We start from the raw sequence: 55343 nt of genomic DNA on the forward strand, positions 1-55343 counted from the left end.
CCCCCTCCCCCCCCCACCCCCGCTCCCACATTCGAATATCTTCCTGACCTTAAGGCCTTTCTGTCAGTCCATTTGACCGGAATAGACGCTGCGGCGCTCTCTCATGCTGGTTAAGATCGCAGCATTCAATTTTCGCTTGCTGAGGTTGTCATGCGCTTTTCCGATCTGCTCGACGCGGTCCGTCGCGATCCAGAACTGACCATTCCCGCCGAGTGGGGCCAGGGTCGGGCCAGTTTTGGTGGCCTGGTCGCGGCGCTGCAATACGAAGCCATGCGCGCGAAAGTGCCAGCCGAGCGCCCGGTGCGTTCGCTGGCGATCACCTTTGTCGGCCCGGTCGAGCCGGAAGTACCGGTGAGTTTCGAAGTCGATGTGTTGCGCGAAGGCAAAGCAGTCAGCCAAGTGCTGGGGCGGGCCATGCAGAACGGTCAGGTGGTAACGATCGTGCAGGGCAGTTTCGGCGCTTCGCGGCCCTCGGAAGTGGCGGTTGAGGCCTATCCCGCTGCTGAAATGAAACACTGGGATGAATGCCAGGAGTTGCCCTATATCAAAGGCGTGACCCCGGAGTTCATGCGGCATCTGTCGATGCGCTGGAGTGTCGGCGGCATGCCGTTCACCGGCAATAAATCGCGGCAGATGGGCGGTTGGGTGCGTTTGCGTGGCGATGTGAAGGAAGAGCCGGTCAATGAGGCGCATCTGTTGGCACTGGTGGATGCATGGCCACCGGCATTGTTGCCGTATCTGAAGAAGCCGGCACCGGGCAGCACGCTGACCTGGACCATTGAATTCGTTCAGCCATTAGGCGATTTGAGCACCCTGGACTGGTGCAAATACCTGGCAGACATCGAGTACGCCGCCGACGGTTACGGCCATGTCGCCGCCAAGCTGTGGAGTGCGGACGGGGAGTTGATCGCCATGAGTCGTCAGACCGTAACGATTTTTGCCTGAATCAATGCCGACGGTGCCGCTCCCGCCAGGCGCGCCACCAGCCACCGCTGAGCAAGAACCGCGGAAAGGTCAGGAACTGTTCGACCAGCAAGCGTGACACTGCATCCTGGCGGTCGCTGAACGGCTCGGAGGCTTGCGCCTCCAGGCTGTGGCCGTGGCGCTGCAAAGCCAGCGCCGCAACAATACCGATCACGCCGATGGCGACACTGGCCAGACTCAGGCTGAACACGCCAGAGACGATCAACAGAAACGCGACGATGAACAACGGTACGGCAATCAGGTGCAACACCAGATTGGTCGGATGCTGGTGATTGTTCGGGTACGCGCGCCATTGCCACGCGGGAAGGTTGGGATGACGTTTGCCCATGTTTGCTACTCCTCGATCCATGTTGAACACATGGTTGGAGAATAGGCCGGGGCGGGTGGGGCGGCGAATCAAGGTTGGCTATGGCGATGATAGGCGTCATCGCCGGATTCGATGTTGACCCGGTTGACGCCTTCGCGAGCAAGCTCGCTCCCACAGGGGATTGGTGTACGCCACAGATTCCCTGTGGGAGCGAGCTTGCTCGCGAAGGCGTCGTCAGAGTTTCAACTGACCAATAGCCTTGTTGAGCTCCCCGGCCAACGTCGCCAACTCATTACTGGTGGTCGCCGAATCCACGGTCTGCTGCACGGTATTCTCGGTCACATCACGAATGCTCACCACCGCCCGATTCATCTCTTCCGCGACCTGACTCTGCTGCTCCGCCGCCACCGCAATCTGCGTGTTGCTCTCGCGCATCTGCGCCACGGCGCCAGTGATTTCCGCCAGCGCTTCACCGGCTTCCTGCGCCTGCTGCACGCAGTCGTCGGCCTTGTACGAACTCTCCTGCATGAAGTCCACCGCATCGCGCGTGCCGGCCTGCAGTGCCGAGACCATGGTGGTGATTTCATCGGTGGAGGTCTGCACGCGCTTGGCGAGGTTGCGCACCTCATCGGCGACCACCGCAAAACCGCGGCCCATCTCGCCGGCGCGGGCCGCTTCGATGGCGGCGTTCAGCGCCAGCAGATTGGTCTGCTCGGCGATGCTGTGAATCACGCTGACCACACCGTTGATTTTCTGGCTGTCCTCGGCCAGACGCTGAATCATCTCGGCGGTTTGCTGCACGCCGCTGGAGAGTCCGGCAATCGACTGCTGCACGCGGCTGACCACTTGCTGGCCGCTCCCGGCCAGACTGTCGGCGGTTTGCGACAGGTCGCGAGTGGCACCGGCGTGCTGCGCGATGTGATAAACCGTGGCGGTCATTTCGTTGATCGCGGTGGCGGCCTGATCGGTCTCGCTCTGTTGACCGAGCATGCCGTGGCGCACGTCGTTCATGCTCGCCGCCAGACGTGCGGCACCGACGTCCAGTTGCCGCGCGGTGTTGGCGACGGTGGTGACCACGCGCTGATAACCGGCCTGCATCGCGTTGAACGCATTGGCCATCTGCCCGACTTCGTCCTTGCAGGCCAGAGGTACGCGGGCCGAGAGGTCACCGCTTTTTTCGACGTGCAGCATCACGTCTTTCAGCGTGTTGAGCTGGCTGAGCAGGAAACGGATCAGCAGCTGTGAGGCGCAAAGCATGGCGAACATCAGGATGAACACCGCCACGGCGTAGTTGGCAAAACGCTCGCTGAACACTTGCGCCAGGCTTGGGCCATAGGCAATGACCGCGACTTGCTGGCCGTCGGCGCGACTGAACACTTCGGCACCCATCAGCGGGTTGTTGCCGAACAGCGGCAGATGATTGATCTCGTTCCAGCCGTTGCTTTCGCTGATCTCCAGCACAGGTTGGTCGTTGAGGCGCGGCGCTTCACCGCGTTTGAACGTCAGCACCTGGTCAGCCTTGGGCAACGCCTGCCCGGCCGGCCAGGCCTTGAGCAATTGCGCCTGAGCCTGAGCAGACGCTTGTGAGGCTTGGCTGCGGGCCTGCTGCTCGAGTTGCACGGCGTACAGCACCAGCAGCAGGGTGGTGACGAAAGCGACCGCATTGACCGCCCAGAATTTGTATTTCAGCGAGATATTGCTAAGCCAGGCACCCATGGAGGTCTTCTCTGATAGCGGAAACAGTTTTGGCAAGGTGCCAGTATTGTGCCGCTATGCAGATATCGGGATGTTGATATGGGTCAACAGGTTCTACGCTGATCCCCCTGTGGGAGCGGGCTTGCTCGCGAATGCGGTGGTTCAGTTAATTAACAATGACTGACACACCGCCTTCGCGAGCAAGCCCGCTCCCACAATGGGATTTGAGGTGTATCAGGGCAGGGTGGGCAGGTTGAAGAATGCGCGGGCACACGCTGTGGTATGTGCTGCCAGATCTTCCTCGGCTTCGCCACGATGCAGCGCCACTTCGCGCAGCACTTCGGTCAGATAAGCCGGTTCATTACGCCCGTTCTTCGGCTTTGGGCGCAAGGTGCGGGGCAGCAGGTACGGCGCGTCGCTTTCGAGCATCAGCCGTCCGCGCTTGATCTCCTTGACCAGCGGATGCAGGTGCGTGCCCCGTCGCTCGTCGCAGATCCAGCCGGTGATGCCGATGTGCAGGTCTAGATCCAGGTAACTGAACAAGGCTTTTTGCTCGCCGGTAAAGCAGTGCACCACGGCGGCGGGCAATTGATCGCGGAAGTCCCTGAGGATTTCCAGCAGACGCTGACTGGCGTCACGCTCGTGCAGGAACACCGGTAACTGCAGTTCTGCGGCCAGCGCCAGATGTTCTTCGAGGACTTTTTCCTGCTGCGGACGCGGCGAGAAATCCCGGTTGAAATCCAGCCCGCATTCGCCCACGGCGACCACGTTTGCTTCTTGCAGCAGACTGCGCAAACGGCGCGCGCTGTCAGCGTTCCAGTCACTGGCCGAATGCGGGTGAATGCCGGCGGTAGCGAACAGGCGCTGGCCGCTTTGATCCAGTTGCCGGCACAGCTCCAGCGCCTGTTCGCTGCCCTCGACGCTGGTGCCGGTCAGCACCAGTTGGCAGACCCCGGCAGCGTAGGCGCGGTCGAGCACGGCCTGATGTTTTTCGGCGAAACTTGGGTTGGTCAGGTTGACGCCGATATCGATGAGTTGCATGGTTGCTACCTCGGGCCGAAGGCCGGAAAGCATACCAGAGCTGTAGATTCATAAGAAAAGCCAAGAACTACAACGAGTTATAGCTGTCTTTTGATGCCGCGAGACTGCTCGGGTTGGCGCAAATGCCATCCTCGTGCCAGTCTCTTGCACTTTGTCAGCGCTCCAGGCGCTCTGTTTTCGTCGGCGATTTCAACCGTTCAGCGGTTAGAAAACGCCCCCGTATTCTTTCCGGAGAGTGGATGCATCGTCCCTCGGTTTTGCTCCTGTTGTGTGCGTCGCTGCTGCTGCCGATAACGGCGGTTGCGCGCTTGCCCGGGCCACTGCAAGCCGTGCCGGCCGCCAAGGTCCGCGACTTGTCGGAGATACGCAGCAGTCGCGTGTTGCGCGTGCTGGTCAACCAGAGCCGCAACAGCTCCGGTGAAGTCCAGGGCCAGGCCATCGGTGTCGAATACCATCGCCTGCGCGCCTTCGAGCAATACCTCAATGGCCACGCCCGCGATGGCCAGGAAGTCACCCTCAAGATCATTCCCAAAGCCAAGGATCAACTGCTCGGCGCGTTGCAGCGCGGCGAAGGTGATCTGGTCGCGCCCGGCGAACTGCTCGATCTGCAACCCGGCCACGCGGTGGCCAGCAGCGAGCCGATCGCCAGCAACGTGCCGCTGGTGCTGGTCGGCATCAAGGGCGAGCGTCGCTACACCAAGGTCGAGCAGCTTTCCGGCAAGACCCTGGCCTTGCCGACCGGCAGTGCGGCGGGGGAGGCGGTCAGCCAGCTCAATCAGAAACTGGCGCTGCGCAAACTGGCACCGATCAAGATCGAATGGGTCGATCCGACCCTGGCGGTCGAGGACGTGCTGGAGATGGTGCAGGGCGGGATTTTTCATCTGACCATCGTCGAGCAACCGATCGCCGAGCGCTGGGGCAAGATCCTGCCCAAGCTGCGTTTCGATCGGCAATTGATGATCAGCGAGCCGGGTGAGGAATACTGGTTTGTGCGCCGTGATGCCTCGATGCTGCGGGCAAGCATTGATCGCTTCCTGGTCGGCTACAAGAAACCGGCGAACGAGGATGCCGAGTTTCTGCGGATCTATCGGCGCCTTTACCAAGTGCACTATCCGTTGGCCAAGGCTGATCGTCAGCGTCTGGAAAAACTGCGCCCGACCCTGCAAAAACACGCCGACGCGCAGAGCATGGACTGGCTGAATCTGGCGGCGCTGGCCTTCAAGGAATCGGCCCTGCAACCCAGCGCCCGCAGCGGCAGTGGGCCGACCGGGCTGATGCAGATCACGCCGTCCGCCGCGCAGCGGGTCGGGGTGAACAACATCCAGAATCTCGATGCGAATGTGCAGGCCGGGGCCAAGTACCTGGCGATGATCCGTCGCAAGTTTTTCAACAGTCCGAAACTCAATGAGCGTGAGCGCATGGCGTTCACCCTGGCGGCCTACAACATCGGCCCGGAGCGTGTGCAAGGCATGCGCGCCGAGGCACGGCGGCGCGGGCTGAATCCGAACCAGTGGTTCTTTCAGGTCGAGCGCATCGCCATGGAGCAGGTGGGCATGGGGCCGGTCAGCTATGTTAATAGCGTGAACAAGTATTACCTGGCGTTCGACCGGGAGCGGGAGTCGTTGGAGTCCCGGGGACAGAAAGTAGCCTCACGCAAATAATCAAATAAATCGATTGATATGGTGGAATATTTCCGCTTTTAACATGAGATTAACTGATTAATATGGCGGCCAACCAACACACACTTCTCCAAAAGGAATGACCCACATGAGCTCTCTGATCAACAAGGTACTGTTCACCCGCGCCGGTTACGGCCTGACCATTCTGCGTATCGCTGTTGGCGTGATCTTCGCTGCCCACGGTTCGCAAAAGCTGTTTGGTCTGTTTGGTGGTTACGGTCTGGCGGGGACTGCGCAGTACATGGACAGCCTTGGTCTGCACCCGGGTTACCTGATGGCCACGCTGGCCGGCGGCACCGAGTTCTTTGCCGGTCTGGCGCTGATCATCGGCCTGCTGGTGCGTCCGGCGGCGCTGGGTCTGACCTTCCTGTCGCTGGTGGCGATCTTCACCGTTCACATCAGCAACGGTCTGTTCATGGCCAACAACGGTTACGAATTTGCTCTGGCGCTGCTGGGTGGCAGTCTTGCGGTGATGATCGAAGGCGCCGGCAAACTGTCGGTGGATCGCGCCATCGCCGGTTGAGCGCTCTGGCTCCAGCAAAAGGCCCGCATTGTGCGGGCCTTTTTTGTTGCGGCCGATTCTTGACACTCATCGGTCACGTTCTCTAGGATGTTGCTCATGCGCCGATTTAAACAGCTACTTGCGGGGCGCCAGGTGACTTCTACAGTTGCCGTCAGAAGCCGGAACAGGGCTTCGAAATACCGCTAAAGCGCTGGTTCGGTGTTGCCTCTCACCTGCCATGCAGACTTTTGAGGCAGAGACACGACACGATGAATGCACTACGCCCTCCAGCACGTCCCGCGCCGATCACGGCTCATATCACCCAGCGCAACCCAAAAATCCTGCTTGGCGGCAAACATCAGCCGACGCTGTTGCGTTATCTCGATGGCTGGCCACGTCGCAGCGGCGGTCCTGCCGCGTTCCTGATCCAGTTCGTTGAAGACGGCGAGTCGCTGGCGCGGTTTGCCAGTGACAGTTTTGATCTGGCAGTGATTCAGGCACCGACCCAGGAAGATGCCCCGGAAATGATCAAGCAACTGGTTCGCGTCGCGCGGCAGGGTTTGATCACCCGCCGCTGAAACGCTCAGGGATAGTCGATCGCCACGATATAGACAAACTGCTCACCGGTTGGCGTCTGTACCCGGACTTCGGCGTCCAGCGCCTTGCCGATCAAGGCGCGGGCCAGCGGCGAGTCGATGCTGATCAGACCGAGTTTCAGATCCAGCTCATCCGGGCCGACGATACGGTAGCGCGACTGCTTGCCGTCTTCGTCCTCGATGGTCACCCATGCACCGAAGTAGACCTTGTTCGGATCGCTGGGTTTTTCGCTGACGACCTTCAATGCTTCGAGCCGCTTGGTAAGAAAACGCACGCGGCTGTCGATCTCGCGCAGCATTTTCTTGCCATAGGTGTACTCGGCGTTTTCCGAGCGATCACCCTGCGCCGCTGCCTCGCTGACCGCTTGCGTCACCTGCGGGCGGCGCACATGCCACAGCTCATGGAATTCGGCGCGCATCCGCGCTTCACCTTCAGGGGTGATCAGCGCGGTGCCGGCGGTGCGGGGAGGGCGATAACGGCTCATGGCAGCTTCTTGTGGTGACGAAGACAGGAGTCTATCAACCCTCGCGCAGGACTGTCAGCGGACTCGCATTCAACGCCCGGCGTGTGCCGAATACACCCGCACCACCAATCAGTACGGCGCCGATCAATGGCAGCACCAGCAACCATGGATGTGGATGCCACGGCAGATCGAACGCATAGCGATACAGCACCAGGCTCACCACCTCCGACCCAATGGCTGCCAGCAAACCGCTGACCGCCCCGAGCAAGCCGAACTCGATGCGCCGGGCCTTGACCAGCAACTGCCGTTGCGCGCCCAGCGCGCGTAACAACGCGCCTTGGCGAATGCGTTCATCCAGGGTTGCCTGCAAGCCGGAGAACAGCACCGCCATCCCCGCCGCCAATACGAACAACAAAACATATTCCACCGCCAGGGTGACCTGGGCGAGGATGCTGCGCAGTTGTTCCAGCAAGGCTTCAACCTGAAGAATGGTCACTGCCGGAAATGCCCGCGACAGCTCGACGATCTGCTGATCGTGACCGGGTGCCAGATAAAAACTGGTCAGGTAGGTTGCCGGCAGATCCTTCAGGGTGCCGGGCTGGAAGATCATGAAGAAGTTCGGCTGGAAGTTGTCCCAGTTGATCTCGCGCAGGCTGGTGACTTTCGCTTCACGATTGACTCCGCCCACGCTGAACACCATGTGATCGCCGAGTTTGAGCTTGAGGCTTTCGGCGACTTTGCCTTCAACTGAAACGCCAGGCACGTCATCCGAGGGTTGCTCGGTCCACCAGGTACCGGCGGTGAGCTTGTTGCCGGCCGGAAGGTCAGCCGCCCAGGTCAGGCTCAAGTCACGCTGCACCGCGCGGTCGCCGGCCGAATCCTTGCTGACGATCTGCTGCACCGGTTCGCCATTGATGCTGATCAGCCGTCCCGGCACCACCGGGTACAGGGGCGCCGCTTGTGCGGACACCTTGATCAAATGATCGGTGAAGGCCTGTTTGTCCGCCGGCAGGATGTTCAGGGCGAAGTAGTTGGGGGCGTTTTTCGGCAACTGGTTTTGCCAGGTGTCGAGCAATTCACCGCGCAGCAGAGCGATCAGTGCCATCGACAGCAGGATCAACCCGAACGCCAGCGCTTGCCCGGCCGCCGCCAGCGGATGACGCAGCAACTGACCCAGACCGAGGCGCCACGGCAGAGGCGCACGGGCGAGCATCCGCCGCAGGCTGTTGAGCAACAACAGCAGCAAGCCTCCCAATAGCAGCGCAGCGACCACACCACCGCCCAGCAGGGCGAAAGTCAGCAACAGATCCAGACTCAGGCGCCACATGATCAGGCCCAGCGCACCCAGCGCTGCGCCATAAACCATCCAGGTACTCGACGGAATCGGCAGCATGTCGCGACGCAATACGCGCAGCGGTGGCACCCGGCCCAGCGCGGCAAGCGGTGGCAGGGCGAAACCGGCCAGTGCCACCAGCCCGGTGCCGATCCCGGCGAGTGCCGGAAACAGGCCGCCCGGTGGCACATCGGCGGGTAGCAGATCATGCAACAGAGCGAACAGTCCCAGTTGCGCCAGCCAGCCGAGCACGGCACCACTGAGGGCGGCGAACAGGCCGAGCACGGTCAGCTGAATACTGAACAGCGCCATCGTTTCCCGGCGCGATAGCCCGAGGCAGCGCAACAGCGCACTGGCATCGAAGCGGCGGCTGGCGAAGCGGTTGGCCGATAACGCGACTGCAACGCCGGCGAGCAACACCGCGACCAGACTGGCCATGTTCAGATAACGCTCGGCCTTGCCCAGTGCACCGCCAATCTGCCGATTGCCGTCGCGCGCATCTTCGATTCGCTGGTTGGCCGCCAACCCCGGTTTGATCAATTGCCGGTAGGTCTCCAGCGCCTGCGGCTCACCGCGCCACAACTCGCGGTAGCTCACGCGGCTACCGGGCTGCACCACGCCGGTGGCCGCGAGGTCGTCGAGGTTGATCATCACCCGAGGCGTGAGGCTGTAGAAGTTGCCGGCGCGATCCGGTTCGTAGGTCAGCACGCGGGTCAGCTTCAGGGTTTTCATGCCGACGTCGATGCTGTCGCCGATCTTCAGATCCAGGGCGGTCAGCAGACGTGCTTCGACCCAGGCCTCACCGGGTTGCGGTTCGCCGCCTGACGTTTCAACGGCAAACGGGGCCGGGGCGCTTTTCAGTTCGCCGCGCAGTGGGTAGGCGCGGTCGACGGCTTTGATGCTCGATAACTGAATGCCGTTGTCAGTGGCGATTACGCTGGAAAATTCCACCACCTGCGCATGATTCAAGCGCAGCTCGGTGCCGCTGCGGATCTGTTCGTCGCGGGCCGGCGAGCTGCCCTCAAGCACCAGGTCGGCGCCAAGGAACTCGGTGGCGCGCAGCATCATTGCGCCGTTGAGGCGGGCGCCGAAGTAGCCGATGGCGGTACTCGCCGCGACCGCCACCACCAGCGCGAAAAACAACACTCGCAATTCCCCGGCGCGGGCATCGCGCATGAGTTGACGTAGCGCGAGACTGAATAGACGCAACAGCGGCAGACGTGCCATCAAGGCTCCAGAGGGGCGACCAGCAGCCCGGCTTCAAGTCGGATCAGGCGCCGGCAGCGATGGGCCAGGCGTTCGTCGTGGGTCACCAGCACCAGGGTGGTGCCGCGCTCCTTGTTCAATTCAAAGAGCAAATCGCTGATGCGCTCGCCGGTGTGGCTGTCGAGGTTGCCGGTAGGTTCGTCGGCGAACAGCACGTCCGGCTCGGCAGCGAAGGCCCGGGCAATCGCCACGCGCTGTTGCTCGCCACCGGAGAGCTGGCGCGGCGAGTGCGTCAGGCGCTGACCGAGGCCGACCCGTTGCAGCAGTTCAGTAGCGCGCTCACGGGCGTCTTTGCGGCCATCGAGTTCCAGCGGCAGCATGACGTTTTCCAGCGCGTTGAGGCTGTCGAGCAACTGGAATGACTGAAAGACGAACCCCACGTGTTCGGCACGGATGCGCGCGCGCTGGTCTTCGTCGAGGTTGCCCAGGGATTGCCCGGCGAGGATGACTTCGCCGCTGCTTGGCAGGTCGAGGCCGGCGAGCAGGCCGAGCAGGGTGGATTTGCCGGAACCGGACGCGCCGACGATGGCCAGGCTGTCGCCCTTGTTCAGTTCCAGGCTGAGTTCGTGCAGGATAGTCAGTTCACCTTCCGCGCTGGGAACCACTTTGCTGAGGTTCTTCGCGGTGAGAATGCTTGCGCCCATGGAGAATCCGATGCGTGTTTGGTTTTTGAGTGCTGGCCTGGCCTTGATGTGCATGGCCCAGAACGCAGCGGCGGGTACTGTCCTGATCGTTGGCGATAGTATCAGCGCCGGTTTCGGACTGGATACCCGCCTGGGGTGGGTATCGCTGCTCGAGCAACGGCTCAAGCAGGAGGGTTTTGACGACAAAGTGGTCAATGCCTCCATCAGTGGCGACACCAGTGCCGGAGGCCAGGCACGCCTGCCGGCGCTGCTTGCAGAGCACAAGCCGGAACTGGTGATCCTCGAGCTTGGGGGCAATGATGGCCTGCGCGGAATGCCGCCAACGCAATTGCAACAAAACCTTGCGGCGATGATCGACAGCTCGCGTCAGAGCGGCGCCAAGGTGCTGCTGCTGGGCATGCAATTACCGCCCAACTACGGCAAGCGTTACACCGATGCCTTCGCCGAGGTCTATGGCAACGTTGCGGACGAGAAAAAGATCCCGCTGGTGCCGTTTTTCCTCGACGGCGTGGGCGGGCATCCCGATCTGATGCAAGCCGATGGTCTGCACCCGGCAGCCGGGGCTCAGGGCAAGTTGCTGGAAAATGTCTGGCCGACGCTAAAACCGCTGTTATGAGGCTTTTCTAGTGGCAGGCTTTCGGCTAATGTGGCGCCCCCTTATTTGGAGCCCCCGATGCCGCGTCCTGCCTGGTCCCTGTTTGCCTACCAACTGATCGAGCCTGACGAACAGCTGGATCTGTTCGCCTGCCAGGAAGTGCGGGTGCATCTGGTGACCCGTCAACTGGAACTCGGTGGCTCGGCAGACCGCACGTTGTGTGGCAGTCTGCTGCCGGCACAACCGCGCTGGTCGAGTGTGGATCGCCGGGTGTTCCAGGATCAGCGCCTGTGTTCGTTGTGCCGGGCGATCCTTGAGTCGCAGAAGCGTGGCACCTCGCCGATCTGGCCAGAGTTGCGTTTCGAGCTCTGATCTGCCCGGTCAGAAATCCCTTGTGGGAGCGGGCTTGCTCGCGAATGCGGTGTCTCATTCAACGAATGCCTTGCCTGACACGCCGCATTCGCGAGCAAGCCCGCTCTCACCCAAAGCACCTTGTCGCCTGCAGCAGGGTGGTCTCCCCGAATGCCTTGGGTGCGGTGTACAATCGCGCTCTTATACCCTTGTTGATCATGCGAAGGATTTTCCGGATGTTGCCGCGCTTTCCTGCCGTCACCCGCTGCCTGTCACTTGCCGCCCTGTGTGTGGCCGGTCCCGTTGCTGCATTGGAGTTTCCCCTGCCACCACCCGGTGAGGACATCATCGGCCAGGTGCAGGTGATCAAGGCCAAGTACGAAGATACCTTCGCTGACCTGGGCACCACCTACGATCTGGGTTATTCGGAAATGGTCGCGGCCAACCCGGGCGTTGACGCCTGGTTGCCGGGCGCCGGTACCGAAATCGTCCTGCCGACCCGCTTCATTCTGCCGCCGGGTCCGCGTGAAGGCATCGTGATCAACCTCGCCGAGTACCGCCTCTACTACTACCCGAAAGGCCGGAACGTGGTGTACACCTTCCCGCTGGGGATCGGGCGTGAAGGTTGGGGGTCGCCGATCGCGCATACCACCATCACCGCGAAGACACCGAACCCGACCTGGACGCCTCCGGCGTCGATCAAGGCCGAACACGCTGCTGATGGTGATCCGCTGCCGAACGTAGTGCCGGCCGGTCCTGACAACCCGCTGGGCCCGTTCAAGTTCAGTCTCGGCACGCCGGGTTACCTGATCCACGGTTCGAACAAGAAGTTCGGCATCGGCATGCGCACCAGCCATGGTTGCTTCCGCATGTTCAACAACAACGTGCTGGAAATGGCTGCAATGGTGCCGGTCGGTACCTCGGTGCGCATTCTCAACGACGCGTACAAGTTCGGTCGCAGTGGCGGCAAGGTGTATCTCGAAGCGCACACGCCGATCGATGACAAGGGCAACCCGTCGGTGGTCGACAAGCACACGGCGGTCATCAATGCGCTGCTCAAGCGTGAGGATATTGCCAATAACGTGCGGGTGAATTGGGATGTGGTGCGCGATGTAGTCGCGGCTGAAGACGGCTTGCCTACCGAAATCGGTACGCCGGGTGCGGCAGCGCCGATGGTTTCGAGCACACCGATCGACCTGCAGCAGTAAGTTCGATCCAGACCCGCCGATGCGTGAAGCGTCGGCGGGTTTTTTATTGCCCGGACAAAAGTACCGGCCATAAAAAAGCCGACCCAAAAAATGGGTCGGCTTGATAACAATCCCGAGGGATTATTACTTGCGGCTAGCTTTGTCCAGCATGCGCAGAGCACGCTCGTTAGCTTCGTCAGCAGTCTGTTGTGCTTTTTGAGCAGCAGCCAGAGCTTCATCAGCTTTACGGTAAGCTTCGTCTGCACGAGCCTGGGAGCGAGCAGCTGCGTCTTCAGTAGCGGTCAGACGTGCTTCGGTTTCTTTCGATGCGCTGCTGCAACCGGTAGCCAGAACTGCGGCCAGAGCCAGAGCAGAGAATTTCAGAACGTTGTTCATCGTGTTCCCCTTCAAGGACTTTCAATTAAGTGGCTTTCTCCTCCGATTGAGGAAATAGCCGGCGTACATACTACCCATTACTTGTAGTAAGTAAACTGACCTAACGCAAGAAGCAAAAAAAATTGTAGGCGCTGATTCTTTTTCGAGCAACTTTTAACTGGGCTGTATAAAAAATATCCAGCTGCAAGCCCCGGCTTGAGCGTGTTAATGAGAAAAAGTTCCCTTGGCCCGGTGCTGTTTCTGCGTCTTGCACCAAGTCTGCCTAGATGAATTCGTCTACACTTTTGTTCCGATTTTGCATGATGCCTCACATATCTTTGTCGCTCTTGAGGTGACTTTAAAGAAGAGGCTGCGTCTTAAGTCTCGACATTCGGCAATGTTCCGGTGAGCGCTTCGGGAAGATCTTCCCCGCGCCCGCCGCTGCGTCCATCGGAGTCACCCGGTCAACGAGCACGATGACGAGCGCACCTTGAGCATTTTCGCCAATGGTGCCTACTATTTATCACGTGCTCGGTTGCGCGAGATCGGTGTGGTTTTTCTCGGTGTCCATCAGGCACGGGGTGGCGTAGATGTTCCTTCGCCGGAAAAACATCGGTAAGGTAGGGGTCAGAATTCAAGACCCGCGAGGAGTAGTGATGAGCGAGGCGTTGTCCATCCACCATGACCAGGCTGGTCATCAGTTCGAGACCAATGTGGACGGTCATCGTGCCTACCTGACCTATATGGATCTGGGGAAACAGACCCTGGATATCTATCGCACCTTCGTGCCCAACGCCCTGCGCGGTCGAGGCATTGCAGCTGCGCTGACCGAAAGTGCGCTGCAGTACGCCGAAGAAATGGGCTACACGGTGATCCCGTCGTGCTCCTACGTCGAGCGCTACATGGAACGTCATCAGCGTCGCGCCGCCAAGATCTGAATCGCACGCACACAAAAACGCCGGGCAATGCCCGGCGTTTTTTTATGCCTGTGAAACGCTGATCAGCTGCGCTGACGTTTCGGCAGAACATCCTTGAGCTTGGCGTGCATGCTGCGCAGGGTGTTCTCGGTGGCGGACCAGTCGATGCAGGCATCGGTGATCGACACGCCGTATTGCAGGTCGGCGAGGTCTTTCGGGATCGCCTGGCAGCCCCAGTTCAGGTGACTCTCGACCATCAGGCCGATGATCGACTGGTTGCCTTCGAGGATCTGGTTGGCGACGTTCTCCATCACCAGCGGTTGCAGGGCCGGGTCCTTGTTGGAGTTGGCGTGGCTGCAATCGACCATGATGTTCGGTTTGATCTTCGCCTTGTTCAGCGCCTGCTCGCACAGGGCGACGCTGACCGAATCGTAGTTCGGCTTGCCGTTGCCGCCACGCAGCACCACGTGACCGTAGGCGTTGCCCTTGGTGGTGACGATCGACACGCCACCTTCCTGGTTGATCCCCAGGAAGCGGTGCGGGCTGGAAACCGACTGCAGGGCATTGATCGCCACGGTCAGGCCGCCATCAGTGCCGTTCTTGAAGCCGACAGCCGAGGACAGGCCGGAAGCCATTTCACGGTGGGTCTGCGATTCGGTGGTACGCGCGCCGATGGCCGACCAGCTGATCAGGTCCTGCAGGTACTGCGGGGAGATCGGGTCGAGGGCTTCGGTGGCGGTTGGCAGGCCTTTCTCGGCCAGGTCCAGCAGCAACTGGCGACCGATGTGCAGGCCGTCCTGAATCTTGAACGAGTCATCCAGGTACGGATCGTTGATCAGGCCTTTCCAGCCGACGGTGGTCCGTGGCTTCTCGAAATACACGCGCATGACCAGATACAGGGTGTCGGAGACTTCCTCCGCCAGCACCTTGAGGCGATCGGCGTATTCGTGGGCAGCCTTGATATCGTGGATCGAGCACGGGCCGATCACTACGAACAGACGGTGGTCGGTGCCATCAAGAATGTTGCGAATGACTTCGCGGCCCTTGGTGACGGTGCGCAGTGCAGCATCGCTCAGAGGGATATCACGCTTGAGCTGATCGGGAGTGATCAGGGTCTCGTTAGAGGCGACGTTTAGGTCGTTGATCGGTAAATCAGCCATCGTTTACTCGTCAGGTCACGGGTGCCGGCCGCCAGCGATCCCCGCGCGGCGGAGCACAGCAGATTTAAGCGCGTCGGGGAGCCGAACCTTAGCGCGTCAGACGCGGCTCGACAATGGGCAAGCACCGCTTTAATCCAGCACTGGCTGGGCAAAAGCCTTGCGCACGCTATCGTGGGAGAACTCGTCGGCGTGTTGTTCGACCCATTGCAGGGCCAGCGCCTGGATATCCTGCAGATCGTCGTGGGCCTCGTTCATGCGGCAATAACGCTCGATCTGGCACACCTGTTCGCCCATTCGGGCGCTGAACAGCGTCTGCTCATCGGTGAACGCGATCCCCACCAGATAGCCCTTCTTGCGCCGCAAACACCACGCGACATAGCCCGGATAACAGATGTCGGCATTGAGTGTCGGCATGCGCACTTGCAGCGCCGTGCCGTGGCGCCACGCGCGGTGATAATTGCAAGCGATCCCGCCGAGGCTGATAGTGTGCAGCTGTTGCCTGGAAATACACTCGGGCTTGAGCAAGGTTAATTCAACCGGCACTTCGTCCGGATGAGGAATGAAACGTCCCATGAGCACAGACTCCCTGTGTCGGCCATTTGACATTGTTTCCCCCAGTATAGTGGTCGAATCCGAGCTGACCGATTTCGACGCCGACCAGCGGTTGCTGGCGATGAGCGGCGTTTCGCTGGTGATTTTCACCAGTGTCGGCTGTTCCAGCTGCCGCTATGCCAGAGAGGTTTTGCCCGGGTTCGAGCTGGCGGTGGATCGCCTGTGCTGGATCGATGCTGGCAACAACGGCGGGTTGGTGGAGCGTTATCAGGTCTTTCATTTGCCGGCGTTGTTTGTGGTGCGCGACGGCGAGTTCTTTGGAGCATTGCACACGCGCCTGACCGCCGATGCGCTGAACGCAGCAGTGGCGCAGGCGCTGGGTCGAATTGCAGAGGAGTTGCCATAGATGGTGGGAGCAGACAGCAAACCGGTGATCGGGATTATCGGCACCGGTGCAATTGGCGGGTTCTACGGTTTGATGCTGGCGCGGGCCGGTTTCGATGTGCACTTTTTACTGCGCAGTGAATTCGCCGCAGTGGCCGAACGTGGTTTGCAGGTGGACAGTGCCGTGCATGGCACGCTGACGCTGAACCCGGTGCAAGCCTATGCCAAGGCCGAGGACATGCCGGCCTGCGACTGGTTGCTGGTCGGCGCCAAGACCACCAGCAGTGCCGGTCTGGCCCCGGCGATCATTGCCGCGGCCAGGCCCGGCGCGAAAGTGCTGGTGCTGCAAAACGGTCTGGACGTCGAAGACAGCCTGCGCGAGTTGCTGCCCGACTCCCTGCATCTGCTCGGTGGCCTGTGTCTGATCTGCGTGCATCGCGAAGGTCCCGGGCACATCACCCATCAGGCACTGGGGGCGGTGAACATTGGTTATCACAGTGGCCCGGCGGCAGGCGACGCGGCGCGCCTGGCGCTGGTCGAGGAGGGCGCCAGTCTGTTCCGCGCGGCCGGTATCGATTCGCAGGCGATGCCCAATCTGCAACAGGCACGCTGGCAGAAACTGGTCTGGAATATTCCCTATAACGGTCTCTCGGTGCTGCTCGGTGCCGGCACCACGCCGCTGATGGCCGACGCGGACAGTCGCGCGCTGATTCAGGCGTTGATGGCCGAAGTGGTGCAGGGCGCCAAGGCCTGTGGTCACGACATGCCGCCCGGTTACGCCGAGTACCTGTTCATGATGACGGAGAAAATGCCCGACTACTGGCCGAGCATGTACCACGATTTCCTGCACAAACGGCCGCTGGAACTGGAGGCAATTTATGCCCGGCCACTGGCTGCCGCCAAAGCCGTGGGGTTCGAATTGCCGCGGATCGAGGCGCTGTATCGCACGTTGAGTTTCATCGACCGACGCAACACCTGAGTCGGTTTTCTGGGGGAGTGGGGGGAAGGCATGGCCAAGAACATCGATGACAAACTGGTGCTGGCGATTTCGTCTCGTGCCCTGTTCGACCTGAGCGAGAGTCACAAGGTCTACCTGGCGAGCGGCGTCGAAGCCTATCGGCAATATCAGATCGAACACGAAGACGAGATCCTCGCGCCCGGTGATGCCTTTCCTCTGGTGGAAAAACTCCTGAGCCTCAACAGTCGCCTCGACCGCGCCCGGGTCGAGGTGATTCTGGTTTCGCGCAACAGCGCCGACACCGGCCTGCGCGCCTTCAATTCGATTCACCACTATGGACTGGATATCTCGCGGGCGGCATTCGTCGGTGGGCGCAGTCCGTATCCCTACCTCAAGGCTTTTGGCTGTGACTTGTTCCTGTCGACGCATGCCGAGGACGTGCGCGCTGCGCTGGACGCCGGTTTTGCCGCCGCGACGATTCTCTCCGGTGGCGCCAGTCGTGCCGCCAGTGACGAACTGCGCATCGCCTTCGACGGCGACGCGGTGCTGTTTTCCGATGAGTCCGAACGTGTATATCAGTCCGGCGGGCTGCTGGCGTTTCAGGCCAAGGAACGTGAATCGGCGCGCGAGCCGTTGCGCGGTGGGCCGTTCAAAGGTTTTCTGGCGGCGCTCAATGCGCTGCAACGCGAGTTCCCCGAGGATGACTGCCCGATCCGCACGGCACTGGTCACCGCGCGTTCGGCACCGGCGCATGAGCGGGTGATTCGTACATTGCGCGAGTGGGACATCCGCCTCGACGAGTCGCTGTTCCTTGGCGGGCTGACCAAATCGGCGTTTCTCGAAGCCTTCGCTGCCGATGTGTTTTTTGACGATCAGGCCGGCCACTGCGAGGCCGCCCGCGAAGTGGTCGCCACCGGTCACGTACCGCACGGCATCAGCAACGAACCATCGATCTAAAGCCCCTGTGCTTCAAGACGTTGCGTCGCACGTCGTACTCGCCAAGGCACTGCTAAGCTGAATCAATCTCCGCCATGTTGGCACGCGAGGAGGTCATATGATTCGTTCGATGCTGTATGCCACTGACCTCGGTCTGTACGCACCTTTAGTGATGCAGCATGCCCTGGCGCTGGCGCGGACATTCAATGCCGACTTGTATGTGGTGCATGCAGTGGAACCCATGGGACTGTTTGCCGAATCGGTGTTGCAGAGCTATCTCGACGAACAGGCATTGAACGAATTTCACAGTCAGGGTCTGAAAACTGTCATCGCCAATATCGAGCAACGGGTGCTGGACAGTTTTCGCGAAGAATTGGGGGAGGACGGCGAACAGGATCTGCAGCGGATTCGTGCGGTACGGGTACTGCAGGGCGATCCGTCGCAGGTGATTCTTGACCAGGTGGAGAAACTCTCTGTGGATTTGCTGATCGTAGGCACTCACAGCCACGGTGTCGGGGCGGAAACGCCTTTGGGGCGTACGGCGACCCGGGTCCTGCAATTGGCCAAGGTGCCGGTTTATCTGGTGCCGTTGGTGGAGCGCCGGCGTCGGGAGGATCGCTGAAGCGGGAATAATGGCGTTTTGATAAAAAAGTTCTAGATTTATTCATCAAACCATTAATATAGTTATATACCGTCGCTGATGCCCGTGGCGTCTACCTGCTTTGAGGGATACATATGAAGCTTCAACAATTGCGCTACATCTGGGAAGTGGCGCACCACGACCTCAACGTTTCCGCTACAGCCCAAAGCCTTTACACCTCGCAACCGGGTATCAGTAAACAAATCCGCCTGCTGGAAGACGAACTCGGCGTTGAAGTGTTTGCCCGCAGCGGCAAGCACTTGACCCGCGTCACCCCGGCCGGCGAGCGCATCATCACCACCGCAGGGGAAATCCTGCGCAAGGTCGAAAGCATCAAGCAGATTGCCCAGGAATTCTCCAACGAGAAGAAAGGCACCCTGTCGATCGCCACCACCCACACCCAGGCGCGTTATGCGTTGCCGCCGGTGATCAGCAATTTCATCAAGCAATACCCGGACGTGGCGCTGCACATGCATCAGGGTTCGCCGATGCAGATCGCCGAGATGGCCGCTGACGGCACCGTCGATTTCGCCATCGCCACCGAAGCGCTGGAACTGTTCGGCGACCTGGTGATGATGCCGTGCTATCGCTGGAACCGTTGCGTGGTCGTGCCGCAGGGCCACCCGCTGACCAAGCTGCCGAAGCTGACCCTTGAAGCGCTGGCCGAATACCCGATCGTGACGTATGTGTTCGGTTTCACTGGCCGTTCGAAACTCGACGAAGCCTTCAGTCATCGCGGCCTGACGCCGAAAGTGGTGTTCACCGCTGCCGATGCCGACGTGATCAAAACCTACGTGCGCCTGGGTCTGGGTGTGGGCATCGTCGCCAAAATGGCGGTCGACACCAAACTCGATAACGATCTGGTGGTGCTGGATGCCAGCGAACTGTTCGAGTCGAGCATCACCAAGATCGGTTTCCGTCGCGGTACCTTCCTGCGTGGTTTCATGTGCGACTTCATCGAGAAGTTCGCCCCGCACCTGACCCGCGAAGTGATGGCCAAAGCCATCCAGTGCCACAACAAGCAGGAACTGGAAGAGCTGTTCGACGGCGTCGAACTGCCGGTCCACTAAGACCCTGCCTCAAAGCACCTCGGTGACAGCGAACTGTTGCCGGGTGCCCGCCACCAGAATCTCCACCTCATCGCCCTCGAACTTGCCCAGCAGGCTTTTGCCCAGCGGCGAGCGCGGGGTGATGACGGTAATCGGCTGACCCACCACATCGACTTTCAGGCCCGCCGCATCCGGCGCCAGAAACAGCCATTGCTCGCGACCCTTTTCGTCTTCCAGGCCGAGCAGGGCGCCGATCTCGATGCCGCGATTTTCGTCATAGGCGCGCAGTGTCAGGTTCTGGCACAGCGCCAGTGACTGGCGGATTTCCTCGACCCGTTTCGCCTGACCTGCTGCCAGATAGGAAGCCTCAAGTCCGAGGGTGTCGTACTTGTTCTCGGCGATGTTCTCTTCGTGAGTCGCGGTTTCGTAAGCGGTCTGCGCGGCGCGCTCGGCGATGTCGAGGTCGACGCGCAGTTTGTCGAGGATCAGTTGGTGGACGGTGTGCTTGTTCATGATCAATCGCAGAATTGCAAAACGTTGGCGCGGCTCTTCTCGCTCGGCGCGGTCTGGTCCTGTTGCAGCCAGAACTGGCACTTGGGGTTCGACTGGTTGCGACTGCTGCTGCGTGCCTGATCCAGGCGATTCTGCTGTTCGTTCTTGCGCAGGTTTTCTTCGTACTGCTCGAACAGCGGACTCTGTGGCGGAATGTCCGGTTGTACCTGGACGGCCGCCGGGGGCTTGGCCAGTTGCTGCACGGCCTGAGCGACAGGCGCCAGTTGCTCGGTGAACACAAAGCGTGAAAGCAACCAGCAGGTCAGGGCGATGGCCAGAAAGCCCAGCCACATGCCCAGGGCAATGCTGCCGGTCAGTCGCAGCGCGCTAAGCTGAACAGGCAAGGGACGACGCGGGGTGGGGCGATAGGGCATGGCTGCCTCCTGGCGGATGATTACGGGCAAGTCGCGATTGTCGCACGAAGATTAATCGCCGTCGGCTCTTCTGCGCGAGGTCATTTATGCGGACAATCAGCCCTTTTGCCAACGGGAGTCTTGCATGTCGGTACCGAAAACCCGCTGGGATATTTTTTGCACCGTGGTCGACAACTATGGCGACATCGGTGTGACCTGGCGTCTTGCCCGCCAACTGGTGGCCGAGCATGCGCTGGCGGTGCGTCTGTGGGTCGATGACCTGCGCGCCTTCGAGCGTATCTGCCCCGAGATCGACATCAACCTTGCCCAGCAATCGCAGCAGGGCGTCGAGGTGCGGCACTGGCCGAGCGACTGGCCGCAAACGGAAGCCGCCGATGTGGTGATCGCCGCATTTGCCTGTCAGTTGCCACCGGCGTACATGGACGCCATGGCCGAGCGGCAACGGCCGCCACTGTGGATGAACCTCGATTACCTCAGCGCCGAAGACTGGGTAACCGGCTGTCATGGCCTGCAGTCGGTGAAGTACAAGTCGGTACAGAAATTCTTTTTCTTTCCCGGATTTCAGCCGGGGACCGGCGGCCTGCTGCGTGAAGGCGGTCTGCTTGAGCGTCGTCGGCATTTTCAGCAGGATGCCGCTGCACAGCGACAATTCCTGCAAGGCCTGGGTGTCGATCGCGCAGCGGATTCGCAACTGATCTCCTTGTTTTCCTACGAAAATGCCGGGCTGGCCAGTTGGCTGGATGTGCTGGCGGCGGATAGCACACCGACCCATTTGCTGGTGCCGGAGGGGCGAATTCTCGGTGATGTCGCGCGCTGGCTCGGAGTCGATTCGCTGGCCGTCGGCGATTTGAACGTGCGTCAGGCGCTGACGGTGCAGGTGCTGCCGTTCGTCCGTCAGGATCAATACGATCAGTTGCTGTGGTGCTGCGATTTCAACGCGGTGCGTGGGGAAGACTCGTTCGTCCGCGCACAGTGGGCCGGGCGACCGATGCTCTGGCACATCTATCAGCAGGACGAAGACATCCATCTCGACAAGCTCGACGCCTTTCTCGCGCTCTACACCAAAGGGCTTTCACCGGCCGCTGCCGAGGCGATCAACGGTCTGTGGCGGGCCTGGAGCGCCGGACAACCGATTGGCGAGCGCTGGCTGGAGGCCCGTAAACACTGGTCGCAATTGCAGGACAACGCCGAAGCATGGTGTCTGGAACAAGGCTTGCAGGCGGATCTTGCCACGGCGCTGGTAAGGTTTTACCTAAATTGGATATGATACGCGGCCTAGATTTTTGTAAATCCCATCCAAATTCGGATATTCGCAATGAAAACTGGTAAAGAACTCAAACCCGGTACCGTGATCCGTATCGACAACGATCCTTGGCTGGTTCAGAAAGCTGAATTCACCAAGTCGGGCCGTAACAGCGCGATCATGAAGACCAAGCTGAAGAACCTGCTGACCGGTTACAAGACCGAAACCGTTTACGGTGCGGACGACAAGCTGGACGACGTGATCCTCGACCGTAAAGAAGCGACCCTGTCCTTCATCAGCGGCGACACCTACACGTTCATGGACACCACTGACTACACCATGTACGAGCTGAACGCCGAAGACATCGAAAGCGTTCTGCCTTTCGTTGAAGAAGGCATGACCGACGTTTGCGAAGCCGTGTTCTTCGAAGAGCGTCTGGTTTCCGTAGAACTGCCGACCACCATCGTGCGTCAGGTTGACTACACCGAAGGTTCCGCTCGCGGTGACACTTCCGGCAAGGTGATGAAGCCTGCCAAACTGAAGAACGGTACCGAGCTGTCGGTTGCTGACTTCATCGAAATCGGCGACATGATCGAGATCGATACCCGCGAAGGCGGTTCCTACAAAGGCCGTGCCAAATAAGCACTGCTTTTCGCGGAAAGAAAAAGCCCGACCATTGAGTCGGGCTTTTTTGTGCCTGCGATTTCACGTTTACCGCTGTGTGGGAGCGGGCTTGCTCGCGAAAACGGTGTGTCATTCAACGAACAGGTTGTCTGACCAGGCCTGTTCGCGAGCAAGCCCGCTCCCACAGTGGTTTGGTGTTGTTCTCAAACGGTGGTGTGCAGACGCACTTCAACATTGCCGCGAGTGGCGTTGGAGTACGGGCAGACCTGGTGCGCCGCTTCGACCAGGCTCTGTGCATCCGCTTGCTCCAGGCCTGGCAGGCTGATGTGCAGATCGATGTCGAGACCGAAACCGCCAGGGATCTGGCCGATACCGACGTGGGCGGTGATCGAGGCGTCGTCGGGGATTTTGCGTTTGGTCTGGCTGGCAACGAATTTCAGTGCGCCGATGAAGCAGGCCGAGTAACCGGCAGCGAACAGTTGCTCAGGATTGGTCGCTGCACCGCCGGCACCGCCGAGTTCTTTCGGGGTAGCAAGTTTAACGTCGAGGATGTTGTCACTGGAGATCGCACGACCATCACGGCCGCCAGTGGAGGTTGCGATTGCGGTGTAGAGAGTTTGCATGGTGTGAGCCTCGTCGAGTGTGTTTGTTTGCGCTAATTTTTTGCGCGCTAAGTAAGTGCGAGGTGAATGTAGCTCGCTAATGTTTAGTGCGCAAGATAATTTTTTGAGAAAGCTGAATCTCGGTCCTTTAAAGGCACAGTCGATCAGCTTGAAAGTGAAGATTTAGAGCGGATGGTGGGGGCGGCGGGGGCTGAAGAATATTTTTCCTGGTGAACCGATCCTTTGTAGGAGTGAGCCTGCTCGCGATAGCGGTGGGACAGGCACTACGCAAGCTGACTGAACCACCGCTATCGCGAGCAGGCTCACTCCTACAAGGGGGGCAGCGCTGTTATCCGGTCAGGCTGTCTTGCAGATGACTGCGCAGCACTTGCAGTTCCGCTTGCAGGTTTTGCAGGCGCTCGACGGTAAAACCACTGGCGCCGAGGATGCACTGCGGAACGCTTTTGGCTTGCTCACGAAGAGCGCGGCCCTGCGTGGTCAGTTCGACGATCACCACCCGTTCGTCTTCACGACTGCGGGTTCGACTGAGCAGACCTTCGCCTTCCAGACGCTTGAGCAACGGCGTCAGCGAGCCTGGATCGGTCAGCAACCGCGTGCTGATTTCGCCCACGGTCAAACCGTCCTTTTCCCACAGCACCATCATCGCCAGATACTGTGGGTAGGTCAGGCCCAGCGCTTGCAGTAGCGGCTTGTAGACCTTGGTCATCATCAGCGAAGTGGAGTGCAGGGCGAAGCAGGCCTGGTTATCCAGCAGCAGGTGATCGCAGTTGTCGGGGGTTTCGCGTTCGGTGGTCATGGCAACGCCTTGTTCGATGATGGGCTTGAATCTAGCGCCCGAATGTTTAATGCGCCAGATAATTATCCAGAATCTAGTGCCGGCCCAGCTCTCGCTGTAGCGCCAGATCCCACGGCGGCACCGGGCTGAAACGGGTCTTGAGATATTCCAGAAGCAAACGGCTGCGCGAGTTGGTTTGCTGTTCCATGCGCAGCGCATAGATACCGGTGGTTTCCGGTTGTGGCAGGCCGGTCTCGCAGAACAGCGGCAGCAACTCTCCGCGCAACAGGTACTCACTGGCCAGCCAGGTCGGCAAATGCGCGATGCCCAGCCCGGCCAGTGCGCCGCACACCAGGGCTTCGGCATTGTTGGCGCTCATGCGGATTCGTGAGGGGCGATGCAGTTGCATTTGCCCGTCCAGCTCGAAGCGCCAGGCGAAGGGCGGGGCGAGGCCTTCCCAATCCAGTCCGTCGTGTTCACTCAACTGCGCAGGATGGCTCGGCGCGCCACGGCGTTTGAGGTAGTCGGGGCTGGCGCAGGCGATGCGCACCATGCTCGCCAGCGGGGTGGCGACCAGCCGCGTATCGGCCATTTGCCCGGCGCGCAGCACCAGATCAACTTTGCCCAGATTCGAGCCGTGCATGTCGATGAAGCTGTCGATCAGGTGCAACTGCACATCCAGCCCCGGGTACAGCACCAGAAAGTCGGCGATGACCGGCGCGAGATGGCGGCGACCGAACGCAGCGGGGGCATCAATGCGGATCAAGCCTTCCGGCGCACTGCTCAACGACACCGCTTCGGCACGGGCCAGTTGCAGTTCGCTGACAATACGTCGCGCCCGCTCGGCAAACGCCAACCCGGCCGGGGTTGCCCGCACAGCGTGGGTGCTGCGGATGAACAACTGGCTACCGACGGCGCTTTCCAGGCTATCGATGCGCCGCGCAATGGCGGAAGGCGTCAGCGGATGACGACGGGAAACCGCGGAAAAACTGCCGCTTTCCAGAACATCGAGAAATAACCCGAGCTGATCGGTCAACTGATTGGGATTCATGAGAATTCAATGCTTGTGCGAATTTGGCATAGCCATTGTGCGTTGCTGTGCGTTTCCCCGCCAGCCTGTACTGCGTAGGATGAATCGCCTGACGGATGAGGAAATCGCTGTGATCGAGTTTTTGTTGTACCTGCTGTTTGGCGCGGCCCTGGGCACACTGGGCGGGATATTTGGCATCGGCGGTGGTTTGATCGCCATTCCGCTGCTGGGTGTGTGGTTCGGCCTGGATCAACAGATCGCCCAAGGCACGGCGCTGGTGATGGTGGTGCCGAACGTGATGCTGGCGCTGTGGCGCTATCACCAGCGCAATCGCATCGAACTGCGCCATGCGCTGCCGCTGGCGGTCATGGGCTTTTGCTTTGCGTGGATCGGCTCGATCTGGGCGGTGGGCATAGATGCGCAAACCATGCGCATCGGCTTTGTCGCGTTCCTTGTGGTGCTCTCGGCGTACAACCTGCTGAAGATGTTCGGAAAAAAAACCGCGGTGAGCTCCGAGATGCGTTACTCATGGCCATGGCTGGGTGTGCTCGGCGCAGCGTCGGGGACCATGGGTGGCTTGTTCGGCGTCGGCGGGGCCGTGGTGGCGACGCCCGTGCTGACCAGTCTGTTCGGCACCACGCAAGTGGTTGCCCAAGGCCTGTCGCTGGCGCTCGCATTGCCGAGCACCGGCGTGACGCTGGTGACGTACGCGGTGCATCACGAAGTGGACTGGATGATCGGTCTGCCGCTGGCCATCGGCGGTCTGGCCAGCATCAGTTGGGGCGTGAAAGTCGCCCACGCAATGCCGGAAAGGCTCTTGCGCGGGCTGTTCTGCGGTTTTCTGGTGCTGTGTGCGGTGATGCTCGCCTTTAAAGTTTGAAGCCTTCGACGATGTGCTCGGCCAGGCATTCGGTGATCGGCGACGGATTGTTCAGGTTGCGGATCAGCATGATGCTGGCCTCGGGCAGCAGCGGCAAATCTTCGGCGGCGCCGAGAATGCGCATGTCCGGGGTGATCAGGCTCTCCAATTGCGCGGTGATCGCCAGACCCGCGCTCACCACCGCCATCAGCGCCGACAGGCTGGTGCTGTTGTAGGCGATGCGGTAGTCGCGGCCCATCGCGTCCAGCGCATTGCACGCCCACAAGCGGCAGAAACAATCACTGTTGAACATCGCCAGTGGCAGCGGCGTCTGCTCGTGGGCGCTGAAATTTTGCGCTTCGGCCCAGACGAATCGCTCCTTGCGCAGCAACTGGCCGATCTCGTTGCCCGGCTCGCGGGTGACGATCGACAAATCCAGATCGGTGCGTTGCAACAGCTGTTTGCTGGACTCGCAGTGCACTTCGATCTGAATCAGCGGATAGAACTGGGCGAACCGCGACAGAATTCCCGGCAGAAACCGCATCACATAGTCGTCCGGCGTACCGATGCGCACGGTGCCGACCATGTGTGGCTCGCGCAAAGTGTTGAACACTTCGCTGTGCAATTTCAGGATGCGCCGCGCATAGCCGAGCAGCACCTGGCCTTCGGCGGTCAGGCGTACCTGGCGGCCATCGCGCTCGAACAGCTGGCGTTGCAGAACGTCTTCTTCCAGACGCTTCATCTGCATGCTCACGGCCGATTGCGTGCGGTTGACCATCTCGCCAGCGCGGGTGAAGCCGCCTTGGTCGGCGATGGCAACGAAGGTACGCAGGACATCGGTATCGATACTGGGATAGGCCGACAATTCATCAATCTCCGAGATGCATGGCATCAGAAACATTCGTTGGATTGATCTTAGCTCCGGGGCGAGACTTTAGTCATCCCACATGGAGGGCAACACGATGAAAGGTCAAAAAGTCTATGTCAGTGATGAAAGAGTGCCGGTGCACCTGATCTCGGATCTGCTGCACAAGTTTAGCCGCTGGTACGAATTGCACCGTGAACGTGAGTTGCTCGCCAGTCTGAGTGACGAAGCGTTGAAGGACATCGGGGTCAGCCGAGCTGACGTTGAACACGAGGCCATCCGGCCGTTCTGGGACGATCCGATGCATAAATGATGAGGGTATCGCTACACAAACCCCTTTTGACTGAGGTAGGTTGCGAGCAGACAAGGAGATGTTCATGCCCGCGACTCTGGCCTTTTCCCTCAAACAGGCGCGACGTCTGGCGCTGGCTGCCCAAGGGTTCAACGGGCGCCAGCCGCTGACCGTCAAGGCGCCGCACGTCAACCGGCTGATTGAACGGCTGGGGCTATTGCAGATCGACTCCGTCAACGCGGTGGTGCGCTCGCACTACTTGCCGCTTTTTTCTCGTTTGGGTTCATATCCATCCACTCTGCTCGACCAGGCCGCCTGGAGCTCGGGGCGCCGTCGCACGCTGTTCGAATACTGGGGCCACGAAGCATCGTTGCTGCCGCTGGCGATGTACCCGTTGCTGGGGTGGCGGATGCAGCGCGCGAAACGTGGCGAGGACATCTATCAACAATTAGCGAAGTTCGGACGCGAGCAGCAAGATACGATTCGTCGGGTTATGGCAGCGGTCGAAGCGCAGGGCGCGTTGGGCGCGGGCAGCCTTTCGACCCGCGAGGACAAGGCCGGTCAGTGGTGGGACTGGAGCGCGGAAAAGCATGCGCTGGAATGGTTGTTCGCCGCCGGCGAAGTGACCGTGGCCGGGCGCCGCGGTTTTGAGCGTTTGTATGATTTGCCGGAGCGGGTCATCCCTGCGCCGATTCTGCAGCAGCCGTTGCCGGATGAAGCCGAGGGCCAGCGTGGTCTTCTGCTGCACGCGGCTCAGGCACTCGGCGTCGGCACGGAAAAGGATCTGCGGGATTACTTCCGTTTGAACCCGGCCGATGCGCGACCGCGTCTGGCGGAGCTGGTCGAGGACGGGCAGTTGCAGACCTGCGAAGTCGCCGGCTGGCGACAGATCGCCTACTGTCTGCCGCAGCCGAAAGTCCCGCGTAAAGTCGTCGCCAGTGCGCTGTTGTCGCCGTTCGATTCGCTGATCTGGGAGCGCAGTCGTACCGAGCGACTGTTTGATTTCCGCTATCGGCTGGAAATTTATACGCCGCAGGACAAGCGGGTCTATGGCTATTACGTGCTGCCGTTCCTGCACAACGAGCGGATTGCTGCGCGGGTCGATCTGCGCGCCGAGCGGGCGTCGGGGCGGTTGGCGGTGCATGCGGTGCACGAGGAAGAGCCGGGGCTGGATGATCAGGGGATGTTGGCGCTGGCGCTGAATTTGCGGCAGATGGCCGATTGGCTGGGGCTTGCACGGGTGCAGCTTAATTGTCAGCGCGAGAGTGCAGGGCGATTGCGGGTGGCATTGGCTGAAATCTGTAGTGACTGAGCTGGCCCCTTCGCGAGCAAGCCCGCTCCCACATTGGTTCTGTGCCGTTCACAAATCCAGTGTGGGAGCGGGCTTGCTCGCGAAGGCTGCCTCTCAGACGCTAGAAACCTGACCGGTTCAACGCCGAACCTGCTTCAGGGTTTCCGCAATCAAAAACGCCAGTTCCAGCGACTGATCGGCATTCATCCGCGGGTCGCAATGGGTGTGATAACGATCCGACAGCCCGTCTTCAGTGATCGGCCGCGCACCACCGATGCACTCGGTGACATTCTGCCCGGTCATCTCGATGTGAATCCCGCCCGCGTAGCTGCCTTCGGCTGCGTGCACCTGGAAGAACTGCTTCACCTCGCCAAGGATCTGTGCGAAGTCGCGGGTCTTGTAGCCGCTGCTGGCCTTGATGGTGTTGCCGTGCATCGGGTCGGAACTCCACAGCAACTGCTTGCCCTCACGCTGCACCGCGCGGATCAGCGCCGGGAGATGATCGCCGACCTTGTTCGCGCCCATCCGCGCGATCAGGTTCAGGCGGCCCGGATCGTTGTCCGGGTTGAGCACGTCGATCAGGCGGATCAGGTCGTCCGGGTTCATGCTCGGGCCGACTTTGACGCCGATCGGGTTGTTCACTCCGCGCAGGAATTCGACGTGGGCGCCGTCAAGCTGACGGGTGCGGTCGCCGATCCACAGCATGTGCGCCGAGCAATCGTAGTAATCGTTGGTCAGGCTGTCGCGACGCACGAAGGCTTCTTCGTAATTCAGCAGCAGCGCTTCGTGGGCGGTGAAGAAACTGGTTTCGCGCAGTTGCGGCGAGCTGTCCATGCCGCAGGCGCGCATGAACGCCAGGGTTTCATCGATGCGGTCGGCGAGGTGGCTGTATTTTTCGGCCAGCGCCGAGTTGGCGATGAAATCAAGGTTCCACTTGTGCACCTGATGCAGGTCGGCAAAGCCGCCTTGGGCGAAAGCGCGCAGCAGGTTCAGGGTGGCGGTGGACTGGTGATAGGACTGCAGCAGGCGCTCCGGATCCGGCACGCGGCTCTTCTCGTCGAAACCGATGCCGTTGACGATGTCGCCACGGTAGGCGGGCAGGGTCACGCCATCGATGGTTTCGTCGTTGGCCGAGCGCGGCTTGGCGAATTGACCGGCCATGCGCCCGACCTTGACCACCGGACAACCGGCGGCGAAGGTCATGACGATTGCCATCTGCAGCAACACTTTGAAGGTGTCGCGAATCTTCGCTGCCGAGAACTCGGCAAAGCTTTCCGCGCAATCGCCGCCCTGCAACAGGAACGCCCGGCCCTGAGTCACCTCGGCAAACTGTCGGCGCAGCTCGCGTGCTTCACCGGCAAACACCAGCGGCGGATAACTGGCCAGGGTCTGCTCGACCTGGCGCAGGTGCGCGGCGTCGGGGTATTGGGGTTGTTGCTGGATCGGCAGGGCGCGCCAGCTGTCAGGGCTCCAGGGTTGGCTCATCACAGTCTCTAATTCGGTTCTACGCTCGGGACGCCCATGGTAGCAGCAATTAGTGCGTGACCTGCTCCCGCGCCTCGTCGACAATCGCCGCTTTGCCACGGCGCCTGAGCGGCGTCATCGCGTCACCGCGCCCGGTGACCATCAGGAGACGAAATGACTGAGGAGCGCGTCGAGCTGTTGCTCGCCGAGGTACAGGATGAGTTCGGCGTGATTCGCGTGCTGGAAGTGGCCGATTACCGCTTTCTGGAATTCGGCGATGCCATCGAACAGAGCTGCGTGTTCACCGCCGATCCGAGCTGGCTCGAATACGACTACACCCGGGCGATGCTGATTGGCGCGCTGTGCCACGAGCAACCGGAGAGCGCACTGTTTCTCGGCCTCGGTGCCGGCACGCTGACCCAGGCCTGCCTCAAGTTCCTGCCGCTGGAAGACGTCGAAGCCATCGAACTGCGCCCGGACGTGCCACGCCTGGCCATCGAGTATCTGGGGCTGGATGACGATCCGCGCTTGTACATCCGGGTCGGCGATGCGCTGGAATTGCTGCCAACGGCCGAGCCTGCGGATCTGATCTTTGTCGACCTCTACACCGACGTGGGGCCGGGTGTCGGGCATCTGGCCTGGAGTTTCCTCGGCGACTGTCAGAAGCGTCTGAATCCGGGCGGCTGGCTGGTGATCAACCAGTGGGCAACCGATGATGGCAAACCGTTGGGCGCCGCGTTGCTGCGCGGGCTCTATCACCGGCATTACTGGGAATTGCCGGTGAAGGAGGGCAACGTAATTCTGATTGTGCCGGCGGATCTCGAACAGGAGCTGGACCTGCAGGCGCTGACCGCCCGGGCCGAAGCGCTGGCACCGCGGTTGGGGTATTCGTTGCAATCGTTGATCAAGGCGATTCGCCCGGCGACTTGAGTTGTCAGTGATGGCCCCTTCGCGAGCAAGCCCGCTCCCACACTTGAAATGCATTCCAAATGTGGGAGCGGGCTTGCTCGCGAAGAGGGCCTGAAGAGCACCAGATTTCTCAGACCCCTTTGAAGATGCCCGGCCGCCGCTCCACCAGCGACCTCACGCCCTCCTTGGCATCCTCACTCCCCAGCAACTTCTTCACCAGCGCCGGCAACCCCTGCGCTGCCGCTGTCTCACCTTCATACCGCGCCTGGCGCGCCGACATCAGTGTCGCCTGCACCCCCAACGGTGCCTGCCGAGCAATCCGCTCGGCCAGTTCGATCGCCCGTGGCAGCAAATCCTCGCTGGCCATCACTTCCTGCACCAAGCCCAGACGCAACGCATCATGCGCATCGAACTCATCACCGGTCAGCAGCCAACGCATCGCGTTGCCCCAGCCCGCCACCTGATGAAAACGTAACGTCGCGCCACCAAAGGGAAAAATCCCACGCTGCACTTCCATTTGCGCAAAGCGCGTATTGCTCGCACACAGATTGATGTCGGCTGCCAGCATCAACTCGATGCCGATGGTCAGGCAGTAACCCTGCGCGGCAACAATCACCGGTTTGCTCACTCGCGGTCCGACGAAAACACCCCACGGGTCGCAACCGCCGGTCGGAACCTGCCAGCCTTCGGCGAGGGCGGCGCTGGCGTTGAGCAGGTCCAGGCCGGCGGTAAAGTGCTCGCCGTGCCCGAACACCACGGCCGCCCGCGCCTCGCTGTCTGCCTCGAACTCACCGTAGGCCAGGCTCAGGGCATTGAGCAGATCGAGGTCGAACGCGTTGCGCTTGGCGGCTCGGTCGAGGCCGATCAAGTGGACATGACCACGACGTTCACGGCTGACGCGGCCGGGGCAGGGCTGATTCATGGGGAGATCCTCGGGCGGGAAGGGCGGGTGCAGCGACGGTATGCCGCACATCGGTGAATCGTTTAAGCGTCATCGCCCGCAGGGCCGGGCCTTTGAAAAATAGACCTTCGCACGATTATCCGCAAAACCCCGTTACACAGCGGTGACACACCGATTCAGACGATAAAAAAAGCTCCCTTTTCGGGCAAAATCCGGTATAGTGCGCGCCGGCCTTTAACCGGGCCGCGTTTAGGTAGCGCAATTTCCCGAAGTCAGCTTCGGCTGCACGTCCGCATTGCGGGCTCTTCCCGGACGATTCTTTTTTTCATTCATTCGTTTTCGCAAATCCCCGCCGACAAAGCTGCCAGGGCGACTCTTGAGTCTCAACACGGCATGCGCAGCTTTGGAGCATGGGTCTTTGCGGATGCACTTAGAGGCAGACCCATGACCCAGGAAACCGGCGGATTCGCCGCTTTTAATCTTAACCCGAATATTCTTGCAGCCGTCGCAGCGACCGGCTACGAAGAGCCTTCGGCGATTCAGCAGCAATCGATCCCGATCATCATGGCCGGCCAGGACATGATTGGCCAGGCGCAAACCGGTACCGGTAAAACCGCCGCGTTCGCACTGCCTATTCTGCACCGCATCGATCCTGCCAAGCGCGAACCGCAAGCCCTGATCCTGGCGCCAACTCGAGAGTTGGCGCTGCAAGTAGCAACCGCTTTTGAAACCTACGCCAAGCAAATGCCTGGCGTCACCGTTGTCGCCGTTTACGGCGGCGCACCGATGGGCCCGCAACTCAAGGCTATCCGTAATGGCGCACAGATTGTTGTCGCTACTCCGGGTCGTCTGTGTGACCACCTGCGTCGCGACGAGAAAGTCCTGTCGACCGTGAACCACCTGGTTCTCGACGAAGCTGACGAAATGTTGAAACTGGGCTTCATGGATGACCTGGAAGTCATCTTCAAAGCTCTGCCATCGACCCGTCAGACCGTTTTGTTCTCGGCTACCCTGCCGCAGTCGATCCGCGCCATTGCCGAACGCCATCTGCGCGATCCGCAACACGTCAAGATCCAGACCAAGACCCAAACCGTTACCGCGATCGAACAGGCTCACCTGTTGGTTCACGCTGACCAGAAGACCTCTGCCGTTCTCAGCTTGCTGGAAGTGGAAGACTTCGACGCGCTGATCATGTTCGTGCGCACCAAGCAAGCGACCCTGGATCTGGCCAGTGCCCTCGACGCCAAAGGCTACAAAGCCGCAGCGCTGAACGGTGACATCGCCCAGAACCAGCGTGAGCGCGTGATCGACTCGCTGAAAGATGGCCGTCTGGACATCGTTGTCGCGACCGACGTAGCTGCCCGTGGTCTGGACGTTCCGCGCATCACCCACGTATTCAACGTGGACATGCCGTACGATCCGGAATCCTACGTGCACCGTATTGGCCGTACCGGCCGTGCCGGTCGCGAAGGTCGTGCGCTGCTGCTGGTGACTCCACGTGAGCGCCGCATGCTGCAGGTGATCGAGCGTGTAACCGGTCAGAAGGTTGCCGAAGTGCGTCTGCCGGACGCTCAGGCGGTTCTCGATGCACGCATCAAGAAACTGACCAACAGCCTGTCGCCGCTGGTCGCTGATGCCGAATCGACTCACGGCGAACTGCTGGATCGTCTGACCGCTGACATCGGTTGCACCCCGCGTGCCCTGGCTGCAGCTCTGCTGCGCAAGGCTACCAACGGTCAAGCGCTGAACCTGGCCGCGATCGAGAAGGAACGTCCACTGGTGCCGAACAACGCACCGCGTGGCGACCGTCCTGAGCGTTCCGGTGATCGTCCTGATCGTGGTGACCGCGAGCGTCGTGCGCCAATGCCTCTGGGCGAAGGTCGTGCCCGTTGCCGTACCGCGCTGGGTGCGCGTGACGGTATCGCCGCCAAGAACCTGCTGGGCGCCATCCTCAATGAAGGTGGTCTGGCCCGCGAAGCGATCGGTCGCATCCAGGTGCGTGACAGCTTCAGCCTCGTCGAGCTGCCGGAAGATGGTCTGGACAAACTCCTGACCAAACTGAAGGACACTCGCGTCGCTGGCAAGCAGCTGAAGCTGCGTCGCTACCGCGAAGATTGATCCGCCCTCGGGCTGATTGATCGAACATAAAAAATCCCCGACTGGTTCGGGGATTTTTTTTGCCTGTCTGAAAGAGCAAAGATCGAAGATCGAAGATCAAAAGATCGCTGCCTGCGACAGCTCCTACACAGGGTGTACTCATTCCCCACTGTAGGAGCTGCCGAAGGCTGCGATCTTTTGATTCTGCGTTTATCCGAAGCGATAGATATCCATGCCTAACGCACCCATTGTGAATCCCCTGTGCGCCACGCTGAACTCGCCCCCCGCACCGCGTGCGAAATACAACGGCAGCAAATGCTCATCGCTCGGATGGCTGCGTACGGCGTTCGGTGCCTGCTGACGGTAATCGTGCAGCGCCGCCTCATCGTTCGCCGCCAGCTTGTCGATCATCCAGTCACGGAAGTCCCGTGCCCATGGCTCGACGCTTTCCGGCCCGGCATGCCAGTCCAGTTCGCGCAGGTTGTGGGTGATGCTGCCGGAGCCGATCAGCAAAATGCCCTGATCGCGCAGGCTTGCCAACGCGCGTCCGACACGGGTTTGCAGCGCCGGGCCGCTGCGGCTCGGCAGCGACACCTGTACCACCGGGATATCCGCCTGCGGGTACATCAGCGACAGCGGCACCCACACGCCGTGATCGAACGGTCGTTGCGGATCAAGGCGTGCCGGCAGATGGGCGGCGTTCAGCAGTTCGGCAATTTCGCCTGCCAGTTGCGGATTGCCCGGTGCCGGATATTGCACTTCAAACAGGGCACGGGGAAAGCCGCCGAAGTCATGCCAGGTCTCTGGTTGCGGATTACTGCTGACCAGCAGTTCCGGACTTTCCCAGTGCGCAGAAACGATGATGATGGCTTTGGGGCGGGGCAGTTCTGCCGCCAGACGCGCCAGAGCCGGGCCACTGGCACCGGGTTCCAGGGCCAGCATGGGCGAGCCGTGGGAGATAAACAGGCTGGGAAACATGGAGAGGTTCCTGAGCGGTAAGATGGCCTCATCTTCAGTCAGATCATTGATCTAAATCTAATATAAGTTTTAACGCCTTTTGATCGATTTTTTTGGGGTGATGCATGCAGCCTGAGTTTTGGCACAAGAAGTGGGAATCCAATCAGATCGGCTTTCATCTGCCTGAGGTGAACCCGTATCTGCAGCGTCACTGGCCGCCGCTGGCCATGCCGGCCCGCGCGCGGGTGCTGGTGCCGCTGTGCGGCAAAAGCCTGGATCTGCTGTGGCTGGCAGGGCGCGGTCATCAGGTGCTCGGGGTCGAGTTGTCGCAGAAGGCCATCGAGGACTTTTTCAGCGAGCATCAGGTAACGCCGCAGGTCAGCGACAAAGGGCCGTTCAAGGTCTATCGCGCGGATTCCATCGAGTTGTGGTGCGGTGATTTCTTTGCGCTGACGGCAGACGATGTAGCGGACTGTGCTGCGTTGTACGACCGGGCAGCGCTGATTGCCTTGCCGCCCCCCATGCGCGAGCGCTATGCAGCGCATCTGCAGCAGATCCTGCCGCCGGGCGTGCAAGGGTTATTGATCACACTGGATTACGATCAGGCGCAAATGTCCGGGCCACCGTTTGCAGTGGCCGATGATGAGGTGCAGCGCTTGCTGGGTGGTGACTGGCAGGTGCGGATGCTGCAAGAGCAGGATGTGCTGGGGGAGAGCTGGAAGTTTCTGCAGGCGGGAGTGACGCGGTTGGAGGAGCGGGTGTATCGGGTTTCTGGCCGATAGGTTTTTTATTGGCCGGGCTGGCCTCATCGCTGGCAAGCCAGCTCCCACAGGGATCGTCGGTGTTATAACAATCTCGAATACACCAAAAACCACTGTGGGAGGGGGCTTGCTCCCGAAGAGGCCAGAACAGGCAATCCACAATCCCGAGTACAAAAAAGGCCCGCATCACTGCGGGCCTTTTCGTTACTGCGTCAAACCGATCAACCGCGACGACGCAACGCGTCGATACGTTCTTCCAGCGGCGGGTGGCTCATGAACATGCGGGCAAAGCCCTGTTTGATGCCACCGTTGATGCCAAAGGCATTCAGGGTGTCCGGCATGTGCACCGGCAGGCCCTGCTCGGCACGCAGACGTTGCAGTGCGCCGATCATTGCGTTGGTGCCCGCCAGGCGTGCGCCGGCTTCGTCGGCACGGAATTCGCGCTTGCGCGAGAACCACATGACGATGGCGCTGGCGAGGATGCCCAGAACCAGTTCGGCGAAGATCGTTGCCACGTAGTAGGCAATGCCCTGGCCTTCTTCGTTCTTGAAGATCACCTTGTCGACGAAATTGCCGATGATCCGCGCGAAGAACATCACGAAGGTGTTCACCACGCCCTGGATCAGCGCCAGGGTGACCATGTCACCGTTGGCCACGTGACCGATTTCGTGGGCCAGCACGGCTTTCACTTCATCCGGCGAAAAGCGCTCGAGCAGGCCTTGGCTGACCGCGACCAGCGCGTCGTTCTTGTTCCAGCCGGTGGCGAACGCGTTGGCCTCGTAGGCCGGGAAAATACCGACTTCGGGCATCTTGATCCCGGCTTCGCGGGACAGTTGCTCGACGGTTTGCAGCAGCCATTGCTCATGCCGGGTGCGTGGCTGGGTGATGATCTGGGTGCTGGTGCTCATCTTCGCCATCCACTTGGAGATGAACAGCGAGAACAGCGAACCGGCGAAACCAAAGACCGCACAGAAAACCAGCAGCTGACTGAGGTTGAGATCAACCCCGTTGGCCGCCATGAACCCGTTGAAGCCGAACAGGCTCAGGGTGATGCTGGCTATCAGCACGACCGCCAGGTTAGTGGCCAAAAACAGCAGGATGCGCATCATGGTTGTAGAAATCTCCTCAAGCTAAAGATGTAGCGTACTGCGGGGTATATAAGGTGCGGCACCGGGTGATTCAACCGAGTGACTATTTCAAACTGTGTCCTACAGCGGATTACTGGGTCTGCAGGTCATTGCCCACGACCGAAACCGAAAGGGCTGACAGGCGGCCGCCACCCGCCGCCATTACGTCAGGCGCGTATAAGCCATATCAATCGCAAGTGTAGAAGGCGCAGTGAGGCGGGGAGGGCAGAAGTGTTGCTGAATCAGACAGCGCGCAACGCAGGACACGTTGCGCACTGTCGACCGGTTACTGGCGGTAGGACTTGAGGAAGTTGCCGATGCGGCCGATGGCCATTTCCAGATCATCGACACGTGGCAGCGTGACCACACGGAAGTGATCCGGCCACGGCCAGTTGAATGCCGTGCCTTGCACCACCAGCAGCTTCTCGGAGAGCAGCAGGTCGAGGACGAATTTCTCGTCGTTGTGGATCGGGCAAACTTTCGGGTCGATCCGCGGGAATGCATACAGCGCGCCCATCGGCTTGACGCAGCTGACACCCGGGATGTCGTTGAGCAACTCCCAGGTGCGGTTGCGCTGCTCCAGCAGGCGACCTTGCGGCAGTACCAGATCGTTGATGCTCTGATAGCCACCGAGGGCGGTCTGGATTGCATGCTGGCTCGGTACGTTGGCACACAGGCGCATGTTGGCCAGCATGTCGATGCCTTCAATGTAGCTCTGGGCATTGTGTTTCGGCCCGGAGATGGCGATCCAGCCGGAGCGGAAACCCGCCACGCGGTAGGATTTCGACAGACCGTTGAAGGTCAGGCACAGCAGGTCCGGCGCCAGCGAAGCGGTGCAGATGTGCACGGCGTCGTCATACAGGATCTTGTCGTAGATCTCGTCGGAGAACACCACCAGGTTGTGCTGGCGGGCCAGTTCGAGCATGCCCAGCAACACCTCCTTCGAATACACCGCGCCGGTCGGGTTGTTCGGGTTGATGATCACCATCGCTTTGGTGTTCGGAGTGATCTTGGCCTTGATGTCGGCCAGATCCGGGAACCAGTCGGCGCCCTCGTCGCACAGGTAGTGCACGGCGTTCCCGCCGGCCAGGCTCACGGCGGCGGTCCAGAGCGGGTAGTCCGGGGCCGGCACCAGCACTTCGTCGCCGTTGTTGAGCAGTGCCTGCAGCGACATCACGATCAGCTCGGACACGCCGTTGCCCAGGTAGATGTCTTCGATGCCGACACCTTCGACATTTTTTTGCTGGTAGTACTGCATCACCGCTTTACGCGCGCTGAACAGGCCTTTGGAGTCGCTGTAGCCCTGGGCCGTCGGCAGGTTGCGGATCACATCCTGGAGAATTTCGTCCGGCGCCTCGAAACCAAACGGTGCCGGGTTGCCGATGTTCAGCTTGAGGATGCGCTGGCCTTCCTCTTCCAGACGTTTGGCGTGCTTGAGCACCGGGCCGCGAATGTCGTAGCAGACGTTGGCGAGCTTGTTCGATTTGCTGAACTGCATGGCGATGTGATCCCGAAAATGAACGATCCAGACGGCGAATGGCCAACCGTACTGGGATTCCTGCGTCTTCGCACAGGCGGAGTCTTGCGCCGTGGCGCCGAGAATCCGTTTGAATGCGCCCGGTCTGACTGCCAGACTGGCGTGTGACGAGGCGCAATCATACGTGCCACCCGATCCGTGGAAAAGGTACAGATCGGGCTTTTTCAGCCGCTGAGGTGTGATGATGGAAAAGTTGGAAAAAACCCTGGAAGAATGGCGTGCGATGCTCGACCCCGAGCAGTACAACGTGTGTCGGCTCAGTGCGACCGAACGGCCGTTCTCCGGCAAATACAACGCCACCAAGACTGACGGTGTCTATCACTGCGTCTGCTGCAACGAGCCGCTGTTCGACTCCACAACCAAATTCGATTCCGGCTGCGGCTGGCCGAGCTTCTACGCGCCGATCGGCGAAAGCGCCATGACCGAAATCCGCGATACCAGCCACGGCATGATCCGCACCGAGGTCAAATGCGCCCGCTGCGATGCGCATCTGGGCCACGTGTTCCCCGATGGTCCGCCACCGACCGGCCTGCGTTATTGCATCAACTCGGTGTGCCTGAATCTCGAGCCGCGCGAGTGATGCGAGCCCCTGTAGGCGCTGCCGAAGGCTGCGATCTTTTGATTTTCAAGATCAACAGATCGCAGCCTTCGGCAGCTCCTACAGGGTTATGTGCAGTTAATTAAATTGCACGCAATTTAATTGCTCGCTATGTTTACGCCTTCTTCCAGAATTCAGAGTGCGGATCATGAGCGACAACCTGCTGAATATCCCTGTCACCACCATCAAGGGTGAGCAAAAGACCCTGGCCGATTTCGCTGGCAAGGCCGTTCTGGTGGTCAACACCGCCAGCAAATGCGGCTTCACCCCGCAATACAAAGGCCTGGAAGAGCTGTGGCAGACCTATAAGGATCAGGGCCTGGTGGTGCTGGGGTTTCCGTGCAATCAGTTTGGCAAGCAGGAGCCGGGCAACGAGGGCGCGATCAGCGAGTTCTGTGAGCTGAACTACGGCGTGAGTTTCCCGCTGTTCAAGAAGATCGACGTCAACGGTTCTGACGCGCATCCACTGTTCGTGCAGTTGAAAAAGCGCGCTCCGGGTCTGCTCGGCTCCGAGGGCATCAAGTGGAACTTCACCAAGTTCCTGATCGGCAAGGATGGGCAACTGGTCAAGCGTTTCGCCCCGACCACCAAGCCGCAGGACATGAGCGGCGAGATCGAAGCTCTGCTCAAATGAACAGCCTGCCCGACGATTCGCTGAAGCTCGACAGTCAGTTGTGCTTCAAGTTGTATGCCGCGTCCCGGGCGGTGATTCGCGCTTACAAGCCGATGCTCGATCAGCTTGGCCTGACGTACCCGCAGTACCTGGCGATGCTGGTGCTGTGGGAATGGCAGGACAAACCGCCGGAGCAACCGACGGTCAAGGCCTTGGGCGAGCGGCTGGCGCTGGACTCCGGCACCCTGACGCCGTTGCTCAAGCGTCTTGAGCAATTGCAGTGGGTGCAGCGCCAGCGTTCGGCGCGCGACGAGCGTGAAGTGCATCTGAGCCTGACCACCCAAGGCCAGGCGCTGCGCGAGCAGGTCGGGCCACTCAAGGCCCGGTTGTTGTGCGACAGCGGGGTGGATCTCGATCGACTCAATGATTTGCGCAACGGCCTCGATCACCTGTTGGGGCAGATCAAAGCACTGACGTAGTCGGAATCCACTGGTCGAGCACCGCCGCCAGCTCTTCGCGGCGGAACGGCTTGGCCAGGTAATCGCTCATGCCGGCCGCACGGCAGCGTTCGCGTTCTTCGGACATGGCGTTGGCGGTCAGTGCGACGATCGGCAGGTGTGGCCAGCGCCCGCTCTGGCGGATCTGCCGGCTCGCTTCGTAGCCGTCCATCACCGGCATGTTGCAGTCCATCAGCACCAGATCGAATTCATCGTGCTCCAGTTGATCGAGCGCCTCGGCACCGTGGGCGGCGACCACCACATCGCAACCGAGCTTGCCGAGCATGCCCTTGGCCACCAATTGGTTGACCGGATTGTCCTCCACCAGCAGTACCCGTCCGCGCCGTTGTACGGGCACGCTCTCGAGGCGCGCATCGTTGATCGTGGTGATGTCGGCCAGCAGAATGCGCCGCAGGATCTGAAACAGCGCGTTGCGCGCCAGCGGTCGGGCCTGTTGCTGCAATGGCGCCAGCGCCGCGGCTTCTTCGCTGGGCATGAAGCTGCCATAAGCGGTCACCACCAGGATCGGCGTGCTGAGCGTCGGGCGCAGGCTGAACAGGCATTCCGGGCAGTCGGTGATCACCAGGTCGGGAGACAGGCCCAGCAGCGGATCGTCCATGGTGCGCTGCTCATAGGTCACGCCCCACACTGGCAACAGCGTCTTGAGCAGTTCCGCCAGGCCGCTGCTGGCAGCGGTGATCGCCAGAACCTTGCCCTGCAACGGCGGCGGCATCACCGCCCGGGTGTGGCACGGCAACGGCAGGTCGGCGCAGAACTGACTGCCGAAACCGGCCTCGGAACTGATGGTCAATCGGCCTTGCATGGCTTCACACAGGTTGTAGGTCAGCGCCAGGCCGAGGCCGGTGCCGCCGTACTGGCGGGTGATGCCGGCACCGGCCTGGGTGAACGGCTGGAAGATTTTCACCTGGGCTTCCTCGGCGATGCCGATGCCGGTGTCGCAGACCTCGATGCGCACCCCGTCGTTATGCGCTGACAGACGCACATCGACCCGGCCGAACCGGGTGAACTTCAGGGCATTGGACAGCAGGTTGCTGACAATCTGCCGTACCCGGGTTGGATCCCCCAGCACCAGCGCGGGGAAGTGCGGGTCGATCAGGCAGGTCAATTCAACGCTGGGCGCGGCGTTCTGCGACAGCAGGTTGGCGGTGTCCTCGATCAGCGAGGCGAGGTCGAACGGGATGTGTTCCAGCTCCAGTTGCCCCGCATCGAACTTGGACAGGTCGAGAATATCGTTGAGCAGTTCCACCAGAACCTTGCCCGAGTCGTGGGCAATCGACAGCTGTTGCTGCTGCTCGGCATTCAGTGGCCCGTCGAGGGACAGGGCGATCATCCCCAGCAGGCCGTTGAGCGGGGTGCGGATCTCGTGGCTCATGTTGGCAAGGAATGCCGAGCGCGCTTCGGCCATGTCCAGCGCGGTGCTGCGGGCCACCTCCAGTTCCTCGTTGGACTGGCTGAGCCGGGTGTTGATGGCCTTGAGCTCGGCGGTGCGGGCCGAGACGATGTGTTCCAGTTGTCCGAGGTAATCGGTCAGGCGGTTTTCGGCGTTGCGGCGTTGCTGGATTTCCGTGGCGATGTTGTCGAACTGCTGGTTGGCGACTTTGACCAGCACGCCGATCTCGTCGTTGGCGTGGCCGGCCGGACATTCCAGAGTCGTCGGTTCTGCGCTGCGTGCGTCGCGCGCGCTGAGCTCACGGATCAGACGCACCAGTGGCTTGGTCAGCATCACGTAGAACAGCGCCAGCAGGATGCCGGTGAGGATCAGGCTGCGGGCAAAACCGTTGAGCAGGGTGACTTCGGCGCGGCGCAGGAACCGGCTGCCGAACGCGTAGGTGTCGACTTCCAGACTCAGCGTGCCCAGCGATTCGTTGGGCAGGTGGTCGAGGTACAGGCGGTCTTCGAACTGGCGTTTGGCGCCGAACAGGAAATCGCTGATCACCCGATAACGGCTTTGCAGTTCCGGGCGTTTGACGTTGGCCAGGACGTTACCGTTGTTGTCGGTCATTTGCGCCGAGATGATCGCCGGCGAACGCAACAGTCCCAGGGTCAGTTCCTGCGCCAGTTCCGCGTCGATGTTGTAGGCGATGCGCGATGCCGGATTGTGGCTGATTTCCAGCAACGACAGGATTTCACGGTTGATGGAGGCGTCTTCACTGGCATAATCGATGCCGATTTGCAGCAGGCTGAGCAGCGTGCCCAGAATGAACCCGACCAGCACAGTGAATCTGGCTTGCTTGTAAGACAGCCGGTGGGTGAATTTGATATCCATAGGGTGTTGAACCACTTCCGTTTCCCTTCGCTGCTCAAGCATAGTCGATCATGTATGGATACCGAGGTTCCCGAATCGCCTTGTAACAAGGCCTGAGCGGGGGTTGTTGATCTGATTGTCGTCGCTGAAGCACCATCATTGCTTTGAACGTGCCCGAGGAGAAGACGTGGATTCCCGATTAAATGCTTTTCTTGAACGCGCCGAGTCGGTTCTGGCGCGGATCGAACCCTTGTTGCCGGCGCCGCGCCCGGTGATCGACTGGGAAACATGCCTCGCGGCGCGCTGGCAGCGTGACGGGCGCAGCGGGTATTTGCTGCCGCTGGAAGTCAGCCTCGACATGCGCCTGTCCGACCTGATCGGCGTTGACCGTCAGTTGGAGCAACTGGGGCGCAACACGCAACAGTTTCTCGACGGCATGCCGGCCAACCACGCGCTGCTCTGGGGCTCGCGCGGCACCGGTAAATCGTCGCTGGTGCGTGCGCTGCTGGCCGAACACGCGAGTGCCGGTCTGCGTTTGATCGAGATCGAGCGTGACCATCTGGCCGACCTGCCGCGCGTGGTCGAGCAGATCGCCAAACTGCCGCAGCGCTTCGTGCTGTTTTGCGATGATCTGTCATTCGAATCCGGTGAAGGCGACTACCGCGTGCTGAAAAGCGTGCTCGACGGCTCGCTCGAGCAGGCACCGGACAACGTCTTGCTGTACGCCACATCCAACCGTCGCCATCTGGTGCCGGAAAAGGAAAGCGACAACGAAAACTGGAAACGCGTTGACGGCGAGCTGCATCCGAGTGAGGCGGTGGAAGACAAGATCGCGCTCTCAGACCGTTTCGGCCTGTGGCTATCGTTTTATCCGTTTACCCAGGAACACTTCCTCAACGTCGTCGAGCACTGGATCGGCCAGTTGGCCGCCAAGGCTGGCTTGAGCTGGCAGCGCGATGAAGAGCTGGACATCCTCGCCGTGCGCTGGGCAACCGGGCGCGGCAATCGCAACGGACGTTGCGCGTACCAATTCGCCCGTTACTGGGTGGGACTGAAATTGCTGGAGCACAAGGCATGATTGATTTGCAACAAAGCGGCCAGGGGCTCGAAGGCTATGGCCTGTTGGCCGCACAACTGGAATCGCTGCTGGCGGACGAGCGCGATTTCATCGCCAACGCCGCGCAGTTTTCGGCGTTCCTGTTCAACCAGCTCGATGATTTGAACTGGGCCGGTTTCTACCTCAATCGCAACGAAGAACTGGTGCTGGGTCCGTTCCAGGGCCAGATCGCCTGCGTACGCATTCCGTTCGGGCGCGGCGTGTGTGGCGCGGCAGCGGCCAGTCGGCAGACCCAGCGCGTTGAAGACGTGCATGCGTTCCCCGGTCATATCGCTTGCGACAGCGCCTCCAACAGCGAACTGGTGGTGCCACTGGTCAAGGACGGTCGGTTGATTGGCGTACTCGATCTCGACAGCCCGAAACTCGCGCGTTTCGGCGCGGACGATCAGGCCGGTATCGAGCAACTGGCGGCGATCTTCCTGCGTCTGACCGACTGCTGATCAGGCGCTCAGGCCAGCCTTGCGCAGCAGGCTGGCCGAGTCCACCGCATCGATCTGTCGCGGATCGAGAAACCGCGCGGCGTACTGCATGTACACCCCGTCATTGATGAACAGCGCAAACAACTCGGAGTCGATGTGCGCCTCGCGGGACATGGTGGCCATGATCCCCAGGGCTTCGCTCAAGGATTTGGCTTTCTTGTACGGCCGATCCGCCGCTGTCAGCGCCTCGAAAATATCGGCAATCGCCATCATCCTCGCCGGCAGGCTCATGTCGTCGCGCTTCAGGCGTTTGGGGTAGCCGCTGCCGTCCATTTTTTCGTGATGACCACCGGCAATTTCCGCCACGCTGTCCAGGTGTCCGGGGAAGGGCAGGTGGCTGAGCATCAGGATCGTCTGCACCATGTGGTGATTGATGATGTAGCGCTCCTCACGGGTCAGCGTGCCCCGGGCAATGCTCAGGTTGTAGAGTTCGCCGCGATTGTATTTGTAGCGCGGCACATCCAGTTTGAACCCCCACGGGTTGTCTTCCGGAATCAGTTCGCTGTCGGCGCGCTTGATCAGGTGTTCGGGTTTGTCCGCCAGCAGTGCCTCGCTGACCGGCAGATTCGCAACCGGCGTTTGCGCCTGACGGCGGTTTTCCTCCCATGACACCCCCAGTCGATCATCGAGGGTGCGTGTCCAGCGGCGCTCGGCGATGCGCTCAAGACGCTGCAGGTCGGCTGGCGCCATGGCCTCGCCGCCCAGATTGCAACGGGCAACAAAGGCAAAGTCGTCGTCCAGTTCAGCCAACGTGGCGTCACGCAGGTCGCTCAGTTGCGCCTCGTTGCCGCCCAGCGCCAGTGCCTGCCAGTAACTGATCCAGGTATCGCGCTTGAGCACCTCGAAACGCGTGCGGATTTCGTGGATGCGATCGTTGAGGGTTTCCAGTTTGGTGGCCTTGTCGACGACATATTCCGGCGTCGTGACCTTGCCGCAATCGTGCAGCCAGGCCGCGATGTGCAGGGCTTCCCATTCGTCTTCGCTCGGCTGATAGCTCTGGAACGCCGGCGCCTGACTGGCGGCCGCGGCCTGCGCGAGCATCAGGGTCAGTTCCGGCACGCGCTGGCAGTGGCCACCGGTGTACGGGCTCTTGGCGTCGATAGCGCCGGCCAGCAACTGGATGAACGCATCGAGCAACTGCTTCTGCTTCGCTTGCAGGCGCTGGCTTTCGATACTCACCGCCGCCGCGCCGGAGACTGCTTGCAGGAAGGCGATGCGGTCCGGGCGCAGTTTTTCCAGGTCCTGAGCGCTGCCGCTGTCGTTGATCAGCAGAAGCAGCAGGCCGATGGTTTCGTTGTGGCGGTTGCGCAGGCGGATACCGATCAGGTGGATGCGCGGCGACTGCATGGCCAACAAGACTTTCTGCAAGTCCCCGGCCTGTTCAAAGCCAAGGCTGCTGACCACGTTGTCAGCGATGATCAGTTGCTGGAACCACGTCGGCCCTTGATCGGCCAGAAGATCCCGGCCCAGCACAGCGAACTCGCCGGGTTCCTGCGAGACGCCATCAATTACCAGTCCGTAAGGCTCCATTCGGTTGCCATCGTTTTCGCGCAGATAGATCAACCCGGCTTGCGCTTGGGCGATCTGCACCGTTTCGAACAGCACCCGTTGCAGCAATGGGGCAAAGCGGGTTTCGGCGCACAGGCTGTCGGTGATGCGGAAGAAACTGGCGAGTGTTTCCTTCATGCGGGCCATCGACAGGCTCAACTGATCAACCTCCAGAACCGGCGAGCGACGGGTAACCGGAAAGTTGAAATCGAAGCTGCGAATCGCATCAGCTTCCTTGACCAGCGCATGCAACGGCTTGACCAGAATCCGCGAGGTCAGCCAACCCAGCGGCAGGCACAGCAGCAAGGTCGCGAGGGTGATCAGTGCCCCTTGCCAGCGCATACGGTAGGCGTCGGCCAGCAACTCGTCCTCCGGCACCAGCAGGGCCATCTGCAGACCTCTCGGGCCGCCCTCTTGCAGATTGCTGCGGGCGACGATCCAGCGGCGTCCATCGACGTCGAGCCGTTTGCCCGGATGCGTGGTGGACAGCAACGCGTACAGATTCGGGCTCAGGTCGGCAGCCTTGGCCAGGCGTGCGCTGCTGTCGTCGACAATCAGCCGGCGGCTGTCCGGATAGGCCACGGCATTGCCATCGGCATCGAACAACACGATTTCGGTAGACGGGGTGACCACGTGTTTGAGCAAGGTGGCCGAGAGTGCTTCCAGGGTCAGGTCGGCACCGATCACACTGGTTGCGCCGCTGCGTCGGGCCAGGGTGGTGCCCACGTTGTGCGTGGAGAAAAACACATAGGGTTCGGTGGTGATCTGATCGCCCTGCTGCAGGGCGTTGGTGTACCAGTTGCGGGTGCGCGGATCGTAGCGGTCGTCGGGATTGTCCTGGCGCCCGACAGGCATCAGCGCCTGGTCGAAGAACAGTGACTGCGACGACGCGATGCCGCTGGCGTCGTGCTCGATGCTCCAGACCTGATAGGCCGCGTCCGGCGGTGCCTTGAGCAGGGTTTTCAGGGCGCTGGTGCGCAACGGCCGGACCATGAAGAAGTCGCCGTTGCCGTAGCCCAGATACAGCGAAGCGAGATCGGTGTTGTCCTTGAGTGATTGACTGAACGGCTTGAGCAGCGCCAGACGCTGTTGCAGGTTCGAGGCCCCGGCCGCCTGGTTGTCGGCCAGCAGGCTCAGCAGGTGACGGATCGGTTCATACGTTGAATGCAGGTCCAGGCGCACGTCCTGTTCGATGCGATTGAACAGGTTTTCGCTGCTCGACAGGATGATCCGGGTGGTCTGGCGATAATTGAACAGCCCCAGCACCACGCCGGTCAGCAACAGCAGAAACGTGAACATGACGCTGATGTGCACGTGCAACGGGAACCGGCGTTGATCCGGGCGCAGTGGGCTGGGCATTGCTGACTCTCCATTGAAGTAAACACACTGCTCAGCGCCCAAGCATAGTTAAGGCTCGGTCATTGTGCTTTCTGCGAACGGTTCCAATTGTTGCTGCAGCGCCTGCTCCAGTTCGACCATCGCCGCGTCGGTGGCCTCGATGCAGCGCACGATGGCCGCCACAGACGTGGTCTGCAGGCAGGCCTGTTCCAGGGCATCGCAGCGCACGATCAGACGCGAAGCCTGGGCGATTCGGGCGGCGCCCTTGATCTTGTGCGCCACCGCCGCCAATGCCTCGCGATCATTGTGCGGCGCCAGGGCCAGCAGCTCCTCGCGATCGAGGCGGCTGCTCTTGAGCAATTGCGTGAGCAGGCGTTGGGCCTGAAGCGGATTGCCGCCCGTCAATTGATTCAAACCCTCGAGATTGAACGCAGGTTCAGGGGTAGCCGGTTGCAGACCGTTGACCCACTGGCTCAGCGCACTGAGGCTCAGGGGTTTGAACAGGCAGTCATTCATGCCGGCCTGTTTGCAGCGCTGCACTTCCTCGGGTTGCGCATTGGCTGTGAAGCCCAGCACGGTACAAGGAGCACGCCCGGTGCTTTGTTCGTGCTGGCGGATGGCCTCGGTCAGTTCGTAGCCGTTCATCACTGGCATATTGCAGTCAGCGATGACCAGATCGAATGCGCCGCGCTGCCACTTCTCGAATCCGCTTCGCCCCTCTTCGGCAAGGCTGAAGCGGTGCCCGAGGAACTCCAGTTGCTGGCACATCAGCAGACGATTGGCGGGATGGTCGTCGACCACGAGGATGTTCAGCGGCGTACCCGCGGCGTGGATCGGTGGCGCGGTTTTCGTCGCGGCGACCTTGCACGGCAGCGTTTGCAGCGGCAGCGACAGGCAGACCTGAGTGCCGATCCCGGGCTGACTGCTCAATTGCAGCTGACCGCCCATCATTTCACAGAGGTTGCGACTGATCACCAACCCCAGACCCGCGCCGCTGCGCGCGGGCTGTTGGCCACTGTCAGCCTGGGCGAACGGTTTGAACAGGCGCTGTTGATCTTCGATGCTGATGCCGACCCCGGTGTCCTGGATCGTCAATTGAATCAGCGAACACTGGCCCGCGCCATCGGGCACCACGTCCAGATTGACCCGGACCTGCCCGGACTCGGTGAATTTGATGGCATTGCTGATCAGGTTCGACAGGATCTGCTTGAAGCGCAACGGATCAAGCTGCACGTCGACATTGAGGCCCGGGGGAGTGAGGGTCAGGGGCAGGGCGAGGTTTTTCTGCCGGGCCAGACCGTCGAAGATCCTCACCACTGAAGAAACGGTTTCCACCAGATTGACCCGCTCGGGACTCAGGCTCAGGTGCCCGGACTCGATCCGTGCGATATCAAGGATGTCGCCGATCAGGCCCAACAGGTCCTTGGCCGAGCAATAGGCGGTTTCGATGGACGAGCGATCCGGAGCCTGATCGGTCATGCGTTCGAGCGTCAATTCGAGCATGCCGATGATGGCATTCATCGGCGTACGGATTTCGTGGCTCATGGTGGCCAGAAAGGTACTTTTCGCACGGTTGGCGTTGTCCGCTTGTTCTTTGGCCGTACGCAGTTCATCGAACAGTTGCCGGCGTTCACTGATGTCGATCCAGCCACCGATGATCCCTTGTACATCGCCGCTGGAATCGCGGTACGGCAGGATCCAGTGGTAGATCGTCAGACGCCGGCCACCGATGTGCAGCGGTCGGTCGAGTACCATCGGTGTCCCTTCGGCCACGACCCGCTGGTAATCCGCCTCGAAGGCCTGGGCTTCGAAGGCATTGCTCAGGGTGCCTTGCATGACGCTTTTGCCGATCACGTCTTCGCGTTTGGCGTTGAAGGCTTCGAGGTAGCTGTCGTTGCAGCTTTGCAGCAGCCCCCGGCGGTCGCGCACATAGATCGGGTGAGGCGTGCCGTTGACCAGTGAGCGCATGAATTCGAACTGATCGTTGAGTGCCCGCTCGGCGGCCTGGCGTTGCTTGATCTGGCGCCGCATGTAGGCATTCCACAGCAGTGACAGCAACAGCAGCAGGCAGGCTGCGCCGATCAGTTGGTAAAACAGGCGCTGGTAGTGATGCCAGTTGCTTTGCGCCGCATTGGAAAAACCGCGCCAGCGGCTATTGATCACCCCCAGTTCTTCGGGGCTGATGCTCAGCAGCGCCTTGTCGAGGATCGACCCCAGTTCGCTGTTGTCGCGGGCCGTGGCCAGCGAAAAGGCGGCCTGACGGGTGCCGAGGGTGGTGGTGATCTGCAACTGATGCTCGAAGATCCGCGACGAAATCAGATAGTTGGCGATCACCAGCGAAGCGACGGCGCCATCGGCCTTGCCTTCGGCGAGCAAGGTCGCGGCGCCAAAGGTGTCGGAGGTTTCGGTCAGGTGGATATTGGGGAACTCGCGTCGCAGGTAATCGGCCATGGGACTGCCCTGGGCAATCGCCAGGTATTTGTCCTTGAGCTGCGTCGGATGGGTCGGGCTGTCGGTGGCTTTGCGGGTGAGCAGGACGAACGAGTTTTCCAGGTAGGGACGGCTGAATTGCAGGGTCTTTTCTCGTTGCGGGCTGGGTAGCAACGCCGCGATCAGATCGGCCCGGTGCTGATTGATCTGCTCGACCATGTCGCCGTCGCTGCGGCTGCGGACCAGTTCGAAGCGCATGCCGGTGCGCAGGCGCAGCAGTTCGAGCAGGTCTGCGGTGATACCACGCAGATTGCCGTCGCTGTCGAAGAACGTCAGCGGCGCGAACGCCTCGTTGACGACGACGCGCAGCACCGGATGCTGTTTGAGCCACTGCTCTTCATGGTGGGTCAATTGCAGCTTCTGGTCGGTCAGCAGGATGTCGCTGCCAGCGCTCCAGCGCTTGGCGATGCGGTCGCGTTCACTGGCCGGTATGGCCTGGAGCGCGGTGTTGATGATCGCGAGCAGTTGCGGATTGTCGGTATGCACGGCGAAGCTGAAACCGTGGGCTTCCTGTTTGCCGAAATTGGCCATGCGAATGTTGTTCAGATAGCCCTTGTTGATCATGTAGTGGGTGGAGATGGTATCGCCCAGAAACACGTCGGCCTGATCGAAAGCCACCGCATTGATTGCGTTTTGATAGGAAGGGTAGGACGTCAGGATGGCTTTGGGGTACAGCGCCTTGACTTCCTCCTGCGGCAGATAGTGATAGACCATGCTCAGGCGCAGACCGGCCAGGCCCTCGGTAAGCGTACGGGTCTCGTCTTCACGGGTGACCAGTACCGGCTGATCGATGGCATAGGGGATTGAAAGCAGAATGTCTGGATTACTGGCCTCGAAACCGTTGGCCGTACCGAGCATATCCACCTGCCCGGCTATCAGTGCGCGCAAGGCGGCTTCCCTCGAGGCAAAGCGCTTGACCCGGATTGGTAAACCGACAGCCTGTGCGAGGAGGCCGGCGTAGTCGGCGGTAAAACCTTCGTAATCGCGGCCGCTGGCGGTCATGTCGAACGGCGGATAATCCGGTGCGGAGGTGCCCAGTCTCAGTTCGCTGCGAGTCTGTAACCATTGCCGTTGCGCGGGCTGCAGAGAAATGGACAGCGCTTCGTGGCTCGAACGGCTGCGCAGCACATAATCTTGCGCTGTGACGAGGTCGGCATAGGCCTGATGAGTCAGGCACAGGCTCGCACACAATATGACGAGATAGATCTTCAAACGACTGGGCATTCAGGCTCTCACACTAGCGCGTTGCGTTTGGCCATCTCGATAAGTTCCACCAGGGATCTGGCTTTCAGTTTCTGCATCAAGCGTTTTTTGTAAGTGCTGACGGTTTTGTTACTGAGAAACATGCCTTTGGCAATTTCCTTGTTGGTACGCCCCTGTGCAAATAACTGCAGGACCATGAGTTCGCGGTCATTCACGGCTTTGAATAATTCCAGTTCGGCGTAACGTACATCGTCACTGCGTACCGGATTCAATGCCTGACTTGGGAAATAGTTGTAACCGGAAAGTACCGCTTTTATGGCGCTGACCAGTTCACTCAAGTCTTCTTCCTTGCACACATAACCGGACGCGCCGGACTGCATGCAGCGAATACCGAACAGTGTCGGGCATTGCGCCGTCAGTACCAGGGTCTTGAGCGGAGTGCCCATGGCGTTGAAACGGGCGAGGACTTCCAGGCCGTCGAGCTTGGGGATGCTGATATCGAGGATGATCAGGTCGGGCATGCATTCGCGAACCATCTGCATGGCATCGACCCCATTATCGGTTTCGCCGACGACCCTATAACCTTCATGCTCGAGCAGCATTCGAACGGCAAGTCGGATGACGGGGTGATCATCGACAATAAAAACGGAGTTCATAATCAAATCCCATACGTGCGCGAATAAAGCGCGCACCTTAGCTCAGATAAATGAGCGGCCGCATGAACTCACATGGCTCTAGCAGCAATATAGGATAAGTCCTACACACTAAAGGGAAATTGACTACGACCAAACTCAATGTCGCGTAAGGAGGTGTTTAGAGTATTTGTTTATCTGAATATTTTAAGTTGCTTGTAGAGTATTGAAGAAACAGCGTTTGTCTGTGTTGTTTTGAAGTTAAACGGATTACGTTTGGTCTGCGCGGTCATCGAATACCGCAAAGCCGCTTTAATGGATCAGGCACTCAACCGGGCAGTCGCGCTGACCCGGTTGAGGAAGATGCTCCGTCAGTGGCTGGAGCGCCCGGTCATTTCCAGCGCCATGTCGCTGGCGTAGCTGTCGGTCATCCCGGCGATAAAGTCGATCATGCGCAGGAACGAGGTGTGCAGCGGCCCGTGGGGGTCGGGTGCATTGTTGCCCAGCAGATCAAGGATGCGTCGGCTCTTGAACGACGGCGTGCGTCCGCCATGTTGCTCCAGCGCTGCGCCGCAGAACGCGTTGAGGAGGATTTCCAGCGTGGTGTAGGCGCCGATTTCATGCAGCGTCTTGCGCTTGTCCTGGAAGATTTTCTTGCGAGCGATGTCCTTGGCGTTGAGCACGCAGCGTTTGGCCGGGCCGTGCATGTGTTCCACCAGGTCGCCGTGCAGCGTGCCGGCCAGCAGCGCGTCCTGTTGCTCGACGAATGCCCGGGCGGCAGCATTGGTCAGGTGCTCGATGGCCTTGCCGCGCAGGATCGCCAGTTTGCGTCGGCGCGAATCCTGCGGGCCGAGCTGGCGATAGGTTTCCGGCAGATCGTCTCCCACCAGACCGAGCAGCAACGATTCAACCTCCGCGTATTCCAGCAGCTCCATTTCCAGACCGTCTTCGAGGTCGATCAACGCATAGCAGATGTCGTCGGCCGCCTCCATCAGGTACACCAACGGGTGCCGCGCCCAGCGCTGGTCTTCCAGTTGCGGCAGGCCGAGTTTGTGGGCGATCTGCTCCAGCAGCGGCAATTCACTCTGGTAGCAGCCGAACTTGTGTTTCTTGTAGCCAAGCGAGTCGGCGTGACGGGCCGTCCACGGATACTTCAGATAGGTGCCGAGGGTGGCGTAGGTGAGTCGGGTGCCACCGTCGAACTGGTGATACTCAAGTTGAGTCAGCACGCGAAAGCCTTGCGCGTTGCCTTCGAAATTGAGGAAGTCACCGCGCTCGGCTTCGCTCATGCCGTCGAGCCAGCCGCGCCCGGCCGCCTGCTGGAACCAGTGGCGAATCGCGTCTTCCCCGGAATGACCGAACGGTGGATTGCCGATGTCATGCGCCAGGCAGGCCGATTGCACGACCATGCCCAGGTCGCTTGGGTCGCACCAGTCGGGCAGGGCGCTGCGCAAGGTTTCACCGACGCGCATGCCCAGCGAACGGCCGACGCAGCTGACTTCCAGCGAGTGGGTCAGACGGGTGTGGATGTGGTCGTTACTCGATACCGGGTGCACTTGGGTCTTGCGTCCCAGGCGGCGGAAGGCGCCGGAGAAAATGATGCGATCGTGGTCTTTGTGGAACGGGCTGCGGCCCAGCTCTTGCGGGCTGTGCAGCGGCTTTCCAAGGCGTTCGCGGTTAAGCAGGGTCTGCCAATCCAAGGCTGGTTCTCTCCGTCGGTGACTGGAATGATCAATGCCCTAGCTTCCCGGTTCGGCCACGCCCCTGCAAGCGGAACTACAAGCCGGCTGCATCAATGTCGATCAGCAGCAGGCGTTCGCCGTTGTCGAAGAACTGGCCGGCGGTCAGGCAATACTGGTTGCTGGTGGCATCGCGGTAGGTGCTGGACAGGGTCAGGCGCCGCTCCTCCCAGCCTTCGGCGAGCAAATGATAGAAGTACGGACGCCATGACCAGTTGTGCCCCAGGTAGCGGTTGTCGGCGACCCAACGGTTATGCCGCCATTCAAGGTTGGGCGTGAGTTGGGTGCCATGCCGGTCGCATTGGTAGAACCGCAGCAACCACGGGAAGGCTTCGAGTTGCGGCAGCGCACTGAGCGGCGCATGGGCCTGAGCCCAGCTTTGGAGGATCGACATCAGTTCGCCGAGTTGCTGGCGCATCTGCATCAGGCGTCCGCGTTCAGCCAGTTTCTGCCGCACGTAACGCTGACGCAGTTCGGCGAAGCGCTGCACGAAGGCATCAGTCGGATAGAAGGCTTCCTGCGCCCGGGCGAACAGGAAACCCTGAACGTAACGTGATCCGCATTCCAGGGCGAAATTCAGTTGCGCTTCGGTCTCCACGCCTTCGGCAATGATCCAGCAGCCGGTTTTCTCAGCCATTTGCGCCAGGGCCTTGACCACCTCGCTGCTCGGCCCGCCCAGCGCCGCCGCCTGGAACAGGCGCATGTCGAGTTTGAGAATGTCCGGCTGCAACGCCAGCACCCGATCGAGCTGCGAGTAACCGGCACCGAAATCATCAATGGCAATCCGCGCGCCGGCCTCACGATAACGGCCGACCACGTCGGTCAGACGCTGACTGTTGCCGCCCAGTTCAGTGATCTCGAACACGATGCGTTGCGGATCGACGCCGTGTCGCAGCATTTGCTTGAGACTGGGCAGGGGCTGATCCGCGCGCAGGCGACTGATCCAGCGCGGCGACATGTTCAGGCTCAGAAACCATTCGGCAGGGGCTTCATGCAGTCGGCTCAGGGCGTGGTCACGGATCTGGCGGTCGAGGCGGCGCAGGGCGATGGCAGGTGTGCGCGGGTCGGCGAACAAGGGCCCGACCGAGGCCAATTGGCCGTCGGGCTGGCGCAGTCGACCGAGAGCTTCGACGCCTGCAATTCGTCCGGTGGCGGTATCGATGAAAGGTTGAAAGCAGGCGAGCGGTTGCCCGTCGATCACGGGGCCTCCTTAGTCGTTCTTGTTCGAGGTAAACCCTGCCGGCCGGATAGGCGTGCGGGATTGAACCTCGGGGTGAGGAGGTTCAATCCCGGATATTGCAAGAATGCAGCCAGATACGTCGGTTCAGCGTTTGCCCGAACTCTGCATCACCAGTCTGATCAGCGGCCCGAGGCTGGTGCCCAGACGGATCAGCCGGGTCAACCCGCCGACGCCACCGCTTTTCGCGCCTTTGCCGGTGATGAAACCCAGCAGGGTGACGGCGGCCACGCCCCATAGCGGCGCATGCTTGATGCCGAAGCCGTCTTGCAGGTTTTGCTTCATCCCCCGCATGCGCTGCAAGGGTTGCAACACTTGCCCGGCTTCGTGGCGGATTTCCTGACGATGCATTTCCATGCGCAGGCGAATCAGCGCCTTGCGCATTTCCCGGCGCGAGCTGTTGTGTGGCAGTTCAGGCAGGCTCATGGCAACAGGCGCTCCCGATCGTTGGCCAATTCTTCCAGGGTGCCGTGGAAGGGCGAGGATTCATCGAAGACCGCTGCCTTCAGACGCAATCCACAGAACCCCGCCGCCAGGACGTAGAACACGCACAGGCCGATGATCCCGGCCAGGCGATAAGTGTCCCAGAGCAGGATCAACACCAAGGCAGACAGGCCGATCAGCAACAGCAGCGCAAACACCAGCGCCAGCCCTGCGAACAGCAACAGGCTGACGGTGCGTGCTTTCTGTTCCTGCAGCTCGATGCCGAACAGTTCGACATGGCTGTGCAGCAAGCCGAGAACGGCGGCGCCCAGGCGCCGCGTGGAGGAGGTGGTGCCCGACCCCAGGCCGGATTCGCCGATCGACATGATCAGCGCCGAGTGGCCAGCAGGCCAATCAGGAAGCCCACCCCGGCGGCGATGCCCACCGACTGCCAAGGATTGGCGGAAACGTAGTCTTCGGTGGCGGTGACCGCCGCCTGACCGCGATCGCGCAGGGTGTCTTCGGTCAGCTTCAGGGTTTCCCGGGCGCGCAACAGGCTGTCGTGGATCTGATCACGCAGCTCATCGGCCTGATCACCCGCGAGGGACGCGGTGTGTTCGAGCAACCGTTCGGTATCGGCCACCAGAGTCTGGAAGTCGTTCATCAGGATTTCTTGAGCAGTCTTTGCCTTGATGCTGGCCATGGGTGGATCTCCGTAAGTGACGTCTGAAGCGTTCGAGTATGAGCCTTGCGCGAAGGTTCAGTACAAATGACTGGTACAGCTTTTGCTATGTCGTGGTGCGTCCTGCCGCCGCCGTGCGCTGTTGCCGGGCGTGCATGCAGCAAAACCTTAACTCAAATAATCCTGGTTCGTGTCAGGACATCCACCTTGTGCGCCAAAGCGGTTCATCGCAGCGTCGCTGCGCAGACCGACCGGTCGCAACTTGGTGCATGAATTGTCCGCACGAACCGCTTTGGTGCCTTTTTAGCCTTCAGGTCTGCCTCTTTATGGAAAATCTGCAAAGCGCTGTGGACACACTGGTTCACAGTTCCAACACGTTGTTCATTCTGATCGGTGCGGTGATGGTGCTGGCGATGCATGCCGGTTTCGCCTTTCTTGAAGTCGGCACGGTTCGCCAGAAAAACCAGGTCAACGCGCTGTCGAAAATTCTCAGTGACTTTGCGGTCTCGACCCTGGCCTATTTCTTTATAGGCTATTGGATCTCCTACGGGGTGACCTTCATGCAACCGGCGGCGGTGCTGAGTG

56 protein-coding genes (1 of these 56 running past the window's edge) are annotated in these 55343 nt (G+C 60.7%); 27 read left to right on the top strand and 29 right to left on the bottom strand.

Annotated elements, in window-relative coordinates; all coding sequences use genetic code 11:
* Nucleotides 1-150 precede the first annotated feature (150 nt).
* Nucleotides 151-945, top strand: a complete 795-nt coding sequence (locus AC27VU_RS14825) for an acyl-CoA thioesterase (protein WP_488724337.1) — start codon at nt 151-153, stop codon at nt 943-945.
* 1 nt (nt 946) lies between these two features.
* On the opposite strand, the gene AC27VU_RS14830 is transcribed toward AC27VU_RS14825, so the two are convergent.
* From AC27VU_RS14830 to AC27VU_RS14840, 3 genes are all read right to left on the bottom strand, one after another.
* Entirely contained in the window at nt 947-1312 is a 366-nt protein-coding gene (locus AC27VU_RS14830; protein ID WP_003226831.1) for an Mpo1-like protein, read from the bottom strand.
* 213 nt (nt 1313-1525) lie between these two features.
* Nucleotides 1526-3007, bottom strand: a complete 1482-nt coding sequence (locus AC27VU_RS14835; protein ID WP_003226828.1) for a methyl-accepting chemotaxis protein — start codon at nt 3005-3007, stop codon at nt 1526-1528.
* A gap of 213 nt (nt 3008-3220) precedes the next feature.
* On the bottom strand, nt 3221-4027 hold the full coding sequence (locus tag AC27VU_RS14840; protein ID WP_473017827.1) for a TatD family hydrolase: 807 nt from the start codon (nt 4025-4027) through the stop codon (nt 3221-3223).
* Nucleotides 4028-4266: 239 nt separating this feature from the next.
* Here AC27VU_RS14840 and AC27VU_RS14845 point away from each other — a divergent pair, with 239 nt between their 5' ends.
* The 3 genes from AC27VU_RS14845 to AC27VU_RS14855 all read left to right on the top strand — a co-directional run bounded on the left by AC27VU_RS14845 (nt 4267) and on the right by AC27VU_RS14855 (nt 6786).
* Complete coding sequence (locus AC27VU_RS14845) at nt 4267-5688, top strand: MltF family protein (protein ID WP_488724338.1); 1422 nt, start codon at nt 4267-4269, stop codon at nt 5686-5688.
* Between the two features lie 106 nt (nt 5689-5794).
* Nucleotides 5795-6229 (top strand): DoxX family protein, encoded by a 435-nt coding sequence (locus AC27VU_RS14850; RefSeq protein ID WP_003226822.1) that lies wholly within the window; start codon nt 5795-5797, stop codon nt 6227-6229.
* A 248-nt stretch (nt 6230-6477) separates the two neighbouring features.
* Entirely contained in the window at nt 6478-6786 is a 309-nt protein-coding gene (locus AC27VU_RS14855) for a hypothetical protein (protein ID WP_103483841.1), read from the top strand.
* Nucleotides 6787-6791: 5 nt separating this feature from the next.
* On the opposite strand, the gene greB is transcribed toward AC27VU_RS14855, so the two are convergent.
* From greB to AC27VU_RS14870, 3 genes are read right to left on the bottom strand one after another with little or no spacing between them, the layout of a single operon-like run.
* Entirely contained in the window at nt 6792-7289 is a 498-nt protein-coding gene (gene greB / locus AC27VU_RS14860) for a transcription elongation factor GreB (RefSeq protein WP_007964774.1), read from the bottom strand.
* A 34-nt stretch (nt 7290-7323) separates the two neighbouring features.
* A complete protein-coding gene (locus AC27VU_RS14865; RefSeq protein ID WP_488724339.1) occupies nt 7324-9828 on the bottom strand; it encodes an ABC transporter permease in 2505 nt (834 codons plus the stop codon).
* On the bottom strand, nt 9828-10511 hold the full coding sequence (locus AC27VU_RS14870) for an ABC transporter ATP-binding protein (RefSeq protein WP_103483839.1): 684 nt from the start codon (nt 10509-10511) through the stop codon (nt 9828-9830). The genes AC27VU_RS14865 and AC27VU_RS14870 overlap by 1 nt, the downstream gene beginning before the upstream one ends.
* Nucleotides 10512-10521: 10 nt before the next feature.
* Between AC27VU_RS14870 and AC27VU_RS14875 the strand changes: the two genes are divergently transcribed.
* From AC27VU_RS14875 to AC27VU_RS14885, 3 genes are all read left to right on the top strand, one after another.
* Nucleotides 10522-11127, top strand: coding sequence for an arylesterase (locus tag AC27VU_RS14875; protein WP_400497546.1), 606 nt, complete (start codon nt 10522-10524; stop codon nt 11125-11127).
* 57 nt (nt 11128-11184) lie between these two features.
* Nucleotides 11185-11478, top strand: coding sequence for a hypothetical protein (locus AC27VU_RS14880; RefSeq protein WP_003226812.1), 294 nt, complete (start codon nt 11185-11187; stop codon nt 11476-11478).
* Between the two features lie 215 nt (nt 11479-11693).
* A complete protein-coding gene (locus AC27VU_RS14885; RefSeq protein WP_262142622.1) occupies nt 11694-12665 on the top strand; it encodes a L,D-transpeptidase family protein in 972 nt (323 codons plus the stop codon).
* Between the two features lie 123 nt (nt 12666-12788).
* Here AC27VU_RS14885 and oprI read toward each other — a convergent pair whose 3' ends face one another.
* Entirely contained in the window at nt 12789-13040 is a 252-nt protein-coding gene (gene oprI, locus AC27VU_RS14890; protein ID WP_003199355.1) for an outer membrane lipoprotei OprI, read from the bottom strand.
* Between the two features lie 635 nt (nt 13041-13675).
* On the opposite strand from oprI, the gene AC27VU_RS14895 reads away from it, so the two are divergent.
* Complete coding sequence (locus AC27VU_RS14895; protein ID WP_003226804.1) at nt 13676-13957, top strand: GNAT family N-acetyltransferase; 282 nt, start codon at nt 13676-13678, stop codon at nt 13955-13957.
* A gap of 62 nt (nt 13958-14019) precedes the next feature.
* Here AC27VU_RS14895 and AC27VU_RS14900 read toward each other — a convergent pair whose 3' ends face one another.
* Both AC27VU_RS14900 and AC27VU_RS14905 read right to left on the bottom strand, forming a co-directional pair.
* Nucleotides 14020-15096 (bottom strand): 3-deoxy-7-phosphoheptulonate synthase, encoded by a 1077-nt coding sequence (locus AC27VU_RS14900; protein ID WP_003226802.1) that lies wholly within the window; start codon nt 15094-15096, stop codon nt 14020-14022.
* Between the two features lie 129 nt (nt 15097-15225).
* The gene (locus AC27VU_RS14905) at nt 15226-15669 is read right to left on the bottom strand and encodes a PilZ domain-containing protein (RefSeq protein WP_007964792.1); all 444 of its coding nucleotides are present in this window, start codon (nt 15667-15669) and stop codon (nt 15226-15228) included.
* Here AC27VU_RS14905 and AC27VU_RS14910 point away from each other — a divergent pair.
* The 5 genes from AC27VU_RS14910 to cysB all read left to right on the top strand — a co-directional run bounded on the left by AC27VU_RS14910 (nt 15668) and on the right by cysB (nt 19636).
* Entirely contained in the window at nt 15668-16054 is a 387-nt protein-coding gene (locus tag AC27VU_RS14910; RefSeq protein WP_051018104.1) for a thioredoxin family protein, read from the top strand. The genes AC27VU_RS14905 and AC27VU_RS14910 overlap by 2 nt on opposite strands.
* Complete coding sequence (locus AC27VU_RS14915; RefSeq protein ID WP_488724340.1) at nt 16055-17011, top strand: putative 2-dehydropantoate 2-reductase; 957 nt, start codon at nt 16055-16057, stop codon at nt 17009-17011. It begins immediately after the preceding gene.
* A 30-nt stretch (nt 17012-17041) separates the two neighbouring features.
* Nucleotides 17042-17947 carry a 5'-nucleotidase gene (locus AC27VU_RS14920; RefSeq protein ID WP_103483836.1) on the top strand — a complete coding sequence of 302 codons (906 nt, stop codon included), beginning with the start codon at nt 17042-17044 and terminating at the stop codon, nt 17945-17947.
* A 97-nt stretch (nt 17948-18044) separates the two neighbouring features.
* Nucleotides 18045-18548, top strand: coding sequence for a universal stress protein (locus AC27VU_RS14925; RefSeq protein ID WP_003226793.1), 504 nt, complete (start codon nt 18045-18047; stop codon nt 18546-18548).
* A 113-nt stretch (nt 18549-18661) separates the two neighbouring features.
* The gene (gene cysB, locus AC27VU_RS14930) at nt 18662-19636 is read left to right on the top strand and encodes an HTH-type transcriptional regulator CysB (RefSeq protein WP_007908591.1); all 975 of its coding nucleotides are present in this window, start codon (nt 18662-18664) and stop codon (nt 19634-19636) included.
* Nucleotides 19637-19645: 9 nt separating this feature from the next.
* On the opposite strand, the gene AC27VU_RS14935 is transcribed toward cysB, so the two are convergent.
* Both AC27VU_RS14935 and AC27VU_RS14940 read right to left on the bottom strand, forming a co-directional pair.
* Nucleotides 19646-20128 (bottom strand): GreA/GreB family elongation factor, encoded by a 483-nt coding sequence (locus tag AC27VU_RS14935; protein ID WP_003226791.1) that lies wholly within the window; start codon nt 20126-20128, stop codon nt 19646-19648.
* A 2-nt stretch (nt 20129-20130) separates the two neighbouring features.
* A complete protein-coding gene (locus AC27VU_RS14940; RefSeq protein WP_103483834.1) occupies nt 20131-20541 on the bottom strand; it encodes a hypothetical protein in 411 nt (136 codons plus the stop codon).
* 124 nt (nt 20542-20665) lie between these two features.
* On the opposite strand from AC27VU_RS14940, the gene earP reads away from it, so the two are divergent.
* A complete protein-coding gene (gene earP / locus AC27VU_RS14945) occupies nt 20666-21808 on the top strand; it encodes an elongation factor P maturation arginine rhamnosyltransferase EarP (protein WP_488724341.1) in 1143 nt (380 codons plus the stop codon).
* Nucleotides 21809-21856: 48 nt separating this feature from the next.
* Nucleotides 21857-22426, top strand: a complete 570-nt coding sequence (locus tag AC27VU_RS14950; RefSeq protein WP_003226785.1) for an elongation factor P — start codon at nt 21857-21859, stop codon at nt 22424-22426.
* Nucleotides 22427-22611: 185 nt separating this feature from the next.
* Here the strand turns inward: AC27VU_RS14950 and AC27VU_RS14955 are convergent, their stop codons facing one another.
* The 3 genes from AC27VU_RS14955 to AC27VU_RS14965 form a co-directional block, all read right to left on the bottom strand.
* Nucleotides 22612-23031 (bottom strand): organic hydroperoxide resistance protein, encoded by a 420-nt coding sequence (locus AC27VU_RS14955; protein WP_003226782.1) that lies wholly within the window; start codon nt 23029-23031, stop codon nt 22612-22614.
* A 328-nt stretch (nt 23032-23359) separates the two neighbouring features.
* Complete coding sequence (locus tag AC27VU_RS14960; protein WP_473017820.1) at nt 23360-23827, bottom strand: MarR family winged helix-turn-helix transcriptional regulator; 468 nt, start codon at nt 23825-23827, stop codon at nt 23360-23362.
* A 73-nt stretch (nt 23828-23900) separates the two neighbouring features.
* Nucleotides 23901-24857, bottom strand: coding sequence for a LysR family transcriptional regulator (locus AC27VU_RS14965; protein WP_201136934.1), 957 nt, complete (start codon nt 24855-24857; stop codon nt 23901-23903).
* Nucleotides 24858-24966: 109 nt separating this feature from the next.
* On the opposite strand from AC27VU_RS14965, the gene AC27VU_RS14970 reads away from it, so the two are divergent.
* Nucleotides 24967-25716: a sulfite exporter TauE/SafE family protein gene (locus tag AC27VU_RS14970; protein ID WP_400499223.1), complete on the top strand. Its 750-nt coding sequence runs from the start codon at nt 24967-24969 to the stop codon at nt 25714-25716.
* On the opposite strand, the gene AC27VU_RS14975 is transcribed toward AC27VU_RS14970, so the two are convergent.
* Nucleotides 25706-26560: a LysR substrate-binding domain-containing protein gene (locus AC27VU_RS14975; protein WP_025113145.1), complete on the bottom strand. Its 855-nt coding sequence runs from the start codon at nt 26558-26560 to the stop codon at nt 25706-25708. The two genes, AC27VU_RS14970 and AC27VU_RS14975, sit on opposite strands and share 11 nt — an antisense overlap.
* A 97-nt stretch (nt 26561-26657) precedes the next feature.
* Here AC27VU_RS14975 and AC27VU_RS14980 point away from each other — a divergent pair, with 97 nt between their 5' ends.
* Together AC27VU_RS14980 and AC27VU_RS14985 are read left to right on the top strand one after the other, a co-directional pair.
* Nucleotides 26658-26873 (top strand): DUF1127 domain-containing protein, encoded by a 216-nt coding sequence (locus AC27VU_RS14980; RefSeq protein ID WP_003226778.1) that lies wholly within the window; start codon nt 26658-26660, stop codon nt 26871-26873.
* Between the two features lie 64 nt (nt 26874-26937).
* The gene (locus AC27VU_RS14985; protein ID WP_488724342.1) at nt 26938-28164 is read left to right on the top strand and encodes a winged helix-turn-helix domain-containing protein; all 1227 of its coding nucleotides are present in this window, start codon (nt 26938-26940) and stop codon (nt 28162-28164) included.
* A 117-nt stretch (nt 28165-28281) separates the two neighbouring features.
* Here the strand turns inward: AC27VU_RS14985 and AC27VU_RS14990 are convergent, their stop codons facing one another.
* Entirely contained in the window at nt 28282-29628 is a 1347-nt protein-coding gene (locus AC27VU_RS14990; protein WP_488724343.1) for a class II 3-deoxy-7-phosphoheptulonate synthase, read from the bottom strand.
* Nucleotides 29629-29781: 153 nt separating this feature from the next.
* Between AC27VU_RS14990 and AC27VU_RS14995 the strand changes: the two genes are divergently transcribed.
* Nucleotides 29782-30537: a spermidine synthase gene (locus AC27VU_RS14995; RefSeq protein WP_226499724.1), complete on the top strand. Its 756-nt coding sequence runs from the start codon at nt 29782-29784 to the stop codon at nt 30535-30537.
* Nucleotides 30538-30646: 109 nt separating this feature from the next.
* On the opposite strand, the gene AC27VU_RS15000 is transcribed toward AC27VU_RS14995, so the two are convergent.
* Nucleotides 30647-31438, bottom strand: coding sequence for a crotonase/enoyl-CoA hydratase family protein (locus AC27VU_RS15000; RefSeq protein ID WP_488724344.1), 792 nt, complete (start codon nt 31436-31438; stop codon nt 30647-30649).
* 423 nt (nt 31439-31861) lie between these two features.
* Here AC27VU_RS15000 and AC27VU_RS15005 point away from each other — a divergent pair, with 423 nt between their 5' ends.
* Complete coding sequence (locus tag AC27VU_RS15005; RefSeq protein ID WP_003226768.1) at nt 31862-33535, top strand: DEAD/DEAH box helicase; 1674 nt, start codon at nt 31862-31864, stop codon at nt 33533-33535.
* 189 nt (nt 33536-33724) lie between these two features.
* Here the strand turns inward: AC27VU_RS15005 and AC27VU_RS15010 are convergent, their stop codons facing one another.
* The gene (locus tag AC27VU_RS15010; protein ID WP_488724345.1) at nt 33725-34492 is read right to left on the bottom strand and encodes a DODA-type extradiol aromatic ring-opening family dioxygenase; all 768 of its coding nucleotides are present in this window, start codon (nt 34490-34492) and stop codon (nt 33725-33727) included.
* A 104-nt stretch (nt 34493-34596) separates the two neighbouring features.
* On the opposite strand from AC27VU_RS15010, the gene AC27VU_RS15015 reads away from it, so the two are divergent.
* Nucleotides 34597-35253 (top strand): thiopurine S-methyltransferase, encoded by a 657-nt coding sequence (locus tag AC27VU_RS15015; RefSeq protein WP_488724346.1) that lies wholly within the window; start codon nt 34597-34599, stop codon nt 35251-35253.
* Nucleotides 35254-35453: 200 nt separating this feature from the next.
* Here AC27VU_RS15015 and htpX read toward each other — a convergent pair whose 3' ends face one another.
* Nucleotides 35454-36341 (bottom strand): protease HtpX, encoded by an 888-nt coding sequence (htpX, locus tag AC27VU_RS15020; protein ID WP_045122567.1) that lies wholly within the window; start codon nt 36339-36341, stop codon nt 35454-35456.
* A 304-nt stretch (nt 36342-36645) separates the two neighbouring features.
* Nucleotides 36646-37857, bottom strand: a complete 1212-nt coding sequence (locus AC27VU_RS15025) for a pyridoxal phosphate-dependent aminotransferase (protein WP_103483824.1) — start codon at nt 37855-37857, stop codon at nt 36646-36648.
* Nucleotides 37858-38080: 223 nt separating this feature from the next.
* On the opposite strand from AC27VU_RS15025, the gene msrB reads away from it, so the two are divergent.
* The 3 genes from msrB (at nt 38081) to AC27VU_RS15040 (ending at nt 39586) form a co-directional block, all read left to right on the top strand.
* The gene (gene msrB, locus AC27VU_RS15030) at nt 38081-38476 is read left to right on the top strand and encodes a peptide-methionine (R)-S-oxide reductase MsrB (RefSeq protein ID WP_003226759.1); all 396 of its coding nucleotides are present in this window, start codon (nt 38081-38083) and stop codon (nt 38474-38476) included.
* A gap of 166 nt (nt 38477-38642) precedes the next feature.
* Nucleotides 38643-39128 carry a glutathione peroxidase gene (locus AC27VU_RS15035; protein WP_003226757.1) on the top strand — a complete coding sequence of 162 codons (486 nt, stop codon included), beginning with the start codon at nt 38643-38645 and terminating at the stop codon, nt 39126-39128.
* On the top strand, nt 39125-39586 hold the full coding sequence (locus tag AC27VU_RS15040) for a MarR family winged helix-turn-helix transcriptional regulator (RefSeq protein WP_488724347.1): 462 nt from the start codon (nt 39125-39127) through the stop codon (nt 39584-39586). Before AC27VU_RS15035 ends, AC27VU_RS15040 begins: the two co-directional genes overlap by 4 nt.
* On the opposite strand, the gene AC27VU_RS15045 is transcribed toward AC27VU_RS15040, so the two are convergent.
* Nucleotides 39570-41891 (bottom strand): hybrid sensor histidine kinase/response regulator, encoded by a 2322-nt coding sequence (locus AC27VU_RS15045; RefSeq protein WP_488724348.1) that lies wholly within the window; start codon nt 41889-41891, stop codon nt 39570-39572. The genes AC27VU_RS15040 and AC27VU_RS15045 overlap by 17 nt on opposite strands.
* Before the next feature lie 166 nt (nt 41892-42057).
* On the opposite strand from AC27VU_RS15045, the gene AC27VU_RS15050 reads away from it, so the two are divergent.
* The gene (locus AC27VU_RS15050; RefSeq protein ID WP_003226753.1) at nt 42058-42948 is read left to right on the top strand and encodes an ATP-binding protein; all 891 of its coding nucleotides are present in this window, start codon (nt 42058-42060) and stop codon (nt 42946-42948) included.
* Entirely contained in the window at nt 42945-43427 is a 483-nt protein-coding gene (locus AC27VU_RS15055; protein ID WP_003226750.1) for a GAF domain-containing protein, read from the top strand. Before AC27VU_RS15050 ends, AC27VU_RS15055 begins: the two co-directional genes overlap by 4 nt.
* Here AC27VU_RS15055 and AC27VU_RS15060 read toward each other — a convergent pair whose 3' ends face one another.
* From AC27VU_RS15060 to AC27VU_RS15095, 8 genes are all read right to left on the bottom strand, one after another.
* Entirely contained in the window at nt 43428-46373 is a 2946-nt protein-coding gene (locus AC27VU_RS15060; protein ID WP_488724349.1) for an HD domain-containing phosphohydrolase, read from the bottom strand. It abuts the gene before it with no gap.
* 48 nt (nt 46374-46421) lie between these two features.
* Entirely contained in the window at nt 46422-50066 is a 3645-nt protein-coding gene (locus tag AC27VU_RS15065; protein WP_488724350.1) for a transporter substrate-binding domain-containing protein, read from the bottom strand.
* A gap of 8 nt (nt 50067-50074) precedes the next feature.
* Entirely contained in the window at nt 50075-50701 is a 627-nt protein-coding gene (locus tag AC27VU_RS15070; protein ID WP_003226744.1) for a response regulator transcription factor, read from the bottom strand.
* A gap of 347 nt (nt 50702-51048) precedes the next feature.
* On the bottom strand, nt 51049-52377 hold the full coding sequence (locus AC27VU_RS15075; RefSeq protein WP_003226741.1) for a deoxyguanosinetriphosphate triphosphohydrolase: 1329 nt from the start codon (nt 52375-52377) through the stop codon (nt 51049-51051).
* 76 nt (nt 52378-52453) lie between these two features.
* Entirely contained in the window at nt 52454-53617 is a 1164-nt protein-coding gene (locus tag AC27VU_RS15080) for an EAL domain-containing protein (RefSeq protein WP_488724351.1), read from the bottom strand.
* Nucleotides 53618-53740: 123 nt separating this feature from the next.
* Nucleotides 53741-54079 carry a hypothetical protein gene (locus AC27VU_RS15085; RefSeq protein ID WP_003226737.1) on the bottom strand — a complete coding sequence of 113 codons (339 nt, stop codon included), beginning with the start codon at nt 54077-54079 and terminating at the stop codon, nt 53741-53743.
* On the bottom strand, nt 54076-54462 hold the full coding sequence (locus tag AC27VU_RS15090) for a phage holin family protein (RefSeq protein WP_003226735.1): 387 nt from the start codon (nt 54460-54462) through the stop codon (nt 54076-54078). Before AC27VU_RS15090 ends, AC27VU_RS15085 begins: the two co-directional genes overlap by 4 nt.
* A gap of 2 nt (nt 54463-54464) precedes the next feature.
* Nucleotides 54465-54779, bottom strand: a complete 315-nt coding sequence (locus AC27VU_RS15095; RefSeq protein WP_003226733.1) for an ElaB/YgaM/YqjD family protein — start codon at nt 54777-54779, stop codon at nt 54465-54467.
* Between the two features lie 305 nt (nt 54780-55084).
* Here AC27VU_RS15095 and AC27VU_RS15100 point away from each other — a divergent pair, with 305 nt between their 5' ends.
* On the top strand, nt 55085-55343 hold the 5' end (the start) of the coding sequence (locus AC27VU_RS15100) for an ammonium transporter (RefSeq protein WP_488724352.1). It continues 950 nt past the right edge of the window; the window shows 259 of its 1209 coding nt (coding positions 1-259); the start codon lies at nt 55085-55087; its stop codon lies off the right edge, out of view.

It is taken from the genome of Pseudomonas sp. 14P5.3.2 (assembly GCF_057799175.1).

Coding starts and splice junctions, on each gene's coding strand:
- AC27VU_RS14985 (WP_488724342.1), top strand. CDS start 26,938: ATGCCCGCGACTCTGGCCTTTTCCCTCAAACAGGCGCGACGTCTGGCG.
- AC27VU_RS14865 (WP_488724339.1), bottom strand. CDS start 9,828: ATGGCACGTCTGCCGCTGTTGCGTCTATTCAGTCTCGCGCTACGTCAA.
- AC27VU_RS14835 (WP_003226828.1), bottom strand. CDS start 3,007: ATGGGTGCCTGGCTTAGCAATATCTCGCTGAAATACAAATTCTGGGCG.
- AC27VU_RS14875 (WP_400497546.1), top strand. CDS start 10,522: ATGCGTGTTTGGTTTTTGAGTGCTGGCCTGGCCTTGATGTGCATGGCC.
- AC27VU_RS14900 (WP_003226802.1), bottom strand. CDS start 15,096: ATGGCTGATTTACCGATCAACGACCTAAACGTCGCCTCTAACGAGACC.
- AC27VU_RS15035 (WP_003226757.1), top strand. CDS start 38,643: ATGAGCGACAACCTGCTGAATATCCCTGTCACCACCATCAAGGGTGAG.
- AC27VU_RS14990 (WP_488724343.1), bottom strand. CDS start 29,628: ATGAGCCAACCCTGGAGCCCTGACAGCTGGCGCGCCCTGCCGATCCAG.
- AC27VU_RS15070 (WP_003226744.1), bottom strand. CDS start 50,701: ATGAACTCCGTTTTTATTGTCGATGATCACCCCGTCATCCGACTTGCC.
- cysB (WP_007908591.1), top strand. CDS start 18,662: ATGAAGCTTCAACAATTGCGCTACATCTGGGAAGTGGCGCACCACGAC.
- AC27VU_RS15085 (WP_003226737.1), bottom strand. CDS start 54,079: ATGAGCCTGCCTGAACTGCCACACAACAGCTCGCGCCGGGAAATGCGC.
- AC27VU_RS15005 (WP_003226768.1), top strand. CDS start 31,862: ATGACCCAGGAAACCGGCGGATTCGCCGCTTTTAATCTTAACCCGAAT.
- AC27VU_RS15055 (WP_003226750.1), top strand. CDS start 42,945: ATGATTGATTTGCAACAAAGCGGCCAGGGGCTCGAAGGCTATGGCCTG.
- AC27VU_RS14915 (WP_488724340.1), top strand. CDS start 16,055: ATGGTGGGAGCAGACAGCAAACCGGTGATCGGGATTATCGGCACCGGT.
- AC27VU_RS15040 (WP_488724347.1), top strand. CDS start 39,125: ATGAACAGCCTGCCCGACGATTCGCTGAAGCTCGACAGTCAGTTGTGC.
- AC27VU_RS14950 (WP_003226785.1), top strand. CDS start 21,857: ATGAAAACTGGTAAAGAACTCAAACCCGGTACCGTGATCCGTATCGAC.
- AC27VU_RS14840 (WP_473017827.1), bottom strand. CDS start 4,027: ATGCAACTCATCGATATCGGCGTCAACCTGACCAACCCAAGTTTCGCC.
- AC27VU_RS14960 (WP_473017820.1), bottom strand. CDS start 23,827: ATGACCACCGAACGCGAAACCCCCGACAACTGCGATCACCTGCTGCTG.
- greB (WP_007964774.1), bottom strand. CDS start 7,289: ATGAGCCGTTATCGCCCTCCCCGCACCGCCGGCACCGCGCTGATCACC.
- AC27VU_RS14980 (WP_003226778.1), top strand. CDS start 26,658: ATGAAAGGTCAAAAAGTCTATGTCAGTGATGAAAGAGTGCCGGTGCAC.
- AC27VU_RS14910 (WP_051018104.1), top strand. CDS start 15,668: ATGAGCACAGACTCCCTGTGTCGGCCATTTGACATTGTTTCCCCCAGT.
- AC27VU_RS14965 (WP_201136934.1), bottom strand. CDS start 24,857: ATGAATCCCAATCAGTTGACCGATCAGCTCGGGTTATTTCTCGATGTT.
- AC27VU_RS14885 (WP_262142622.1), top strand. CDS start 11,694: ATGTTGCCGCGCTTTCCTGCCGTCACCCGCTGCCTGTCACTTGCCGCC.
- AC27VU_RS15090 (WP_003226735.1), bottom strand. CDS start 54,462: ATGTCGATCGGCGAATCCGGCCTGGGGTCGGGCACCACCTCCTCCACG.
- msrB (WP_003226759.1), top strand. CDS start 38,081: ATGGAAAAGTTGGAAAAAACCCTGGAAGAATGGCGTGCGATGCTCGAC.
- AC27VU_RS15010 (WP_488724345.1), bottom strand. CDS start 34,492: ATGTTTCCCAGCCTGTTTATCTCCCACGGCTCGCCCATGCTGGCCCTG.
- AC27VU_RS15060 (WP_488724349.1), bottom strand. CDS start 46,373: ATGCCCAGCCCACTGCGCCCGGATCAACGCCGGTTCCCGTTGCACGTG.
- AC27VU_RS14995 (WP_226499724.1), top strand. CDS start 29,782: ATGACTGAGGAGCGCGTCGAGCTGTTGCTCGCCGAGGTACAGGATGAG.
- AC27VU_RS14830 (WP_003226831.1), bottom strand. CDS start 1,312: ATGGGCAAACGTCATCCCAACCTTCCCGCGTGGCAATGGCGCGCGTAC.
- AC27VU_RS14920 (WP_103483836.1), top strand. CDS start 17,042: ATGGCCAAGAACATCGATGACAAACTGGTGCTGGCGATTTCGTCTCGT.
- AC27VU_RS14870 (WP_103483839.1), bottom strand. CDS start 10,511: ATGGGCGCAAGCATTCTCACCGCGAAGAACCTCAGCAAAGTGGTTCCC.
- AC27VU_RS15000 (WP_488724344.1), bottom strand. CDS start 31,438: ATGAATCAGCCCTGCCCCGGCCGCGTCAGCCGTGAACGTCGTGGTCAT.
- htpX (WP_045122567.1), bottom strand. CDS start 36,341: ATGATGCGCATCCTGCTGTTTTTGGCCACTAACCTGGCGGTCGTGCTG.
- AC27VU_RS14955 (WP_003226782.1), bottom strand. CDS start 23,031: ATGCAAACTCTCTACACCGCAATCGCAACCTCCACTGGCGGCCGTGAT.
- AC27VU_RS14850 (WP_003226822.1), top strand. CDS start 5,795: ATGAGCTCTCTGATCAACAAGGTACTGTTCACCCGCGCCGGTTACGGC.
- AC27VU_RS14880 (WP_003226812.1), top strand. CDS start 11,185: ATGCCGCGTCCTGCCTGGTCCCTGTTTGCCTACCAACTGATCGAGCCT.
- AC27VU_RS15045 (WP_488724348.1), bottom strand. CDS start 41,891: ATGGATATCAAATTCACCCACCGGCTGTCTTACAAGCAAGCCAGATTC.
- AC27VU_RS14925 (WP_003226793.1), top strand. CDS start 18,045: ATGATTCGTTCGATGCTGTATGCCACTGACCTCGGTCTGTACGCACCT.
- AC27VU_RS15065 (WP_488724350.1), bottom strand. CDS start 50,066: ATGCCCAGTCGTTTGAAGATCTATCTCGTCATATTGTGTGCGAGCCTG.
- oprI (WP_003199355.1), bottom strand. CDS start 13,040: ATGAACAACGTTCTGAAATTCTCTGCTCTGGCTCTGGCCGCAGTTCTG.
- AC27VU_RS15095 (WP_003226733.1), bottom strand. CDS start 54,779: ATGGCCAGCATCAAGGCAAAGACTGCTCAAGAAATCCTGATGAACGAC.
- AC27VU_RS15015 (WP_488724346.1), top strand. CDS start 34,597: ATGCAGCCTGAGTTTTGGCACAAGAAGTGGGAATCCAATCAGATCGGC.
- AC27VU_RS14895 (WP_003226804.1), top strand. CDS start 13,676: ATGAGCGAGGCGTTGTCCATCCACCATGACCAGGCTGGTCATCAGTTC.
- AC27VU_RS14845 (WP_488724338.1), top strand. CDS start 4,267: ATGCATCGTCCCTCGGTTTTGCTCCTGTTGTGTGCGTCGCTGCTGCTG.
- earP (WP_488724341.1), top strand. CDS start 20,666: ATGTCGGTACCGAAAACCCGCTGGGATATTTTTTGCACCGTGGTCGAC.
- AC27VU_RS14825 (WP_488724337.1), top strand. CDS start 151: ATGCGCTTTTCCGATCTGCTCGACGCGGTCCGTCGCGATCCAGAACTG.
- AC27VU_RS14855 (WP_103483841.1), top strand. CDS start 6,478: ATGAATGCACTACGCCCTCCAGCACGTCCCGCGCCGATCACGGCTCAT.
- AC27VU_RS14940 (WP_103483834.1), bottom strand. CDS start 20,541: ATGCCCTATCGCCCCACCCCGCGTCGTCCCTTGCCTGTTCAGCTTAGC.
- AC27VU_RS14935 (WP_003226791.1), bottom strand. CDS start 20,128: ATGAACAAGCACACCGTCCACCAACTGATCCTCGACAAACTGCGCGTC.
- AC27VU_RS14905 (WP_007964792.1), bottom strand. CDS start 15,669: ATGGGACGTTTCATTCCTCATCCGGACGAAGTGCCGGTTGAATTAACC.
- AC27VU_RS15025 (WP_103483824.1), bottom strand. CDS start 37,857: ATGCAGTTCAGCAAATCGAACAAGCTCGCCAACGTCTGCTACGACATT.